The organism is Mesorhizobium sp. WSM4830 (assembly GCF_055811495.1).
On record NZ_JBVVQI010000003.1, the window covers coordinates 114142 to 168355 of the forward strand.

57 protein-coding genes (2 of these 57 running past the window's edge) are annotated in these 54214 nt (G+C 63.3%); 29 read left to right on the plus strand and 28 right to left on the minus strand.

The features are described from left to right. The 4 genes in view from betA to betI are tightly spaced (at most 3 nt apart) and all read right to left on the minus strand, a layout consistent with a single transcriptional unit that may run on beyond the window. Positions 1-613 carry the 5' end (the start) of a choline dehydrogenase gene (betA, locus tag AC0L2Y_RS05380; protein WP_473554393.1) on the minus strand. The gene continues 1040 nt to the left of window position 1, outside the view, so only the first 613 of its 1653 coding nucleotides appear in the window; its start codon is at positions 611-613; the stop codon falls past the left edge of the window. A 3-nt stretch (positions 614-616) separates the two neighbouring features. Continuing rightward, positions 617-1624, minus strand: a complete 1008-nt coding sequence (locus AC0L2Y_RS05385) for a threonine/serine dehydratase (RefSeq protein WP_473554395.1) — start codon at positions 1622-1624, stop codon at positions 617-619. Further along, entirely contained in the window at positions 1624-3153 is a 1530-nt protein-coding gene (gene betC / locus AC0L2Y_RS05390; protein ID WP_352490809.1) for a choline-sulfatase, read from the minus strand. The genes AC0L2Y_RS05385 and betC overlap by 1 nt, the downstream gene beginning before the upstream one ends. Continuing rightward, positions 3150-3740 carry a choline-binding transcriptional repressor BetI gene (gene betI / locus AC0L2Y_RS05395; protein WP_473554398.1) on the minus strand — a complete coding sequence of 197 codons (591 nt, stop codon included), beginning with the start codon at positions 3738-3740 and terminating at the stop codon, positions 3150-3152. The genes betC and betI overlap by 4 nt, the downstream gene beginning before the upstream one ends. A gap of 224 nt (positions 3741-3964) precedes the next feature. On the opposite strand from betI, the gene AC0L2Y_RS05400 reads away from it, so the two are divergent. Both AC0L2Y_RS05400 and AC0L2Y_RS05405 read left to right on the plus strand, forming a co-directional pair. After that, the gene (locus AC0L2Y_RS05400; protein WP_473554400.1) at positions 3965-5131 is read left to right on the plus strand and encodes an acetyl-CoA acetyltransferase; all 1167 of its coding nucleotides are present in this window, start codon (positions 3965-3967) and stop codon (positions 5129-5131) included. Between the two features lie 25 nt (positions 5132-5156). Beyond that, entirely contained in the window at positions 5157-6161 is a 1005-nt protein-coding gene (locus AC0L2Y_RS05405) for an asparaginase (RefSeq protein WP_473554403.1), read from the plus strand. Here the strand turns inward: AC0L2Y_RS05405 and AC0L2Y_RS05410 are convergent. Then, positions 6154-7530, minus strand: coding sequence for a TIGR03808 family TAT-translocated repetitive protein (locus tag AC0L2Y_RS05410; RefSeq protein ID WP_473554405.1), 1377 nt, complete (start codon positions 7528-7530; stop codon positions 6154-6156). The genes AC0L2Y_RS05405 and AC0L2Y_RS05410 overlap by 8 nt on opposite strands. A gap of 131 nt (positions 7531-7661) precedes the next feature. Between AC0L2Y_RS05410 and AC0L2Y_RS05415 the strand changes: the two genes are divergently transcribed. Further along, a complete protein-coding gene (locus tag AC0L2Y_RS05415) occupies positions 7662-8135 on the plus strand; it encodes a GreA/GreB family elongation factor (RefSeq protein WP_352665866.1) in 474 nt (157 codons plus the stop codon). On the opposite strand, the gene AC0L2Y_RS05420 is transcribed toward AC0L2Y_RS05415, so the two are convergent. From AC0L2Y_RS05420 to AC0L2Y_RS05435, 4 genes are all read right to left on the minus strand, one after another. Further along, positions 8132-8518, minus strand: a complete 387-nt coding sequence (locus AC0L2Y_RS05420; protein ID WP_473554408.1) for a type II toxin-antitoxin system death-on-curing family toxin — start codon at positions 8516-8518, stop codon at positions 8132-8134. The two genes, AC0L2Y_RS05415 and AC0L2Y_RS05420, sit on opposite strands and share 4 nt — an antisense overlap. Beyond that, entirely contained in the window at positions 8515-8745 is a 231-nt protein-coding gene (locus AC0L2Y_RS05425) for an AbrB/MazE/SpoVT family DNA-binding domain-containing protein (protein WP_352501761.1), read from the minus strand. Before AC0L2Y_RS05425 ends, AC0L2Y_RS05420 begins: the two co-directional genes overlap by 4 nt. A 72-nt stretch (positions 8746-8817) precedes the next feature. Then, on the minus strand, positions 8818-10941 hold the full coding sequence (gene scpA / locus AC0L2Y_RS05430) for a methylmalonyl-CoA mutase (RefSeq protein WP_473554410.1): 2124 nt from the start codon (positions 10939-10941) through the stop codon (positions 8818-8820). Next, positions 10938-12380, minus strand: a complete 1443-nt coding sequence (locus AC0L2Y_RS05435; protein WP_473554413.1) for a methylmalonyl-CoA mutase subunit beta — start codon at positions 12378-12380, stop codon at positions 10938-10940. The genes scpA and AC0L2Y_RS05435 overlap by 4 nt, the downstream gene beginning before the upstream one ends. 275 nt (positions 12381-12655) lie before the next feature. Between AC0L2Y_RS05435 and AC0L2Y_RS05440 the strand changes: the two genes are divergently transcribed. Continuing rightward, on the plus strand, positions 12656-14188 hold the full coding sequence (locus AC0L2Y_RS05440; protein ID WP_473554415.1) for a helicase HerA-like C-terminal domain-containing protein: 1533 nt from the start codon (positions 12656-12658) through the stop codon (positions 14186-14188). A gap of 195 nt (positions 14189-14383) precedes the next feature. On the opposite strand, the gene AC0L2Y_RS05445 is transcribed toward AC0L2Y_RS05440, so the two are convergent. The 3 genes from AC0L2Y_RS05445 to AC0L2Y_RS05455 form a co-directional block, all read right to left on the minus strand. Continuing rightward, entirely contained in the window at positions 14384-15616 is a 1233-nt protein-coding gene (locus tag AC0L2Y_RS05445) for a serine hydrolase domain-containing protein (RefSeq protein WP_473554417.1), read from the minus strand. Positions 15617-15908: 292 nt separating this feature from the next. After that, positions 15909-16733 (minus strand): L,D-transpeptidase, encoded by an 825-nt coding sequence (locus AC0L2Y_RS05450; RefSeq protein WP_473554419.1) that lies wholly within the window; start codon positions 16731-16733, stop codon positions 15909-15911. Between the two features lie 185 nt (positions 16734-16918). Next, the gene (locus tag AC0L2Y_RS05455) at positions 16919-17581 is read right to left on the minus strand and encodes a haloacid dehalogenase type II (RefSeq protein WP_352827015.1); all 663 of its coding nucleotides are present in this window, start codon (positions 17579-17581) and stop codon (positions 16919-16921) included. 151 nt (positions 17582-17732) lie between these two features. Between AC0L2Y_RS05455 and AC0L2Y_RS05460 the strand changes: the two genes are divergently transcribed. The 4 genes from AC0L2Y_RS05460 to AC0L2Y_RS05475 all read left to right on the plus strand — a co-directional run bounded on the left by AC0L2Y_RS05460 (position 17733) and on the right by AC0L2Y_RS05475 (position 20894). Beyond that, positions 17733-18611 (plus strand): branched-chain amino acid aminotransferase, encoded by an 879-nt coding sequence (locus tag AC0L2Y_RS05460; RefSeq protein WP_292658468.1) that lies wholly within the window; start codon positions 17733-17735, stop codon positions 18609-18611. A 107-nt stretch (positions 18612-18718) separates the two neighbouring features. Next, positions 18719-19315 (plus strand): superoxide dismutase, encoded by a 597-nt coding sequence (locus tag AC0L2Y_RS05465; protein WP_023677850.1) that lies wholly within the window; start codon positions 18719-18721, stop codon positions 19313-19315. 175 nt (positions 19316-19490) lie between these two features. Further along, complete coding sequence (locus AC0L2Y_RS05470) at positions 19491-19934, plus strand: c-type cytochrome (RefSeq protein ID WP_352490827.1); 444 nt, start codon at positions 19491-19493, stop codon at positions 19932-19934. Positions 19935-19943: 9 nt separating this feature from the next. Beyond that, complete coding sequence (locus AC0L2Y_RS05475) at positions 19944-20894, plus strand: cytochrome c (protein ID WP_473554421.1); 951 nt, start codon at positions 19944-19946, stop codon at positions 20892-20894. Between the two features lie 12 nt (positions 20895-20906). On the opposite strand, the gene AC0L2Y_RS05480 is transcribed toward AC0L2Y_RS05475, so the two are convergent. The 3 genes from AC0L2Y_RS05480 to AC0L2Y_RS05490 all read right to left on the minus strand — a co-directional run bounded on the left by AC0L2Y_RS05480 (position 20907) and on the right by AC0L2Y_RS05490 (position 24268). Further along, positions 20907-21290 carry an SET domain-containing protein gene (locus tag AC0L2Y_RS05480; RefSeq protein WP_352862724.1) on the minus strand — a complete coding sequence of 128 codons (384 nt, stop codon included), beginning with the start codon at positions 21288-21290 and terminating at the stop codon, positions 20907-20909. Between the two features lie 144 nt (positions 21291-21434). Further along, a complete protein-coding gene (locus AC0L2Y_RS05485; RefSeq protein WP_473554423.1) occupies positions 21435-22061 on the minus strand; it encodes a LysE family translocator in 627 nt (208 codons plus the stop codon). Between the two features lie 80 nt (positions 22062-22141). Continuing rightward, complete coding sequence (locus tag AC0L2Y_RS05490) at positions 22142-24268, minus strand: S9 family peptidase (protein WP_473554425.1); 2127 nt, start codon at positions 24266-24268, stop codon at positions 22142-22144. 675 nt (positions 24269-24943) lie between these two features. Between AC0L2Y_RS05490 and AC0L2Y_RS05495 the strand changes: the two genes are divergently transcribed. Beyond that, the gene (locus AC0L2Y_RS05495; protein ID WP_023677844.1) at positions 24944-25369 is read left to right on the plus strand and encodes a Ros/MucR family transcriptional regulator; all 426 of its coding nucleotides are present in this window, start codon (positions 24944-24946) and stop codon (positions 25367-25369) included. A gap of 102 nt (positions 25370-25471) precedes the next feature. Here AC0L2Y_RS05495 and AC0L2Y_RS05500 read toward each other — a convergent pair whose 3' ends face one another. After that, positions 25472-25900 carry a SufE family protein gene (locus AC0L2Y_RS05500; RefSeq protein ID WP_352490832.1) on the minus strand — a complete coding sequence of 143 codons (429 nt, stop codon included), beginning with the start codon at positions 25898-25900 and terminating at the stop codon, positions 25472-25474. Positions 25901-26012: 112 nt separating this feature from the next. Next, positions 26013-26381, minus strand: a complete 369-nt coding sequence (locus AC0L2Y_RS05505; protein ID WP_473554427.1) for a DUF5330 domain-containing protein — start codon at positions 26379-26381, stop codon at positions 26013-26015. 520 nt (positions 26382-26901) lie between these two features. On the opposite strand from AC0L2Y_RS05505, the gene AC0L2Y_RS05510 reads away from it, so the two are divergent. From AC0L2Y_RS05510 to AC0L2Y_RS05520, 3 genes are all read left to right on the plus strand, one after another. Beyond that, positions 26902-28647 (plus strand): sensor histidine kinase, encoded by a 1746-nt coding sequence (locus AC0L2Y_RS05510; RefSeq protein WP_473554805.1) that lies wholly within the window; start codon positions 26902-26904, stop codon positions 28645-28647. Then, entirely contained in the window at positions 28622-29395 is a 774-nt protein-coding gene (locus AC0L2Y_RS05515) for a peptidoglycan-binding domain-containing protein (RefSeq protein ID WP_473554429.1), read from the plus strand. Before AC0L2Y_RS05510 ends, AC0L2Y_RS05515 begins: the two co-directional genes overlap by 26 nt. A gap of 95 nt (positions 29396-29490) precedes the next feature. After that, positions 29491-29838, plus strand: coding sequence for a DUF1491 family protein (locus tag AC0L2Y_RS05520; protein WP_473554430.1), 348 nt, complete (start codon positions 29491-29493; stop codon positions 29836-29838). 10 nt (positions 29839-29848) lie between these two features. Here the strand turns inward: AC0L2Y_RS05520 and AC0L2Y_RS05525 are convergent, their stop codons facing one another. After that, positions 29849-30859 carry a hypothetical protein gene (locus AC0L2Y_RS05525; RefSeq protein WP_473554431.1) on the minus strand — a complete coding sequence of 337 codons (1011 nt, stop codon included), beginning with the start codon at positions 30857-30859 and terminating at the stop codon, positions 29849-29851. Positions 30860-31046: 187 nt separating this feature from the next. On the opposite strand from AC0L2Y_RS05525, the gene AC0L2Y_RS05530 reads away from it, so the two are divergent. Beyond that, entirely contained in the window at positions 31047-31232 is a 186-nt protein-coding gene (locus AC0L2Y_RS05530; RefSeq protein WP_292658434.1) for a hypothetical protein, read from the plus strand. A gap of 15 nt (positions 31233-31247) precedes the next feature. Here the strand turns inward: AC0L2Y_RS05530 and AC0L2Y_RS05535 are convergent, their stop codons facing one another. From AC0L2Y_RS05535 to AC0L2Y_RS05550, 4 genes are all read right to left on the minus strand, one after another. Continuing rightward, positions 31248-31796 carry a DUF1254 domain-containing protein gene (locus AC0L2Y_RS05535; RefSeq protein WP_254819944.1) on the minus strand — a complete coding sequence of 183 codons (549 nt, stop codon included), beginning with the start codon at positions 31794-31796 and terminating at the stop codon, positions 31248-31250. Continuing rightward, a complete protein-coding gene (locus tag AC0L2Y_RS05540; protein ID WP_473554435.1) occupies positions 31789-32373 on the minus strand; it encodes a DUF1214 domain-containing protein in 585 nt (194 codons plus the stop codon). Before AC0L2Y_RS05540 ends, AC0L2Y_RS05535 begins: the two co-directional genes overlap by 8 nt. A gap of 96 nt (positions 32374-32469) precedes the next feature. Next, positions 32470-34629: a transglycosylase domain-containing protein gene (locus tag AC0L2Y_RS05545; RefSeq protein ID WP_473554438.1), complete on the minus strand. Its 2160-nt coding sequence runs from the start codon at positions 34627-34629 to the stop codon at positions 32470-32472. A 99-nt stretch (positions 34630-34728) separates the two neighbouring features. Beyond that, a complete protein-coding gene (locus AC0L2Y_RS05550) occupies positions 34729-35337 on the minus strand; it encodes a cupin domain-containing protein (RefSeq protein ID WP_473554440.1) in 609 nt (202 codons plus the stop codon). Positions 35338-35356: 19 nt separating this feature from the next. Here AC0L2Y_RS05550 and AC0L2Y_RS05555 point away from each other — a divergent pair, with 19 nt between their 5' ends. Continuing rightward, positions 35357-36061, plus strand: coding sequence for a TetR/AcrR family transcriptional regulator (locus AC0L2Y_RS05555; RefSeq protein WP_352490841.1), 705 nt, complete (start codon positions 35357-35359; stop codon positions 36059-36061). Between the two features lie 80 nt (positions 36062-36141). On the opposite strand, the gene AC0L2Y_RS05560 is transcribed toward AC0L2Y_RS05555, so the two are convergent. From AC0L2Y_RS05560 to AC0L2Y_RS05570, 3 genes are all read right to left on the minus strand, one after another. After that, positions 36142-36303 carry a hypothetical protein gene (locus AC0L2Y_RS05560; protein WP_352490842.1) on the minus strand — a complete coding sequence of 54 codons (162 nt, stop codon included), beginning with the start codon at positions 36301-36303 and terminating at the stop codon, positions 36142-36144. An 82-nt stretch (positions 36304-36385) separates the two neighbouring features. Beyond that, positions 36386-38005, minus strand: coding sequence for a chaperonin GroEL (gene groL, locus AC0L2Y_RS05565; protein ID WP_473554443.1), 1620 nt, complete (start codon positions 38003-38005; stop codon positions 36386-36388). A 102-nt stretch (positions 38006-38107) separates the two neighbouring features. Continuing rightward, entirely contained in the window at positions 38108-38470 is a 363-nt protein-coding gene (locus AC0L2Y_RS05570) for a co-chaperone GroES (protein WP_473554445.1), read from the minus strand. A 243-nt stretch (positions 38471-38713) separates the two neighbouring features. Between AC0L2Y_RS05570 and AC0L2Y_RS05575 the strand changes: the two genes are divergently transcribed. Beyond that, positions 38714-38986: a hypothetical protein gene (locus AC0L2Y_RS05575; RefSeq protein ID WP_292658482.1), complete on the plus strand. Its 273-nt coding sequence runs from the start codon at positions 38714-38716 to the stop codon at positions 38984-38986. Then, positions 38983-39249 (plus strand): DUF1488 family protein, encoded by a 267-nt coding sequence (locus tag AC0L2Y_RS05580; protein WP_023718394.1) that lies wholly within the window; start codon positions 38983-38985, stop codon positions 39247-39249. The genes AC0L2Y_RS05575 and AC0L2Y_RS05580 overlap by 4 nt, the downstream gene beginning before the upstream one ends. On the opposite strand, the gene AC0L2Y_RS05585 is transcribed toward AC0L2Y_RS05580, so the two are convergent. Together AC0L2Y_RS05585 and AC0L2Y_RS05590 are read right to left on the minus strand one after the other, a co-directional pair. Next, the gene (locus tag AC0L2Y_RS05585) at positions 39246-39470 is read right to left on the minus strand and encodes a hypothetical protein (RefSeq protein WP_473554449.1); all 225 of its coding nucleotides are present in this window, start codon (positions 39468-39470) and stop codon (positions 39246-39248) included. The genes AC0L2Y_RS05580 and AC0L2Y_RS05585 overlap by 4 nt on opposite strands. Before the next feature lie 44 nt (positions 39471-39514). Next, the gene (locus AC0L2Y_RS05590; protein WP_473554452.1) at positions 39515-39937 is read right to left on the minus strand and encodes a hypothetical protein; all 423 of its coding nucleotides are present in this window, start codon (positions 39935-39937) and stop codon (positions 39515-39517) included. 48 nt (positions 39938-39985) lie between these two features. On the opposite strand from AC0L2Y_RS05590, the gene AC0L2Y_RS05595 reads away from it, so the two are divergent. The 9 genes from AC0L2Y_RS05595 (at position 39986) to AC0L2Y_RS05635 (ending at position 48143) form a co-directional block, all read left to right on the plus strand. After that, a complete protein-coding gene (locus AC0L2Y_RS05595; protein WP_352665893.1) occupies positions 39986-40396 on the plus strand; it encodes a DUF3168 domain-containing protein in 411 nt (136 codons plus the stop codon). A 372-nt stretch (positions 40397-40768) separates the two neighbouring features. Next, positions 40769-41068, plus strand: coding sequence for a hypothetical protein (locus AC0L2Y_RS05600; RefSeq protein WP_473554454.1), 300 nt, complete (start codon positions 40769-40771; stop codon positions 41066-41068). Between the two features lie 64 nt (positions 41069-41132). Further along, positions 41133-41798: a response regulator transcription factor gene (locus AC0L2Y_RS05605; RefSeq protein ID WP_023718390.1), complete on the plus strand. Its 666-nt coding sequence runs from the start codon at positions 41133-41135 to the stop codon at positions 41796-41798. 10 nt (positions 41799-41808) lie between these two features. Further along, positions 41809-43236 carry an ATP-binding protein gene (locus AC0L2Y_RS05610; protein WP_352490940.1) on the plus strand — a complete coding sequence of 476 codons (1428 nt, stop codon included), beginning with the start codon at positions 41809-41811 and terminating at the stop codon, positions 43234-43236. Positions 43237-43358: 122 nt separating this feature from the next. Further along, positions 43359-43796, plus strand: coding sequence for a hypothetical protein (locus tag AC0L2Y_RS05615; protein ID WP_473554457.1), 438 nt, complete (start codon positions 43359-43361; stop codon positions 43794-43796). Positions 43797-44017: 221 nt separating this feature from the next. Further along, a complete protein-coding gene (ccmI, locus tag AC0L2Y_RS05620) occupies positions 44018-45154 on the plus strand; it encodes a c-type cytochrome biogenesis protein CcmI (protein WP_473554458.1) in 1137 nt (378 codons plus the stop codon). Between the two features lie 3 nt (positions 45155-45157). Next, positions 45158-45601, plus strand: coding sequence for a cytochrome c maturation protein CcmE (ccmE, locus tag AC0L2Y_RS05625; RefSeq protein ID WP_473554460.1), 444 nt, complete (start codon positions 45158-45160; stop codon positions 45599-45601). Positions 45602-45696: 95 nt separating this feature from the next. Continuing rightward, positions 45697-47685 (plus strand): heme lyase CcmF/NrfE family subunit, encoded by a 1989-nt coding sequence (locus tag AC0L2Y_RS05630; RefSeq protein ID WP_473554462.1) that lies wholly within the window; start codon positions 45697-45699, stop codon positions 47683-47685. Next, complete coding sequence (locus AC0L2Y_RS05635; RefSeq protein WP_473554465.1) at positions 47682-48143, plus strand: cytochrome c-type biogenesis protein; 462 nt, start codon at positions 47682-47684, stop codon at positions 48141-48143. Before AC0L2Y_RS05630 ends, AC0L2Y_RS05635 begins: the two co-directional genes overlap by 4 nt. Before the next feature lie 129 nt (positions 48144-48272). Here the strand turns inward: AC0L2Y_RS05635 and AC0L2Y_RS05640 are convergent, their stop codons facing one another. After that, positions 48273-48524, minus strand: coding sequence for a CopG family ribbon-helix-helix protein (locus AC0L2Y_RS05640; protein ID WP_473554807.1), 252 nt, complete (start codon positions 48522-48524; stop codon positions 48273-48275). 203 nt (positions 48525-48727) lie between these two features. Between AC0L2Y_RS05640 and AC0L2Y_RS05645 the strand changes: the two genes are divergently transcribed. The 4 genes from AC0L2Y_RS05645 to AC0L2Y_RS05660 form a co-directional block, all read left to right on the plus strand. Continuing rightward, positions 48728-50284: a Do family serine endopeptidase gene (locus AC0L2Y_RS05645; RefSeq protein ID WP_352469002.1), complete on the plus strand. Its 1557-nt coding sequence runs from the start codon at positions 48728-48730 to the stop codon at positions 50282-50284. Positions 50285-50585: 301 nt separating this feature from the next. Further along, positions 50586-51260, plus strand: a complete 675-nt coding sequence (locus AC0L2Y_RS05650) for a response regulator transcription factor (RefSeq protein ID WP_352469008.1) — start codon at positions 50586-50588, stop codon at positions 51258-51260. Positions 51261-51266: 6 nt separating this feature from the next. After that, positions 51267-52736 carry an ATP-binding protein gene (locus AC0L2Y_RS05655; protein WP_473554466.1) on the plus strand — a complete coding sequence of 490 codons (1470 nt, stop codon included), beginning with the start codon at positions 51267-51269 and terminating at the stop codon, positions 52734-52736. Next, on the plus strand, positions 52736-54214 hold the 5' portion of the coding sequence (locus AC0L2Y_RS05660; RefSeq protein ID WP_473554467.1) for a bifunctional [glutamine synthetase] adenylyltransferase/[glutamine synthetase]-adenylyl-L-tyrosine phosphorylase. Its footprint extends 1488 nt past the window's final position; 1479 of the gene's 2967 nt are visible here — the first part of the coding sequence; the start codon lies at positions 52736-52738; its stop codon lies off the right edge, out of view. The genes AC0L2Y_RS05655 and AC0L2Y_RS05660 overlap by 1 nt, the downstream gene beginning before the upstream one ends.

Sequence of the window (54214 nt, forward strand, 5' to 3'; positions counted from 1 at the left end):
GCGCCGGCCTCAGATAAGCGCTCGCCGCTGACCAGCGACGGCCGCGGCGAATGGTCTGCTCCATCGGCCCAAAGCCTTCCTGCTTCGCGCCGTTATAGTCGTCGGTCAGCTCGAAGCCGGCCTGACGGCCTGCCTCGACGAAGGCGCCATAGAGTGGGTTCGTTCTCGAGCCGCGCTGCACAGTCAGCGGCCCGCCATGGCCGCGCCAGCCATCCTCGCCGCCTGCGCTGTCCTCCATGCGCTTGAAATAGGGGAGCACGTCGGCAAAGCCCCAGCCGGCCGCGCCCTGTTCGGCCCAGTGGTCGAAGTCGCGGGCATGGCCGCGCACATAGACCATGCCGTTGATCGACGACGAGCCGCCGATCACCTTGCCGCGCGGCGTCGCCAGCACGCGGCCGCCGAGATGCGGCTCCGGCTCGCTGGCAAAGCCCCAGTCGTAGAGGCTCATATTGAGCGGGATCGACAGCGCCGACGGCATCTGGATCAGCGGCCCGATATCGCTGCCGCCATATTCGATGACGATCACCGAATGCTTGCCGTCCTCCGACAGCCGGTAGGCCATGGCCGAACCGGCCGAGCCGGAGCCGATAATGACGAAATCCGCTTCAAGCATGGTTCATGCGCGCCCATGGTTCATATGCGCAATGAAATCGGCCAGCGAGACGTTGCCGCCGGTTGCCATTACGAGAACGGTCTTGGCGGTCACGTCGACCTTGCCGCCCAGCAGTGCCGCGAGCGAAGCAGCGCCCGAAGGTTCGAGCACCAACTTCAGCCGCTCGAAGGCGATTTGCATGGCGCGCCGCACCGAAGCATCGTCGACGGTGACGCCGCGAACGCCGGCGGCCTTCACCGCTGCGAACGGCGCGTCGCCGGGCCGCCGCGACATCAGCCCATCGCAGATCGATTTCGGCCCGATCGGCATGGTTTCGATGGCGCCATGCGCCAACGACGAGCCCATGCCGTCAAAACCTTCCGGCTCCACGCCGATGATCTTCGTGGTTGGCGACAGGTAGTGGAAGGCCAGCGAAACACCGCCGATCAGGCCGCCGCCGCCGACCGAGCAGAACAAGAGATCGGCCTCGACCTGCCTGGCGGCGAGCTGGTCGAGTGCCTCCAGCCCGGCACCGGCCTGGCCGGCGACGATCTCCGGATCGTCGAACGGGTGCAGCCGCGCCAGGCCTTCGCTCGCGGCGATCTCGCGCGCCTTGGCGGCAGCGACTTCCTCACGCGCGCGCTCGCCATGGTCGGTCAGCACGACGCGGGCGCCATAGCCCGACGTGGCATCGCGTTTGGCGGCAGGCGCGTCGATCGGCATGACGATGGTGACGGGAATGCCAAGCGCCTGGCCCGCCGCCGCCAGCCCTTGCGCGAAATTGCCGGAGGAGTAGGCGACGACGCCATTTTTGGCTTCATCGGGCGACAGCCGCTTCAGCCGCCAATAGGCGCCGCGCACCTTGAACGATCCAGCCCATTGCAGCGACTCGGCCTTGACGAAGACGCGGGCGGCGCCGGTCTCGCGGGCGAGTGCCGCCGATTCCAGCAGCGGCGTGATCTGCGTCGCCTTCGAGGTGACGGCATAGGCCTGCCTGAGATGGTCGAGCGAGGGGAGGAGACTATCTGTCATCATTCGCCTCGCGGAAAGCGCTTCTGCTCTTCGAGCAGGTCGAGGTTCATATGGTTGCGCATGTAGCGCTCCGATGCCTTCTGGAGCGGCTGGAATTCCCAGGGGTAATGGGTGCCGTTGCGCAGCGCCGGGTAGACCACCCAGCGGCGTGCCTGGCTGGCACGCACCGCCGCGTCGAACGCAGCCATGTCCCAGCGCGCCCGCACCTTGTCGGTGAAAGCGGCCACCAAAGCCGCATTGGCCGGATCGGCGGCGAGGTTGGTCAATTCCCGCGGATCCGATTCAAGATCAAACAGTTGCGGCGGGTCGATCTCGCAATGGATGAATTTGTAGCGGCCCTCGCGCATCGCCACGATCGGGGCGTTGGAGCCTTCGGCAGCATATTCCATCAGCACCGGCGCGGAGCGTTTCTTTCCGTTCAGCAGCGGCAGCAGCGATTGGCCGTCGGTCCACGGCGCAATCGCGCTGATGTCGATGCCGGCGAGGTCGCAAAGCGTCGGCGTCACGTCGAGGTTGGAGACCGGCGTCTCGATAAGGCCGGCGGCGATGCCGTTGCCGGCGATCATCAGAGGCACCCGCGCCGAACCTTCGAAGAAGCACATCTTGAACCACAGGCCGCGCTCGCCGAGCATGTCGCCATGGTCCGAGCAGAACAGGATGATTGTGTCGTCGAGCATGCGCGTAAGCTCGAGCACGGACAGCAATTCGCCGAGCTTGTCGTCGAGATATGAGATGTTGGCGAAATAGCCGCGCCGCGCGCGGCGGATCTGCTCCGTGGTGATGTCGAACCTGTCATAGTCGCTGGCGCGGTAGAGCCGCTGCGAATGCGGGTCCTGCCTGTCATAAGGAATGAAGCCGACCTCCGGCTCGAGCGCCGGGCAATCCTCGTAGTGGTCCCAGTAGCGCCGCCGTGCGACGTAGGGATCGTGCGGATGGGTGAAGGAAACAGTCAAGCACCAGGGGCGATGTGCGGCGTCGTCGGAGACGCGGGCAAAATCATAAAGCTTCTGCACCGCATGGAAGGCGACCTCGTCGTCATATTCCAGCTGGTTGGTGATCTCGGCAGTACCGGCGCCGCTCACCGAGCCGAGATTGTGATACCACCAGTCGATCCGCTCGCCGGGCTTGCGATAGTCCGGCGTCCAACCGAAGTCGGCCGGATAGATGTCGGTGGTCAGCCGCTCTTCGAAACCGTGCAATTGGTCCGGGCCGACGAAATGCATCTTGCCGGAGAGGCAGGTGTGATAGCCGGCAGCGCGCAGATGATGAGCAAAGGTCGGGATCGAAGACACGAATTCGGCGGCGTTGTCATAGACCCCTGTGCGTGACGGCAACTGGCCGCTCATGAATGCGGCGCGGCCCGGCGCGCAGAGCGGCGAGGCGGTGTAATTGTTACAAAAACGAGCCGAACGTGCGGCCAGCGCCTTCAGATGCGGCGCGTGCAGGAAGTCCGCCGGCCCATCCGGAAACAGCGTTCCGTTGAGCTGATCGACCATCACGATCAGGATGTTGGGTCGCTTGGATGTCACTGCTTCTGCCGTCCGCTGAGCTTCGTTTCGAGATAGTCCTCGACCAGTGCAATCGCGGTCGCGGCATCGGGGACGCCGTCCTTCAGCGCGCGCCTGATATAGAGCCCGTCGATCAGCGCCGCCGTCGCTTCGGCGATCCGGTCGGCCTCGCTTCTCGGCAGGATGCCGGTCAGCCCGCTGAGCAGATTGGAATGCAGCCGCCGCGCATAGACCCTGAGCAGCCGGCGAAGTGCTGCCGATTTCTGCGCCTCGACATAGAAGGCGAGCCATGCGGCGATCGTTTCGGGCTGGAACTGGATGTCGGAGAAATTGACCGCGACCACTGCCGAGACGCGCTGGCGCGCCGAGCCGGCTGCGCGAAGCGCGCGGCGCGTGTCGGCGGTGAGCTCGCTCAGGATGTGCCGCATCGTCGCCAACAGCAACTCGTCCTTGGCACCGAAATAATGGTGGGCAAGCGCCGAGGACACGCCGGCACGCCCGGCGATTTCCGACATCGTCACATCAAGCGAGCCGCGCTCGCCGATCGCCGAGATCGTTGCGTCGATGAGCGCCCTGCGGCGCAACGGCTCCATTCCGAGTTTCGGCATTCCTGCTCCGGCCTTTTGGGGCAAGATTATTTTTTATTGACGCATCAATCAACAAAAATCCAGCCTGATTTGCTGGCAAAAGCCAGGCACTATGACCAGATGATCAAGATCAAGCGATTGTGCGGTTCTGGCCCCTTCACGAAGCCGGCGGAACGGTTCATGCTTGAACAATGCTGAGCGCGCCGCAGTATCGCGTGGCCCAGGTCCACAGGATGGAGATCGCCATGACAGCATGCATCGTCGGTTGGGCGCATTCGCGCTTCGGCAAGCTCGAAGGCGAGACGTTGGAGGGCCTGATCACCAAGGTGGCAGTCGAGGCGCTCGATCATGCCGGCATCGGTCCGGATGACGTCGACGAGATCGTGCTCGGCCACTTCAACGCCGGGTTTTCCGCCCAGGATTTCACCGCGAGCCTGGTCCTCCAGGCCGACGACCGGCTGCGCTTCAAGCCGGCGACCCGCGTCGAGAACGCCTGCGCCACCGGCTCGGCGGCGGTCAGGCAAGGCATCCGCGCCATCGACGCCAATGCCGCCCGTATCGTGTTGGTGGTCGGCGCCGAGCAGATGACGACGACGCCCGGTCCCGAGATCGGAAAGAACCTGCTCAAGGCCTCGTATCTGCCGGAGGACGGTGACACGCCGGCAGGCTTCGCCGGCGTCTTCGGCAAGATCGCCCAAGCCTATTTCCAGCGCTACGGCGACCAGTCGGATGCGCTGGCGATGATCGCCGCCAAGAACCACAAGAACGGCGTCGACAATCCCTACGCGCAGATACGCAAGGATTTCGGCTACGAGTTCTGCCGGCAGGAAAGCGAGAAGAACCCGTTCGTCGCCGGTCCGCTGAAGCGCACAGACTGCTCGCTGGTGTCGGACGGAGCCGCCGCACTTGTCCTTGCCGACACGGCCACAGCGCTGAAGATGCGCCGCGCCGTCGCCTTCCGCGCCAATCAGCATGTGCAGGATTTCCTGCCGATGTCGAAGCGCGACATTCTCGCCTTCGAAGGCTGTGAGCAGGCCTGGAACCAGGCGCTGAAGCAGGCGGGCGTGACGCTCGGCGACCTGTCCTTCGTCGAGACGCATGACTGTTTCACCATCGCCGAACTGATCGAGTATGAGGCGATGGGCCTGGCAAAGCCGGGCGAGGGCGCCAAGCTGGTCCTGGATGGCGAGACGGCGAAAGATGGAAGGCTGCCGGTCAATCCGTCGGGCGGGCTGAAGGCCAAGGGCCATCCGATCGGTGCCACCGGCGTATCGATGCATGTGCTGAGCGCCATGCAGCTCGTCGGCGAGGCGGGCGGCATCCAGGTGCAGGGAGCGAAGCTCGGCGGCATCTTCAACATGGGTGGTGCTGCGGTCGCCAACTACGTTTCCATTCTCGACCGGATCAGATAAACCCGCCCGCATTGCGGGAGGTGACATGACAAATCCGGTTCTGGTCGAAGTCTTGCGCGGCGCAATCGTCGAGAGCGCGCATCGCGGCGCTGTTTCCGTATTCGACGCCGACGGCAAGCCTGTCTGGGAGATCGGCGACACGGCACAGCCGGTGTTCCCGCGTTCGGCGGTCAAGGCGATCCAGGCGTTGCCGCTGGTCGAGAGCGGCGCTGCCGATGCCTACGGCTTCGGTGATCGGGAGCTGGCGCTGGCCTGCGCCTCGCATTCCGGCGAGCCGCCACATGTCGAGCTCGCGAGGGCCATGCTGGCGAAGGCCGGCCTCGACGAGACGGCACTCGAATGCGGCGCGCATTGGCCGTCGAACCATGGGGCGACGCTGGCGCTTGCCCGCGCCGGCAGCGTACCGAACGCGCTGCACAACAATTGTTCCGGCAAGCACTCAGGCTTCCTATGCACCTGCGTTCACAGCGGCATCGCCCATCGTGGTTACGTCAAGGCTGGCCATGCCTCGCAGGAAATGGTGCGCGAAGCGATGCAGGCGGTGACCGGTGCTGCCCATGGCGCCGATCACCGCGGCACCGACGGCTGCTCGATTCCGACCTATGCCGTGCCGCTGCGCAGCTTTGCCCTTGGCTTTGCCCGCATGGCGACAGGTGCCGGCTTCGAGCCGGTGCGCGCCCGGGCGGCGGAGCGGCTGCTTTCCGCCTGCATGGCCGAGCCGTTTTTCGTCGCCGGCACGGGCAGGTCCGATGTCGCGATGATGGAGGCAGCGCCGGGCCGGATTTTCGTCAAGGGAGGCGCCGAAGGCGTTTTTTGCGCCGCCGTTCCGGAGCTTGGCCTTGGCATCGCGCTGAAATGTGACGATGGCGCCGGCCGCGCCGCTGAAGTGATGGTCGCGGCTGTGCTGGCAAAGCTTTTGCACGCCGACCACGCGCTGGCGGCGAAACTGATCGAACAGGCAAATCCGCCCATCGAAAGCCGGATCGGCGCCAAAGTCGGCGCCCTCCGGCACACCGCCGCCCTCAACTGACGTGATTGCGCTCGACGGTCAAATGCGCATAGCCGGCATTGCCTGAGGCGGCGAGGTCGCCGGTTACCGGCTCGGCCCAGCGCTGGCCGACGATCGCGCCGTTCTGGACCCCGTCGATGACATTGTCGGAAATGATTGCCGTTCCGGCACCTTCGACCACGGTGACGACGATGCCGGTCCCCGCCTTGCGGATGACATTTCCCGTGGCGACTACATTGCGCATGAACGGTCCCCAGCCGATCTGCATGCCGTAGAGCGGCGCATTCTCGACGACATTGCCGGCAACGGTGGTGTCTGCCTCGACGCTGATGCCGACGCCGAAGCCGGGCGCGTCGGCAGGGTAGGGGCCGCTGGTCGACAGATTGCGGACAATGTTGCCGGAGCAGACGCCCATGCGGCCGCCCTCGTTGAAATTGACGATCGAAATGCCGTTCGCGGCGCCATCGACGATGTTGTTGCCGATGACCGCTCCTTCGAATGAGAATTCGGAATACACGGCCGTTTCGCCCGCGCGCGAGCAGGTATTGCCGGCTATCTGCAAATTGCTGGCACTGTTGGCGCGGATCGCCGAAAACGCGCAGTCCGAAACAATATTGCCGGAGATGATGACGTTGCCGGCGCGGAAGGCATTGATGCCGTTGCCGTTCTGGCCGGTTCCGCCGCTGCGCGCCTGGATGCGTTCGATGCGGTTGCCGCTGACGATCGTGCCGTCTTCCGCCGCCTGCCAGCGGTGCACGAGAATGCCGCCATTGGCGCAGTCGCAGACGCTATTGCCTGATATTTCCAGGCCATCGGCCTCAACCGAATAGATGCCGGCATCGGCTGCACCGGATATCTCCGAGCGCTCGATGCGGCCCGAGGCATGCTCGAGCGCCAGACCGTTCTTGCCGCTGCCGGTCATCTGGCAGTTGTCGACGACCAGATGGGCGATGCGGCGCAGATCGAGCAGGCCTTGCGTGTAGTCCCCCATCCAGCGGTTGCTGCCGTCGAACACCAGCCCGCTGAGTTCGATATGCTCGGCCTGTTCGGCCATGATGAGATGGCCGTTGCCGCCGTAGACGATCCGCGACGCGCCCGGCACGCCAGACAGGCGTACCCGGCCGGGCAGCGACAGGTTGGAAACGATATAGATCCCCGGCGGCAGGAACACCGGCATGTCGTGGTCGTGCGCGTCGCGCAGCAGCTTGGTGAAAGCCTTGCTCTGGTCGTCAAGCGCGCCGGGCCGAACGCCGAGCTCGGTCGCGTTGATGGCGCCACGTATCGCGGCTTTCTCGATGCCGGGCAGGTTTTTCGCCGCGGCCTTGCCGAGCGAAAGCCCCATGACGGCAAAGCCGGCGGTCTGCGCAAGCAGCGTTCGTCTGTTCAACATCGGCACAGATTCCTTGCGTTCAACGGTCGCGCCGCAGGATTCGTGCCAGACAGGATCGGCCCGGATCGGCCCCGACGTCGGTTCGCCGGCTACGGCTTGTGGAGTCGTCGCGTCAGGCATAAGTTCGATAGATGAGCAGGGCCTTCACCCGCGAAGAAGACAGCGAAAACGCCATCGCCGGCATCGGCGAGCGGCCGATCAGTCATCACCGCAATCTGGTGACGGAACGCGGCCTGGCGCTGATCGATGCGGAGGTGGCCGCTCTGCGCGACGAACTGGGCAGAGCCGAAAAGAGGGCCGACCGCGAGCGCATCGCGCTGGTGTCGCGTGACCTCCGCTATTGGACGGCGCGGCGGGAAAGCGCCGAGCTTTCGGTGCCGGAACCGGGCAGCGACATGGTTCGCTTCGGTATGGGCGTCACCCTGGAAAGCGACGACGGCAAGAAGGTGCACTGGAAGATCGTCGGCGAGGATGAGGCAAATCCCGCCAAGGGGACAATTTCCCATATGTCGCCGATGGCGATGGCGCTGTTCGGCAAGAAGGTCGGCGAAGTTGCCGTGGTCAATGGCAAGGAATGGGAGATCGTCAAGCTCTCCGACAATTAGTCTTCGAGCTTGACGACATGATCGCGGAAGAACGCCGCGGCGCCGGCCTCGTCGATTTCGCCGGCGGCGACCATCATGACCAGTTGAATAATGTCCGCCTGCTCGGCTTCGATGCTCAAGCCATTGAAATAAAGGAACAGGTCGGCCGCCGCGAAAGCAGTACGCTTGTTTCCGTCGACGAATGGATGGTTTTTGGCGATACCGAAAAGATAAGCGGACGCCAGCTCACAGAGATCGGGCTCGCCATAGATTTCCCTCTGCTGCGGCCTGTAGAGCGCCGACTCCAGCATTCCTTCCTCGCGGATGCCCGCTGCGCCGCCGTGGAGGCGCAGCTGCTCGGCGTGAAGCGCCTCCACGAATTCCCGCAAATGATGCTCGGTCATTTTGCGAGCGCGCGGTAGGCAACCTCATACTTCTTCATCCGCTCGCGCGCGATCTTCATCTTGCGCTCGAATTCTTCAGCAGTGTCCTCGGTGCGGCGCAGACGAAGCTCATCGCCTTCCTGGACGATGACGATGCTGTCGCCCGCCTTCAGGTTCATGCGGTCGAGAATTTCCTTCGGCAGGATCACGCCTTCGGAATTGCCGATCTTGCGAATGGTCGTGTTCATGGTGAGACATCCTGTTGCAACGCTGATTATAACTCAGCCTGTTTTCGTTGCAACAGACATTATAACAACGCGTCAGCCGGCCTGCAGCAGCCGGTCCATCAGCCGGTCCGCCGCTTCCGGGATGACCGTGCCGGGCGGGAAGATTTCAGTGGCGCCTGCCTGCCGGACCGCGTCGTAATCCTGCGGCGGGATGACGCCGCCGGCGACGATCAGCATGTCGTCGCGGCCGAGCTTCTTCAGCGCCTGTTTGAGTTCGGGAATAAGCGTCAAATGGCCTGCCGCCAGCGACGAGGCGCCGACGATGTGCACGTCATGCTCGACCGCCAGCCTGGCGATCTCGTCCGGCGTCTGGAACATCGGCCCGACGGTGACGTCGAAGCCGAGGTCGGTAAAGGCGGTGGCGATTACTTTCTGGCCGCGATCATGGCCGTCTTGCCCCATTTTGGCGACCAGAATGCGCGGCTTGCCGCCGGACTTCTCCTCGAACGCTACGATCTTGTCCTGCAGCCGGTCGACCACTGGATTGTCGCCGAGCGCGTTGCGATAGACGCCGGAGATCGTCTGCACCGAGGCGACATGGCGGCCGAAGACTTTTTCCAGCGCCAGCGAAATCTCGCCGACCGTGGCGTTGGCGCGTGCGGCCCGGATGGCGAATTCCAGCAGGTTTCCGTTACTCCCGGCAGCACGGGTCAGCGCATCGAGCGCGCTCTCGACGGCGGCGACGTCACGCGTGCCTTTCAGCCGTTGCAGCTTCGACAATTGCCGTGCCCTGACCTCGGCGTTATCGATCTTCAGCACGTCGACATCGATGTCCGTCCCGGGCTGGTGGGCATTGACGCCGACCACGATCTGTTCGCCGGAATCGATGCGCGCCTGGGTGCGCGCGGCAGCCTCTTCGATGCGCAGCTTCGGTAGGCCCTTTTCGATCGCCGCGGCCATGCCGCCGAGGGTCTCGACCTCCTCGACATGCGCAAGCGCACGCGCCGCCAGATCATGCGTCAGCCGTTCGAGATGGGCGGAGCCGCCCCACGGGTCGATGATGCGCGTCGTGCCGGATTCCTTCTGCAGGATGAGCTGTGTGTTGCGGGCGATGCGGGCCGAATGGTCGGTCGGCAGCGCCATTGCCTCGTCGAAGGAATTGGTGTGCAGCGACTGCGTATGCCCTTGAGTCGCCGCCATCGCCTCGATCATGGTGCGGATGATGTTGTTGTAGGGATCCTGCGCCGTCAGCGACCAACCGGAAGTCTGGCAATGGGTGCGCAGCGACAGCGAGCGCTCGTCCTTAGGCGAAAAGTTCTTCAGCATCAGGCTGGCCCACAAAAGGCGGGCTGCTCTCAGCTTGGCGACTTCCATGAAGAAGTTCATGCCGATCGCCCAGAAGAAGGAAAGGCGCGGCGCGAAACGGTCGATGTCGAGGCCGGCCGCGACGCCGGCGCGCGCATATTCGATACCGTCGGCAATCGTGTAGGCGAGCTCGAGATCCGCCGTCGCACCTGCCTCCTGCATGTGGTAGCCGGAGATCGAGATCGAATTGAACTTCGGCATGTGCTTGGAGGTGTAGGAAAAAATGTCCGACACGATCCGCATCGAAGGTTTCGGCGGATAGATGTAGGTGTTGCGCACCATGAACTCTTTCAGGATGTCGTTCTGAATGGTCCCGGCGAGATCCTTCTGCGCGACGCCCTGTTCCTCCGCCGCCACGATATAGAGCGCCATGATCGGCAGCACCGCGCCGTTCATCGTCATCGATACCGTCATCTCGTTAAGCGGGATGCCGTCGAACAGCTGGCGCATGTCGAGAATGGAATCGATGGCGACGCCGGCCATGCCGACATCACCGGCGACGCGCGGATGGTCGCTGTCGTAGCCGCGATGCGTGGCGAGATCGAAGGCGACCGACAGGCCTTTCTGGCCGGCGGCAAGGTTGCGCCGGTAGAAGGCGTTGGACTCTTCGGCCGTCGAGAAGCCGGCATATTGCCGGATCGTCCAGGGTTGCTGGACATACATCGTCGGATAGGGGCCGCGCACGAAAGGCGGCAGGCCCGGATAGGTATCGAGGTGCGGCAAGCCCTTGAGATCGCTCTGGTTGTAGAGATGCTTGACGGCGATGCCTTCCGGCGTCATCCGCTGACCTTTGACCTCGACCGGAACCCGCCGTGGCGGCGACCAGCCGATCTGGCTGAAATCCGGGATCATGGTGCGGCTCCGATCGACTGATCGATGCGGATCGGAAACAGCGGCTCGCACACCGCAACGCCTTCGGTGAAGGCAGGCCGCCTCTCCGCCGCCAGCGTCTCGACAGGACGCTCGGTTTTCGGTGGGTGCAGCGTCGTGCCGACGATCGCCCGTTCGCCCGCCTGGTAGGCAGCGTTGCGGCGGGCGGAAGCTGCCTGGACGCGTTTCTGGATATCGCCTTGCTCAAGGCTGGACAGCACGCCACCTTCCGCCTCGATCTGCTGGAACTCTTGCCAGGCCGCCGTGCAGAGCTCCGCAGTCAGGGCTTCGACGGCGCCCGAACCGCAAGCCGGATCGGCGACGTGGTCGATGTGGCTTTCATTGGCCATGATCAATTGCGCGTTGCGGGCAACGCGGCGGGCAAAACCCGCGGGCAGGCCGTGCGCGATGGTGTGCGGCAGGATGGCGATCGAATCCGCGCCGCCGGCGGCAGCCGCAAAAGCGGCGATGGTGGTGCGCAGGATGTTGGTTTCAGGGTCGGCCGCCGTCATCATCCTGAAGGAGGTTTCAGCATGGATGCTGGCGGTGGAGGGCGGTATCGAGCAGGCCTCCTGGACACGCGCCCACAGCCTGCGCAATGCCCTGACCTTGGCCGTCGAAACGAACTGGTCCTGGTCGACGCTCAGCGCAAAACCGATATGCGGCGCCGCATAGACAAGCGGCTGGCGCGCCTTCTCGAACAGCCTCAGATAGGAGACGGCCGACGCGAGCATGGTGCCAAGCTCCTGCGCCTCGGTGGCGCCGGCATTGTGGAACACCCGCCCGTCGGCTTCCAGCAGCACGCCGGGCACGCCCATCGAAAAGAAATGCGCCAGCGACTGCGGCATCGAAGCCTGCAAAGCCTCGATCGACATGCGTAGCTTGCCGGTCCCGGCAAAGATCGCCGCCGGATCGATGCCGAAGGAGAGGTTGAGCTTTGCCGGGTCGGAGCGGCGCTTGGTCAAAAACGCCACCAGCCAGTCGGCCACGGCTCGGCTCCAGGGATGGGCGTCGATGCGGATCTGGATGCGGTTGAGCGGCACGCCGTCGAGCACGCCCTCCAGCGCCTCCGCCGTCCTCGGCAAGCCGTAGCCGAAGGCGTTCGGCGCGCCTTCGAAGACAAGCGACAGTCCGGTAGCACCCTGCGCGATGTCTTCCAGCGCCTGCGCACTGGCTCGGGCTATGTCGGGATCGTCGATGCGCTGGCTGACGATCCACGGTGATCCCGGGTTGGCGCGCACGACAGGCTCGGCGGTTACCGAACGCTCGTAGAGCGGCTCGACGCGGATGGCGTCGTCCGTATGCGAGACGAGCTTTTCCTCGAAGGACCCGCCGGCCAGCGCCTTCTCCGCCAGCGCCAGCCATCGTTGCCGGTCGACGTTCGGAAGTTCGGCATCCTGGGTCAAGGCACCGGCGACCATCCGTTCTCCTCGTTCTAGCGGCCGCAGCGGCCGACCATGTCAGTCTACGGTCCCCGGCCCGATATCACAATGCAGCACACATGCCGTGCAACACGCCTTTCGTGACGGCGACCGTCAATCGATTGCCAAACATGGGCAGGTTCCGCAAGCTCCAAAAGCCATTTTCAACGACGCCCATTGTCGCTGCGCAATGGCCTCACTATACCTGCGGCGGGGCTCCCTTTTCTTCAAGGGATCAGGGCATTCAACCCTATAGGTTTGCGGAGACCGGACAAATGGCCGACGATACCAGTATCTTCATGGGAGCCAGCCGCAAGCCGGACGACAGCTATCAGCGGCCCGAACAGCTTTTGCTGCAGTATGGCAATCGTCACGGCCTGGTCACCGGCGCGACCGGCACCGGCAAGACGGTGACCCTGCAGATATTGGCCGAGGGTTTCTCCAATGCCGGCGTGCCGGTATTCTGCGCCGACATCAAGGGCGACCTGTCGGGTATCGCCATGATGGGCACAGCGCAGGATTTCCTGGTCAAGCGGGCCGAGCAGGTCAAGCTCGATCCCTATGAATTCCAGGAATTCCCGGTCATCTTCTGGGATCTGTTCGGCGAGCAGGGCCACCCGATCCGCGCCACCATCTCGGAGATGGGGCCGCTGCTTCTGTCGCGGTTGATGAACCTTTCCGAAGCACAGGAAGGCATCATGAATATCGCCTTCCGCATCGCCGACGAGGAAGGCCTTCTGCTGCTCGACCTGAAGGACCTGCAGTCACTGCTGGCCAACATCGCCGATCGCGCCGAAGAGATCGGCGCCCGCTACGGCAACGTGACGAAACCTTCGGTCGGTGCCATCCAACGCACGCTGCTGGTCCTGGAGCAGCAGGGCGCTGCCAATTTCTTCGGCGAGCCGGCATTGCGGATCGCCGATATCATGCGCACCACGCGCGATGGACGCGGCGCCATCAGCGTGCTCGCCGCCGACAAGCTGATGATGAATCCGCGGCTCTATGCGACGTTCCTGCTGTGGCTGATGTCGGAACTGTTCGAGGAACTGCCGGAGGTCGGCGACCCGGACAAGCCGAAGCTGGTCTTTTTCTTCGACGAGGCACACCTTCTGTTCGACGACGCGCCGAAAGTGCTGATCGACCGCGTCGAACAGGTGGTCCGGCTGATCCGCTCGAAAGGCGTCGGCGTTTATTTCGTCACGCAAAATCCGCTGGATATTCCTGAAACGGTGCTGGCCCAGCTCGGCAACCGCGTGCAGCACGCACTTCGTGCCTACACCCCGCGCGAACAGAAGGCCGTCAAGACGGCGGCCGAGACGTTCAGGCCCAATCCCGATTTCGACTGCGCAACCGTGATCACGCAGCTCGGCACCGGCGAGGCGCTGGTCTCGACGCTGGAAGCCAAGGGCGTGCCGTCCATGGTGCAGCGGACGCTGATCCGCCCGCCGTCGTCGCGCCTTGGCCCGATCACGCCCGAAGAGCGCCGCAAGCTGATCGCCGAGAGCCCGGTTGCGGGACAGTACGACCAGACCATCGACCGCGAATCTGCTTTCGAGATGCTGCAGAAAAAGGCCAAGGACGCCCAGGAGGCGCAAGCCCAGCAGCAGGAGAGCGGCCGTTCGCGCTGGACCATTCCCGGCTTCGGCAATGACGATCCCCAGCCGACCGGCGGCCGCCGCGCGCCGCGGCCCTCCAACCGCCAGACGGTGGCGGAGGCGGCGATCAAATCAGTCGTGCGCTCGGTCGGCTCGTCGATCGGACGGGCGATCGTGCGGGGTATTCTGGGGAGTTTGGCCAGGGGGCGGTGAGGCAGGGCGAAGGTCGGATTCGCGCCATGAACCCGTCGCGATGCATATTAGTGAACGATCGAAATGGGCCGTGAGCGGACAGGCAGTTCAGGCTGCGGTTCCTGAAGAGCGGACATTCAGGTTGCGCGGCACCGTCTCGACCACGGCCCAGCCTGCCGGCGCGAAGTTGCTCCGCGCACTTTCTGTTGACCTGTCTCAGGCCCCCGTCAATGCGCCATGGACGAGTGCGCGCAGCTCTTTGCGCACCGGAATGGCGCTCGAAGGCAGCAGTTGCGTGAAGAGAATGACAACCAGGTCGTCGACCGGACTCACCCAGAAGAAGGTGCCTGCCGCCCCGCCCCAGCCATAGTCGCCCACTTGCGCCGAAATTTGTGCCTTAGCCGGATCGAGGACGACTGAGCCCAACAGACCGAACCCGACGCCTTCAAACTGGGTTTCGGCCCAAACTTCGGTTGCCATGGAGGCAAGATCTCCCGGTAGGTGATTGCGCGCCGCCAATTTCAAAGTGCGGGGACTGAGAATGCGTTCGCCGTTGAGTTCCCCTCCAGCCCGCAGCATTTCGGTGAACCGCCAATAATCGTCGATGGTTCCGACGAGCCCGCCTCCGCCGCAGAACGTATCAACCTTGCCTTGCCGCCATTCGGAAACCTGCGGCGCTTCGTGCAATGCCATGCCGCCAGCCGTAGCCTCATAAAGCGGGGGAAAACGGCTGATCTCAGACTCCGGCACAGAGAAGCCGGTGTCGGTCATGCCGAGAGGCTCGAAGATGCGAGTCGCGAAGTACTTGTCGAGCGTCATTCCGGAAACGACTTCCACGATGCGGCCGATGACATCGGAGCCGGTGCTGTATTGCCACTTCGTGCCCGGCTCCCATTCCAATGGCAGCTCGGCGATCCTGCGCACCATCTTGTCGAGCCCACCGTAAGCAAGGGCGAGGCCAAGTTTTTCTTTTGCATAAGCTTCACCGAGCAGTCGGGGGTTCGTAAAAAGGCTTAGGCCAGATGTGTGGGTCAGCAGATGGTGGATCGTTATCTTCGTTTTGGTGGGCACTGTTTGGTCCAGCGAGGTTGCGCCCGGTATCAGAAGTTGCCCGTTTTTGAATTCCGGCAGGTAAGCTTCGACCGGATCGTCGAGATGCAGGCGCGCCTCCTCGTACAGCATCATCAGCGCGACTGCGGTGACAGGCTTGGTCATCGAGTAGATCCGGGCGATGAGGTCGCGGTGCCAAGGCCGCTTGGCTTCGACGTCGGCGTGCCCGGCGCAATCGAAAAAGGCGAGTTCTCCATGACGCGCAATGAGCACCGCACCGCCCGGCCAGCGGCCGGTGTCGGCATATCGCTGCATCCATCGCTTCAGTCGCGCCAGCCGCGCCTTGTCGAAGCCGAGGTCCGCAGGAACACGAGTCGGTTCACTACTAAGTTGACTCATCGCCCAAATGCTCTGTCGCAAACGAAGGCTCTTTGGACGATCCTGCGCTCTTCCGGGATTATTGCCAATAGCTGCCTGCTTGACCTCCACTGAAGCTGCAGACGACGTCTGTTCTCAGGAATCCCAAATGCGGTCCCCTGGGGCAGACTTGGGCGCAGATCTGCCGTTGGCACGCTGACCGCGGAGCCGCGTTCGGGTGGTAGATTGCCATAGCGCAAATCCGATGGCTCAGGCAGCTATCTAACCGGAACCACCAGGAGCGAGGAAGATCCCGCCCGCGCTTTCGATCAACTCAGAAGATCGAATTTGTGATCGATTTTATCGGGCCGAGCAGGATCGATCCTTCCGGCACGCCGGCGTCGATCGGGATGGCTTTGCGGTTTGCTGTCGCCACCATCGGCTGGCCGATATCGGCCGTCACCACGACCGGGGTCTTGTTCGGCACACGATCGTAGAGATCGATTATGTCCTGGTTCATCAGGCGCACACAGCCCGACGACACCGACTTGCCGATCGACCGCCATTCCGGCGAACCGTGCAGGCGGTAGAGCGTGTCCTGGTTGCCCTGGAAGAGATAGAGCGCCCGCGCGCCAAGCGGGTTCTTGAGCCCGCCGGGCATGCCGCCATTATCGGCGCTGTAGGGTTTCAACTCCGGCTGCCGCGCTATCATTTCGTCCGGCGGCGTCCATTTCGGCCATTTCTGCTTCCATTGGACCACGGCATCGCCCGACCATTCGAAGCCGGCGCGGCCGAGCCCAACGCCATAGCGGATCGCCTGGCCGCCCGGGCGCACCAGGTAGAGGAAGTGATTAGTCGTGTCGACGACGATGGTGCCCGGCTGCTGCCCGGTCGGATCGTCAACGATCTGGCGCAGGAACTGCGGGTCGATCTTGTCGACCGGTATGGCCGGCAGCTCGAAGCCGCCATCCGACATCGGCCCATACATCGTCACATAGTCGCCGAGCGCCGGCTCGACATAGGTCGGGGGCGGTGGCTCGACCGGCTGTTGCGACAGCGTTGTGCAACTGGAGGCCGCGACCGAGGCGGCGCCAAGGGCGGCTGCGTTGAGGAAACCGCGACGGCTAAGGCGCAGAGAGGACGACGGGAGTGTGAACATGATTGCCTTTTTTAAGTCTCAAATCGCAACAAAGCATAAATGCATCCGGTTGCGCGCCCGGTCACGCAGGGTGCTCGAGCAATGCCCGGCGCGATAGGCGGTTCCAATTCTGGCCGCAGGGTGGACAAACAAAGGCAAAGCTGTGACTGGACCGTCACTGTTGCGTCGAGGCAACATTTCCGGTGTCACCCCCCGGCGACCAGACCTTCAAGGGACGGCAAGATCAGGGCCGGTGGAAAATCCCGGTATTCCTCTGGCTGATTGGCGCGGTTGATCCACACCGTCCTGAAGCCGAATTTGGTGGCGCCGGCGACGTCCCAGCGGTTGGATGACTGGAAAGAGACAGCGCCTGGATAGAGGCGCCAGCCCGTGGTGACCATGTCGTAGACCGACGGATCGGTCTTGAAGCGCCTGACGCTGTCGACGGAAAAGACGTCGTCCAGGACCTGGTCGAGCGCGGCGGACTTGACGGCCGCCTCCAGCATTTCAGGCGAACCGTTGGACAGGATCGCCAGCCTTGCCCCCGAAGCCTTGAGCGCCTTGAGCACGGCCGGCACCTCCGGATAGCAGTCCAGCCGCCAATACGCCTCGAGCAGCTTCGCCCTCAGCCCGGCATCCGCGGATGGAACCTTGCGCAGGGCGAAGTCGAGGGCCTGCTCGGTGAGCTGCCAGAAGTCGGCATAGGCCCCCATCAGCGTCCTGACCCAGGAATATTCCAGCTGCTTGGCGCGCCAGATATCGGACAGCAACTGGCCGTCCGGCCCGATCTGGTCGGCGTGACGGCGCACGGCCGCATGCACGTCGAACAGCGTGCCATAGGCGTCGAAAACGTAAGCCGCGAACTGCATCCGACAGTTTTGAGGCCGCGTAAGGCAAGGCGCAAGCGCTGATTGCAGTCCGCCAGCCCGCTGGCCTCAACAAATCTCAGCCAAGCCGGTTGACGGCGGCCGCCAAAGCATCTTCCAATGCGCCGCAACAAGCATTGGACGGAACCTGGCAATGACACTGGCGACTGCGGCGCAATCCGCGACATGGACCTTCGTCGACGGCGACTGGTACGAGGGCAACGTTGCCATTCTAGGGCCGCGCAGCCACGCCATGTGGCTCGGCACCAGCGTGTTCGACGGCGCCCGCTGGTTCGAGGGCGTCGCTCCCGATCTCGATCGCCATGCAGCGCGGGTAAATGCCTCGGCGATCGCGCTCGGCCTGAAACCGACGATGAGCACCGACAAGATCGTCGGCCTGACCTGGGACGGGCTGAAGAAGTTCGACGGCAAGACGGCGGTCTACATCAGGCCGATGTATTGGGCCGAGCATGGCGGCTATATGGGCGTGCCGGCCGACCCGGCCTCGACTCGTTTCTGCCTTTGCCTCTACGAATCGCCGATGATCTCGCCGGCTGGGTTTTCGGTGACGGTGTCGCCGTTCCGGCGCCCGACCATCGAAACCATGCCGACCAACGCCAAGGCCGGCTGCCTTTATCCCAACAACGGCCGGGCCATTCTCGAAGCCAAGATGCGCGGCTTCGACAATGCGCTCGTGCTCGACATGCTGGGCAATGTCGCCGAGACCGGCACCTCGAATATTTTCCTGGTGAAGGACGGCCATGTCCTGACGCCGGCGCCGAACGGCACCTTCCTGTCCGGCATCACCCGCGCGCGCACCATGGCCCTGCTGGGCGAATACGGGTTCACGACGACGGAAAAGACGCTGTCGATCCGCGATTTCCTGGAGGCAGACGAAATCTTTTCGACCGGAAACCACTCGAAAGTCGTGCCGGTCACCCGTATCGAGGATCGCAATCTGCAGCCCGGACCGGTGGCCAAGAAGGCGCGCGAACTCTATTGGGAATGGGCGCATTCGACTTCGCCCGGCTGACCCGCTAAAAAGCGGCCGGCGCTTCGTTTCCGGAGTTGTTCCAGACCAATCCAGTCCTATGTTAGTCCGGTATCGACACCGGATTTTTCCACGAGGGAGTACGACCGATGGCTTTTGAATTGCCCGCCTTGCCCTATGATTACGAGGCTTTGCAGCCTTACATGTCCAAGGAAACGCTGGAATATCACCACGACAAGCACCACAAGGCCTATGTCGACAACGGCAACAAGCTGGCCGCCGAGGCGGGCATGGGCGATTTGTCGGTCGAAGAGGCCGTCAAACAGTCCTTCGGCAAGAATGCGGGGCTCTTCAACAATGCCGCCCAGCACTACAATCATATCCATTTCTGGAAATGGATGAAGAAGGGCGGCGGCGGCAACAAGCTGCCGGGTGCATTGCAAAAGGCGGTCGACAGCGATCTTGGCGGCTACGACAAGTTCAAGGCCGACTTCATCGCCGCCGGCACCACCCAGTTCGGCTCGGGCTGGGCTTGGGTCTCGGTCAAGGACGGCAAGCTGGCGATCTCGAAGACGCCGAACGGCGAGAACCCGCTCGTCCATGGCGCGACGCCGATCCTCGGCGTCGATGTCTGGGAACATTCCTACTACATCGATTATCGCAACGCCCGGCCGAAATATCTCGAAGCCTTCGTCGACAGTCTCATCAACTGGGACTATGTGCTCGAACTCTACGAAAAGGCCTGATCCGTTCCAGAAAAGCCCCGGCAGAACCGGGGCTTTTCTTTTTCAGCATCAGAACGACAGCTGCAAAAATTTCACGCAAGCGTGAGGCGAAGCGTCGGAATTTTTAAGCCATCCTTGCCGTTTGTTATCGGGGTGGGACCGCATCCTGAATTGCCTTCAACATGGAGCCAAGTGAATGAGAAAGCTTATCCTCGCCATCTCGATGCTCGCCTTCGCCGGTTCGGCGGCATTTGCCGACCCGGTCGCCGACCGGCAGGCCCTGATGAAGGAACGTGGCAAGATCGCCGCCGGCTTGTCGAAAGTGGTCAAGGGCGAGACGCCCTACGACGCAGCTTCGGTACTGACGGCGTTGCAGGCACTGCAGGCCAATGCCGAGAAATTCCATGCCGGCGTCGACACGCTTTTCCCGGCGGGCAGCGACACCGGCGACACCACGGCGTCCCCAAAAATCTGGCAGGACATGGCCGGCTTCAAGACGGCTGAAGGCAAGTACCTCGCCGACGTCAAGGCGGCGGTCGCCGCAGCACCTGCGGATGCCGACGCGTTGAAGGCGCAGTTCAACACCATCGGCGGCGGCTGCGGCAACTGTCATCAAAACTACAGGGTGAAAAAAGGCTGATAGCGGGCAATGCGCTTGCTGAAGAAACTTGTCGGCACCGCCCTCGTTCTGGGCGGCGCGGCCGCGATTGCCGGCTGGTTCCTGTCGGCTCCGGTCAGGCTCGATGCCGCAACGCTGGCTGAGCTTGGTCCTGGCGACGCCGCCAGGGGCAAGCGCATCTTCTACGCCGGCGGCTGCACATCCTGTCATGCCAAGCCCGGCTCGCAAGGCGACGCCCGCCTTCAGCTGGTCGGCGGCCTTGAACTCAAGACGCCATTCGGCACCTTCGTGCCGCCGAACATCTCGCAAGATACCAGGGACGGCATCGGCGCCTGGTCGGTCGAGGACTTTGCCAACGCCATGCTGAAGGGCGTGTCACCGTCGGGCGAGCATCTCTATCCGGCATTTCCCTATACTTCCTACGCGGCCATGAAGCCGGCCGACATTGCCGATCTCTATGCATTCCTCAAGACGTTGCCCGCGGTCGCCGGCAAGGCGCCCGCCAATTCGCTGGCATTTCCTTTCAACGTCCGACGCGGCCTTGGTCTGTGGAAGCTGCTCTATTTGAGTGATCAGCCGGTCGTTTCCTTTCCCGACGGCACATCGGATCCGGTGTTGACAGGCCGCTATCTGGTCGAAGGCCCCGGCCATTGCGGCGAATGCCACACGCCGCGGGACGTTACCGGCGGCACCAGGAAGAGCCAGTGGCTGGCAGGTGCCGCCGCCGCCGAAGGCAGCGGCATCGTGCCCAACATCACGTCGGGCGAGGGCGGCATCGCCGACTGGTCCGAAGCCGACATCGCCAACTATCTCGAAACCGGCTTCACGCCGGATTTCGATACGGTCGGCGGCGCGATGGTCGACGTGCAACGAAACATGGCCGTGCTGACCCCGGAGGACCGCACGGCGATCGCCGCCTATCTGAAAGCCGTGCCGCCGCATCCCAACGGCTATCCGGCGCGCAAGAAGCCGGCGAGCTAGCGGCTGTCCGGTCTAGCGGTCGCCGAGAAAGTCGAAGCCGGTTTCGAAGAAGTGATTGTAGTCGCAGGTCATTTCCTCGCCGGGCGCAATATCGCGCAAGGCATAGGTCTCCTCCGGCTGCGAGACGTCGCAATTCGGGTCGTCGGCATGGTTCATGTAGCGCGCATCGTCGGCCTCGAAGACGATGTAGTTCGGGTCGCGCCGGTCCGGGTAGGCGTAGCGGTCGAGATAGGTTTTCACCGGCCCGGTTTCCCGCTCGTAGGCTGCTACCTCGATGCGGCGGTCGTATTTCGGGTCGAGCTTCCAGACCAGCGTGCCGCGGGGAATGTGGTTTTTGGCAAAGACGCCGATGCCCTGGATGGGCGATTTGTCGAGATAGACATCGACGAGCAACATAGCAGATCCCTGGGTGATTGAGTGTTGGCGGCGACCGTGAAAAGGCCGCGCACTGGGTAGCGCGCGACCTTTGCAATTGCGAGCGGAAAATCAGCTGTGCCTGCTCAGTTTCCGAAGCTTCATACAGCGTCGCCTGTCGAGACCCTAGCGCTGTTGCAGCGCCAACCGAATGCCCAAGGCGCAATAGATGCCGCCGACAGCCTTGCCTTGCCATCTCAGCACCGTCGGGTTTCGGCGCAGGAAAGTGCCGAGGCCGCCCGCACCCACGGCGAAAACCACCGTGCTGACGAGGCCCAACAGAACAAAAATCACGCCCAATGTCGCCAGTTGAAGCATCACCGATCCGTTTTCAGGCCGCACGAACTGCGGAAGAAATGCAAGGAAGAAAAGCGCGGTCTTGGGGTTGAGAACCTCGGTCAAAACAGCCTGCCGAAATGCTTTGGCGGCGGGAATCGCAAGTGCGCCGGCGGCCGGATAGGCAGGCGTTTTCTCGATGATCGCACGAATGCCGAGATAAATGAGGTAGGCTGCGCCGATGTACTTCACGATGCTGAAAAGCGCCGCCGACGTGGCAATGATCGCCGAAATGCCGACGATCGCCATGAAGGTGTGAACCACGTCGCCGGCCGCGATCCCCGCGCCGGTCGCGATGCCAACCCTGGTTCCAGAACTGGTAGCCCGCGCCACGGTCAAAAGGGTGGCAGGACCCGGGATGAAGACAAAGCCAAGCACGACCGCGACATACGCAATCAGTGTGGTGAGATCGATCATTGGTGGCGTCTCCGCAACTCTGACCGCGAATGAAAGCCACGTCTCGGAACGGAAGGCAATGACCGCTCACCCCCGGGTGTTCACGCGGCAAGCTCGGCCTTGCCTGTCACCTTGAGCGCGAAGGCGTAGGTGAAGGCGATTTCCTCCAGCCGGGAGAACCGGCCGGAGGCGCCGGCATGGCCTGAATCCATGTTGATCTTGAACAGCACCGGATTCTCACCTGTCTTGCGGTCGCGCACCCGTGCCACCCATTTGGCCGGCTCCCAATAGGTGACGCGCGGGTCGGTCAGGCCGGCCAGCGCCAGGATCGGCGGATAGTCGAGTGCGGCGACATTGTCGTAGGGTGAATAGGCGGCGATGGTCCGGTAATCCTCCGCCGAGGCGATCGGATTGCCCCATTCCGGCCATTCCGGCGGTGTCAGCGGCAGGCTGGCGTCGAGCATGGTGGTGAGCACGTCGACGAAGGGAACCTCGGCGACGATGCCGCCGAAGCATTGCGGCGCCATGTTGGCGACAGCGCCCATCAGCATGCCGCCGGCTGAACCGCCCTGCGCGACGATGCGATCATGCGCGGTGTAGCGTTCAACGACGAGGTGCTGGGCGACCGCGATGAAATCGGTGAACGTGTTCATCTTGTTCGCTCGCTTGCCGTCGTCGTACCAGCCATAGCCCTTGTCCTTGCCGCCGCGAACATGGGCTATCGCGTAGACAAAGCCGCGGTCGACCAGCGAAAACAGATTGGTGTTGAACGCGGCCGGCACGGTGATGCCATACGAGCCGTAGCCGTAAAGCAGGCAAGGCGCCGACCCGTCGAGCGGCGTGTCGCGGTGATGGAGGAGCGAGATCGGCACCAGTTCGCCGTCGGCGGCGGGTGCCATCAGCCGGCGTGTGACGTAGTGTTCCGGGTCATGGCCGGACGGCACTTCCTGGGTCTTGAGCAGCACCCGCTCGCGGGTGTGCATGTTGTAATCGAAGACCTGCGCCGGGGTCGTCATCGACGAATAGGAAAAGCGTATGATCTCGGTGTCGTATTCGTAGGAGCCGGACAGGCCGAGCGAGAAGGCTTCCTCGTCGAAGGAGATCAGGTGCTCCTCGCCGCTCTTGCGGTCGCGCACCACGATGCGCGGCAGGCCTTCCCTGCGCTCGAGCCGGACCATGTGGTCCTTGAAGCCGATCACCGAAAGGATCAGCCGTCCCGCTTCGTGCGGCACCAGTTCCTGCCAGTTGGCGCGCACCGGATCTTGGGCCGGCGCCGTCATGATCTTGAAGTCCTTGGCGCCGTCGGCATTGGTGAGGATGAAGAAAATGTCGCCGCCTTCATCGAGCTCGTACTGCAGGCCGGTCTGGCGCGCCGCAACCAGCTTCGGCTCGGCGAACGGATCGTTGGCGCTCATGATGCGGTATTCCGAGGTCTCATGGTCGTTGATGCCGATCATGATCCACTCGTTGGAGCGCGTGCCGCCGACATCCATGAAGAAGCCGGGGTCGGTCTCCTCGTAGATCAGCCGGTCGTTTTCAGGACTGTCGCCAAGCGCATGGAACAGCACTTTGGAAGGACGGTGGTTGGGGTCGAGGCGGGTGTAGAAAAAACCGTCATTGCCGGCATCCCACACACCGCCGCCGCCGGTGTCCGGGACCCTGTCCGCCAGATCGTTGCCGCCGGCCAGATCGCGGACGCGCAGCGTGTAGAATTCGGAACCCTTGTCGTCGAAGGCCCAGAGCAGCTTGCTGTGGTCGTCCGAATGATCGACGCCGCCCAGGCGGAAATATGGCTTGCCCTCGGCCTCGGCATCGCCGTCGAGCAAGATCTGCTTGTCGCCGCCGTCGCGCGTCGTGCGGAAATAACGCGGCTGCTGGCCGCCAAGCTTGAAGGAGGAGCCGTAGGCGTAAGGCCCGTCCTTCATCGGCACGGAAGAATCGTCTTCCTTGATGCGTCCCTTCATTTCCGCGAAAAGCTGCTTCTGCAGTTGGACCGTATCGGCCATCAGCGCCGCCTGGTAAGCATTCTCGGCTTCGAGGTGGGCGCGGATTTGGCCGTCGAGCAGGGACGGATCCCTGAACATCTCTTGCCAATTGGTGGCCCTCAGCCACGCATAGTCGTCCGTCCGCCTCATGCCGTGATGTGTGTCGAAGATCGGCCGCTTCTCCGGCTGCGGCGGGGTGGCGGTCGGAAACGTGGCGGTCGGAAACACTGGGGTTTTGGTCATTGCGTCTCGCTGTGGAAGCTACTTGAATGGCGAATGAACACGCCGAGCAGCGCGGGTTCAAGGGCTATGATCTATTGTTGTGGTGGCTCGAGAGGACGGGCTGGAGGAGCGGATAACGAATATTTCTTCTCGGACTGCCGCGGTTCTCGCCGTCGCTGCGATGACCCCTGCCAGTGCCGGTCAATCTCATGCAACTGCCTTCGCGGCTTGGCAAGTGGCCGATATGGCTGGGTCTACGGAAATACATTACCCCATTTCAATGACACAGCGCACCGCACCGGCGACGGCTCGCGAGCAACAGTAACGCTTCGCAACCTATGATTTTACTGAATCCGCCGATCATTCAGGCTGTAATGCCGCCGGCAGGGTCAAGCATCGAACTCTATTTACCTGCTGCCGTTTGTGTAATGGCTGTTTGCCGCGGCGTCAGTCGATGCTGGTCTGACCAGAAAAAACGGCAAAGTTACACTTTGCACGAAAGAGTGAAGCTGAATATGGAAGATTTGACTTGTGTCGCTGAATAGACCGAAAGAAGCGAATTGACTTACTTGGCGGTCCGGCCCATTAAGATGCCGCGACGCGAATCGCGGAGGCTTTTTCCTGCACAAGTTCGCGCGATGCCCAACTATCGAAACGGGCGCAAACAGAAACAATTCTCGTTGGGGCCTGAACGCCATGGATATTACCGAAACACCTTCCAGAAACAGTGACGCGCTGATCGAGCTCACCGCCGACGTGGTGGCCGCCTATGTCAGCAACAATCCCGTACCGGTCGGCGAACTGCCGAACCTTATCGCCGATGTCCATGCCGCTCTCGGGCGCGTCGGCGGGGCCGCCGAGCAGCCGCCTGCCGACAAGCAGAAGCCGGCGGTAAATCCGAAGCGGTCGGTGCATGACGACTACATCATCTGTCTCGAAGACGGCAAGAAGTTCAAGTCGCTCAAGCGTCACTTGATGACCCACTATGATCTGACGCCCGACCAGTATCGTGAAAAGTGGAACCTGGACCCGAGCTATCCGATGGTAGCGCCCAATTATGCGGCCGCCCGTTCGCAGCTCGCCAAGAAGATGGGTCTCGGCCGCAAGCGCAAGGGACGCTGACAAGCGGCTCTTCCGGTTTGACACTCAAACGGCGCCTGCGGGCGCCGTTTCGTATTATGGGTCAAGGTCGAACCCGCTATGGTGCCGGCAACTGCCGTCCGGTCAGGCGGTCTGCTTCAACGCTGCTTCGGCATCACGCTTGATGCGCTTGACCATAGAGCGAAGACCATTGGCGCGCTGCGGCGACAGGTGCTCGTCAAGTCCGAGTGCCTTTAGCGTTGCCTCTGCGTCGGTCCTCTGGATTTCGCTGGCCGGCCGTCCCGAAAACAGCGCCAGCATGATGGCGACCAGGCCGCGCACGATATGGGCGTCGGAATCGCCCTTGAAGGTGACAACGGGGTCGGCACCTTCGCCCTGTTCGGTGGTCAACCAGACCTGGCTGACGCAGCCGGGCACCTTGTTGGCCGGTATACGTTGCTCGTCGGGAAACGGCGGCAGCGCTTCACCCAGTTCAATCACATAGCGATAGCGGTCTTCCCACTCGTCGAGCAGGGAAAAGTCCTCGCGGATGGTCTGGATCGTCGTCGTCATTCCCCGGATATAGTCATCCGGCGCTGCCACGTCACGGAAAAAGAGGAGAAACGCCGCAGGCGCCGAAAGCGGGTAGCCTTGCGGTCTGGCGATGGATTCGGCCGAAACCGTCTCAGTTCTTCGCCGGCAAGTGCAGTTTCGCCGGCAAATCGACTTTCGCTGGCAAGATGATTTCCTCGGGCACGCTGCCGGTAGTCGTCACCGTATCGGGTTCAGCGGCCTTGTCGTCCAGCATGGCGGCCGCGATCTTGGCGGTCTCCTTCGCCCGGGCGGTGATGGTGTGCATTGCCGATTTGCCGGTCTCGCACACGTCCGGCTTGCGCTCGCAGATGCCGGCGATGTCGCCGACGGCCTCGCGCGCCGCAAACAGCGCCTGGAGCGGCCCGACGCTTTCGCGGCCGGCATCATCGGCGCCGACACCCAGCGGGAGCGCCAGAAGCACCAGCGAAAACCAGAAAGCAGCTCTTATCAGAAAGCCCATCTGTCTGTCCTCTATGACGGTCATGCCTCCGAACCGCACAACCCCTTGTACCGCGACATTGGCACAGACGCGCAAAGGACGGCTTGTCCCGAAAGCAACAGTTTTCCTCAAATTTTAGGCAGATTCGAAACGAAGCGTTTTGAAGTTCATTAGCCTCGAAAGGCTCAAATTTTATTCAGCAAATGATAACCGTTCAACCACTTGTTTTTCCTCGTTAATTTTTGCATTGGTGACAGTTTGATGCCATCGGCCGCAACGCCAGGCGCAGGCGGTGTGGATAACGCTCCGTTTACTATGGCGGCAATTGCCCCGGTTTTTCCCCGCCGGTATCCCGATATTTGCAGCCTGCCGGGGGACGATCGGCCCAGCCTTATCCATTCCTTAAACGCTGGATGCGAGTTTCGGATCGACAAAAGCCGCCTGCAAAGCAGGGCCGTTCACGACCGGGTGCGTTGAGTTGAGTGCGATCAAGGCCAGATACGCCGAGTTGCCGGGCGCGATAGCCGCCGGTTGCGAACGGATGGTTCATCCGTCCGTGCTCGGCCAGAGCGATCGTCGCCGCCACAGCCGGTTCATTGGCGTCATGCTGGCGACCCCTTTCTTCAGCGCGGGTGCAGCGGTGACGCTGGTCACATCGGGCATGGGTGCGGCTGTGACTGTGGCTGCGATCTTTGCGGCGTTCGGCCTTTGCTGGTTCGCCGCCCTGCTGGTGGCTGCATCGGGCAAGATGACCCTGGCCGGCCAACTCGCCTTGATCGTCGGCAATGTTGCGCTCGGTGCCCTTATCGCTGCTGCCGGCGGTGTGGCATCGCCGGTTGCCCTGCTCGCGGTGGCGCTGCCGTTTGAAGCCTGGTGGATCGGCCAGTCGCGCCGTGCCGTGATCTGGGGCGCCATATCGGCCCTTGTCGCAGTCTTGCTGCAGCCTTTAGCCGGTTCCGTCTTGCCGCTCGACCAGACCGAAATCGCCGCATGGCACTGGCTGGTACCACTGGCCTGGGCACTCACGCTCATTCCGCGTATCGCTCCGCTTCGCGGCGCCGCCAGCGCACAGCTCGATCCGGCCGGCAGCGACCGGCTCGAAGACCTCATCGACGCCGTCGTGCTGCGAATCGCTGCGCATGGCGAGGTTCTGGACGTCTCGGCTAAGGCACGCACCATGCTGAGGCTGCCACCGGAGCTGCTTTTCGGCACCGGACTTTTCGATCGCATCCATCTGTCCGACCGCGTCCCGTATCTCAGTGCGCTGGCCGATATGCGCGATGGCGCCCTGTCGCGCCGGCTCGACCTTCGCGTCCGGCTGCCGCAGAGCGGCGGCGTGACAGCCGACAATTACCGGCCGTTCTCGCTCGAGATGATGCGCGCGCCGGGGCAGGGGACTGTCTTCACGCTTCTTCTGCGCGAGAACGATGAACTGGCCGGACTGCGCCTGGAGCTTGCCGCCGCCAATGAGGCGGCTGCCTCCGCCGAGGTGGCGAAAGGACGCTTCCTTGCCGTCGTCAGCCATGAGTTGCGCACCCCGCTCAATGCCATCATCGGCTTTTCCGACATGCTGCTGCACGAGATGTTCGGCAGCTTCAAGGATCCGCGCCAGAAGGAATATGTCGGGCTGGTCAGGGATTCGGGCCAGCACCTGCTTGCCGTCGTCACCTCGATACTCGACGTATCGCGGATCGAATCGGGCGCCTACGCGACGGAACCGGAACCGTTCCGCTTCCGCGAAGCGGTCGAGATGTGCCAGTCGATGATGCGCCTGCAAGCCGAGGCAAAGGCCATCGATCTGCAGGCCCAGATCGCGCCGGACGCAGGCGAAATAAATGCCGACCGGCGCGCCGTGCAGCAGATCCTGATCAATCTCGTCTCCAACGCGATCAAATTCACGCCCGAAGGCGGCAATGTCGTCATCGGCGCCAAGCGGATCGGCTCGCGGCTGCATTTCTGGGTCCGGGACACCGGCATCGGCATCGCCGAGGAAGATTTCGCCAATCTCGGCAAGCCGTTCATGCAGATCCAGAACGACTATACCCGCCGTTTCGAAGGCACCGGGCTCGGGCTTTCGCTGGTGAAGGGGCTGGTGGCGCTGCACCAAGGCACCATGTCGATCGAAAGCATGCCGGGCGAGGGCACCACGGTGACGATCAGCCTTCCCGTGAGCGGCCCGACGGGCCGCTCGGGGGAAAAGACCGGCGTGGTGCCGATGTCCGCGGCCAAACTCAGAGCGGACGGTGGCAAAGGGGAGAGCAATGGGTCGCTCCGCAAAACAGCCTAAGGCGGTCAAACGCCGCGGCAATGCCTTCGAGCACGGAGCGATGGCCCTGGGCAGCCTGATCTCGCGCAATCCTGTTGTGGTCGGCGGCTCTACCGCGTTCCTGGTGACGCTGTTCTACGTCTCGGCGAACGCTCTTTGGTATCAGCCCTTTCCGCATGCCGGCGCGTTTTTCGCCACCAGAAGCATCGAGCGCTTTCCGCGGGCGGACAGCGACGAGCCCGAAACCACTATCAACATCGTGCGTCCGGCTTCAGCGCCGATCAAGAGCGACCCGGTCGTCGAACAGGTCCAGGGCATATTGAAGGATCTCGATTTCTATTCCGGCACCGTCGACGGTATCCCCGGACCGAATACGCGCAAGGCCATCCAGGCCTATCAGCAGAAGGTCGGATTGAATGCCTCCGGCGAGATCGACGGCGTCCTGCTGGATCAACTGGGCGCCACGCCAAAGACCGCGGCCGTGGTTCCGCATCCGGTGCCGCGGCCGGTCGAAACGGCCGCTGCTCCGGCCGCCATTCCGGTATCCGCACCGGCGAATGCGGCAGCGCAAACGCCTGATGCGCGCATCGTCAAGATCCAGGCCGGACTGAAGGCCTTCGGCAATGACGACATGCAATTGGATGGCGTCGTCGGCGCGCGCACCAAGGCCGCGATCAAGGAATTCCAGGCACTGTTCGGCCTGCCCGAGACCGGTGAACCCGACGAGATCGTCTACGTCAAGATGCGCGAGATCGGCTTGACCAACTGAGGGTCGTGACGGCCGCTTGGCGGTCGGCTCGGCAAAGACCGTTTACGGTCTTCCGGCCGATGCTGTAAGGACCGCCGCATGTCCAGGAATTTTCTATGCGCGTAACCACCGATCTGTGGGTGTCGGCGCTGTTGCGCCGGGTTTTCAGCGCCGGCGGCTTTGCCGCCGTGGTCAAGCGCGGCGCGACGGAAGCCGGTGCGGTTTTCGTGCTGACGCGGGGCAGGCTGGGGGAGATGGCGCTGTTCGGGCCGGCGCCGCAGACGAGCTACGATTCGGCCAGGCCGGACGACCGCTTTTTCAGCCTGCTCGGCGAAGGCGACGATGCCGCCATCTTCGACGCGCGGCTGGAGCGCGAGAAGAAATTCGATCCGGATATCTGGGTGATTGAGATCGAGGCGGGCGCCGTTCCCGTCGAGGAGCTTATCTCGGTCAAGGCGTCGTAACGGCAAGCCTTCAAACGCGATGAGCCTTTGGGGTGGCGGTCATATCGGCGCCGTTCTGCTTGCGCAGGTCGGCATTTGCGGCGACGCGCCCGGGCTTGCGAACGATTTTCGACACGGTGTCGGCCTTCCAGGCGCGGAGCCCGTCCAACGCCGCTTCGCGGTGCAGCAGGCGGTAGCGGTCGAGGAAGATGCGGATCGCCTGCGGGTGCGGAAACGCGGTCGGATAGATGGCGGCCGTGATCAGGAACGCCTTGTCTTCGCTAAGGTCGAGCGCGCGCAAGGCGGTCAGCAGCGGTGCGTAATTGTGGCTCGCGGTAAGCGTCCGCGCCGTTGAAAAATCGATTTCGAGCGCATCGGCGAGCGCTGTCTGGAAGAATGCCGCATTACCGGTCAGCGCGGTCTCGCGCAGCTTGACGTAGGTTTGTGGCTCGACGAACGGACCGATGGCAGTGCCGCTCTCGGCGCGCATCATGGATCGCAACCGGCGGCGTACAGTTTCGGCGGCATCGGAAGCCTCTTGCCTGTTGGCCTCGCCCGCAACCACTTCGGCGTTTTCGGACGCGGCTTTGGCCGTTGTTTCCGGCTGCTGCTGCGACCGCACCAGCGTCGGCCTTTCGAGCACTTTGATGAGATCCGCGATCGTTTGATTGAGATCCTTGCGGCGGGCAATGGCACGGGCATGCGGCAGGCCGTGACGCCCGATCAGCGCGATGAGGTCGACGTCGCTGAGGGCACGCGAGCGGATGAGCAGCGGAGCGGCGATGTCGACCCGCTCCTGGCAAAGTCGCCGCACCAGCGCGGCGGGTGCATATTCGCATTCGGAAAGGGCTGCCGCGACGTAGCGGCGCGATTCGACCGAGACATTGTCGAAAAGCGGCAGCGTCAGGTCTTCGAGTTGCGCGATCTCCCGGCGCGAAGGGCGGGTGAGCGAGCAGAACGCCGATACCGCGGCGCGAAACAGCCTTTCGGCCTTTCCCGATTCAGCTCCTGCTGCGATTTGCCTGAAATCCGAAGCTGACACGAAGGATACGCCTGACACTCGACACGATCTGGAGGGCGCTCTGCCGGGCTGTACCGGTTTCGCGTTTCCCAAGAACAAAGATCAATTTAGCGGCGATCCGTTAGCGCTCCGTTAACCTACTGCCTTCTTAATCGACTATGGAGGCGTTGCGTTGTGCTCCGGGGCAACCGAGAGGAATACGCGAACCATGGGCATGGTACTGTCTTTCGTGCCGCGAACGGCGGCAACCAATCGAGCACAACAAACCGCGCCGGCGGCAGTGATCATCTTTCCCGGGGTGCGCTACGAGCAGCGGCCGCTGACGGGCGAAACGCGGCCGGCCGGCCCCGACAAGCCGGGGCCTTCGGGAACATTGCCGGTACCGCATCACTGAGCGTCGGACCCGGGCTTAAAAATCCTGGAGTTCGCAGGAACTCTGTTCGAGAAACCGCGAGACGATCGGCTTCCAGCTGTCGTCGGGCACGAACGAACGGATGACGAAGACGCCTTCCTCTATCGGCGCCTCGACGAAGATGGCCCCTTGCAGTTCCTCGGGAAGATCCTTGCGGACCTCGATCATCTGGGCCGGCGTCAGCACAACGGTGTCGAGCACGCCTGCGGTCGCGCTGTGGTCGTTGAACGAGTAGATGTTGTGGCCGCCGCGGTCATAGACCGATATCGACCAGAACGGCACCTTTCCCGGCGCCTTGACCCGCACCATCCCCTCGGCAAGGTCGAAGCGGCATGCCGCCGCATAAAACAGCGGATCGACCGATTTCACCACCGGCGCGCCGCCGGCTTCCGCGTCGAGCCTGGTCATCTTGTAGAGATCCGAAGCCATGGCCAATCGCGACCAGGCGTCGCGTTCGGAAAACTCGGGGACGAGCAGCAGCACGACGATGTGCACGATGCCGGCGCCGAGCAGACCGAGCAGCACGGCATGCAGCAGGCTACGCATTGCAGCCGACCTTCTGGATCTGCGGCAGCGTGACGTCCGAGAGACCGGTGCTGCTGGCGATCGGCGTGTCGTAGAACGTAAGCACCAAGTACATCTTGCCGGCGCCGCTGGTCAGCAGCCAATTGCCGGGCGCAGGGCGGCTGCCGACGGAAATGACCACCGAATTGTCGGCCTGGCGCAGCACTTGATAGGACTGTAGCGCAGCCGGCCTCAGCTTGCCGGTCTCGACCACGCCAAGCGACTGGTCGGCGGCATAAAGCGTCCAGAACCGGGCGGTGGGAAAGCCGCCCGCAATCTTGTAGGCACATTGCCGCTTGAGCTGTTCGCCGCCGGAATCGCGCTCGGCTATGAAGGACAGTCCTTCCGCCTGTCCGAGCGCCAGCACGCCTTCGCGAGCCACGCGGGCCTTCGAATAGGGATCAGCCGTCGGCGTGCCGATATCGGGGAAGGCGGTCCATTGGCCGATCCTGATGGCGCCGACGCCGTCCTGCAGCTTCAGTGCATACCAGACGCTGCCGCCACCGCCGACGACGGCGATGGCAAGCGAAAGCAGTGTCAGGAAGGCGTTCTTGAGCATGAGGAGGCAGGGAACCGAAGGCCGGGACTGAAAGATTGCCGCTCGGGGATATCGCGGCGCAGGGCCTTGTGGCAAGCGGCCGCGTGGAATTGGCCGTCACAGCGCCGAGAGGGTCTCCGGTGCAGCGGGCGCGTCGAGCACGGGTGCCGCCTGGAACAGCTTGGTCAGTTCCTTCAGTGTCTGGGTGGTCCGGCTGGACAGCACCGGCGGACGCTCGGCGGCGGCGTCGGCAGCTGCCTGTTCGGCGTTCTTCTTTTCCGCTTCCTCGGCCTTGGCGGCGATTTCGGCATCGACGAAGGGGTGATCGAGGCCGGGGATCGGTCTGAGGTCGATATTCTGGTGCGCATAGAGCATCAGGCGCTGCCACACCATGGCCGGCAGCGTGCCGCCGGTCATCTTGTTGGTCGCGGTGAAGTCGTCATTGCCGAGCCAGACGGCGGCCGTGTAGTTGCCGGTAAAGCCGACAAACCAGGCATCGCGGTAGGACTGGGTCGTGCCGGTCTTGCCGGCGACGACGATGTTTGGAAGGGCCGCGCGCCGGGCAGTGCCGATCACCGGCACCGCCGCCAGCATGGTGTTCATGTATTTGAGCGCTTGTTCCGACAGCACCCGATGCGGCGGCGGCGCATCCTTGGCGAAGTCGTAGACGACCTCGCCGGTACGGGTGAAGAGTTGGCTGACGCCGTGCCGGGTTCCGGCAAAGCCGTTCTGGGCGAATACGCTGTAGCCCGTCGCCTGGTCCATCACGGTCATGCCCGACGTGCCGAGCACCATGGTCTTGTGCGATTCCAGCGGCGACTCGACGCCCATCGCCTCGGCCATCGCCTTGATCGGCTTGATGCCGAGATAGTCCTTGGCCAGCCGCACTGGCACGGTGTTGATCGATTTGGCCATCGCTGTGATCAGCGTGACGTTGCCGGCCGACCCGCCATTGTAATTGTGCGGCGACCAGCTGCCCCACGAGATCGGCCCGCCGGAAACCACCGAATCCGGCGTGAAGCCATGCTCCATCGCCGTCGCATAGACATAGGGCTTGAACGAGGAGCCGGTCTGGCGAAGTGCCTTGGTGGCGCGGTTGAACTGGCTGGCGCCGTAGTCGCGGCCGCCGACGATCGCCCTGACCGCGCCATTTGTCTCGATGACGACGATGGCGCCCTCGGTGACGTTGTATTCCTTGCCGAACTGGCGGAGGTGGAACTCCATCGATTCTTCGGCCGCCTTCTGGATGTTGGCGTCGAAGGTGGTGTGCGCGACAAGCGAGTGCGGGCCGCCTTTGGCGGCGATCTTCTTGACCTCGTCGAAGGCCCAGTCGAGGTAATAGTCGGGGCTCTTCTGCTCGCCGCGGTCGACGATTTCGGCCGGGTGCAGCCTTGCCTGCAGCACCTGGCCTTCGGTCATGAAGCCGGAATCGACCAGATTGGACAGCACCACATTGGCCCGCGCCCGGGCGGCGGGCAGGTTTATGTGCGGCGCATATTTGGTCGGCGCCTTGAACAGGCCGGCCAGCATCGCTGCCTCGGCAAGGTTCAGGTCCTTGACGCTCTTGCCGAAATAGAAATCGGCTGCGGCCTCGATGCCGAAAGTGCCGCCGCCCATATAGGCGCGGTCGAGGTAAAGCTGCAGGATTTCCTTCTTCGACAGATTGGCTTCGAGCCACAGCGACAGGAAGGCTTCCTTGATCTTGCGCTCGAACGTCCGTTCATTGGTCAAGAACAGGTTCTTGGCCAGCTGCTGGGTGATGCTCGAGCCGCCCTGGACCACGGAATTGGCCCGCACATTCTCGAATATCGCCCGCGACAGGCCGAGCACATCGATGCCGTAATGGTCGAAGAAACGGCGGTCCTCGGTGGCCAGCACCGCCTTGATGACATGGTCGGGCATCTCGTCGACCGGCACCGAATCGCGCTGGATGATGCCGCGCTGGCCGATCTCGTTGCCGTAGCGGTCGAGGAAGGTGACGGCGAAGTCGCCCTGCGTGCGCCAGTCGCCGGCGGTTATCTGGAAGGCCGGCAAGGCCAGCGCCAAAAGCACGACGATGCCGCCGGCACCCAGCGTAAAACCTTCACTCAACAGTTCGATCAGGCCGCGGCGCCAGCCGCCGACGCGGAAACGCCGCGAGAAGATGGTCGCCGCTTCCCAGAACTGGCGCGCCCTGAAGCCGATTTCGTAGACCGAGGAATCGATCCACGCATCCACCGCCAACAGCCTTGCAGCGATCGGACCTCTTCTCTTGCGTGGTTCCAAAGGACTGGCCATTCCAGGATCCGGCTGCGGCGATGCCGCCAACTGAGAAACCGCATGCCGGCAATTTCACGGCGGCGCACCACTATGACTATTCGTCCATTTTGGCGCTGCCTACAAGGGCGATGAAGATGAGGGCGATGAAGATATCGCGAGCGGTTCAGCCGTTGCAGCGGCGGTGCGTGCGGATGTCAGTCCAAATCGGGTGCAGAGGCCTGGAACACTATCGAAGTCCATATCCAGTTCGTACTTCCGCAAAAGCTCGCCGGACTTTGTTCTGTCTGGCCAGATGACGGCCAGTTCGCGGAAATAATTCTCGAAGCCGGCAGGCGAAATCACTTCGATGATTTCGCACTGCGTGTCGCCCGCGTTCCAGAACGTATGCCATTCGCCTCGCGGCTTGAACAGCCATGTGCCCGGCCCAGCGGTAACAACGTTCTCTCCAAGCAACGCGCCCAAACTGCCGCTCAGCACATATGAATATTCGTCTTCACGGTGATGCCGGTGCAAGGGCGCGGCCAGCGCACGAGGGGCGAGCGGATGGTGCACGATGGAGAAGCGCTCCCCGGTGTGGAATCCGTCTATCTTCCAGTGGATGCCGAAACCGCCCAGATCAAAGCGGTCACCGGCTCCAGGCAGAATTGTGATGGGATCAGATGAATGGCTGTGAGGCGAGTAAGCCGTCGTACGTTGGAGGCTTGGATCAGGCACTGCGTGTTCCATATCATCCTCCTGAAAATGGGTGTACGCTGCCGATCACCCATTTCTACGCGCCATTCGAACCCAAGTCAATATCGGTGATCATATGAGTTCACTGAAAGAAGGCCAGCGGCGCTCATACCGGTTGCAGCGACGCGCGATCAAGCAGGCCGAGACCCATCTTGCGCTCGCCCGCGCAGCATTCGATCTGCACTGTTCGGTGGGCCCATCGCGAACGACGGTGAGCGCCATCGCTGAGAAAGCGGGGGTGCAACGGCTAACCGTCTACCGTCATTTTCCCGACGAGGAAGCGGTCTTCAATGCTTGCTCGGCATATTCGTTCGGCCAGGACCCGCCACCCAACCCTGAAGCCTGGCGATCGATCGTCGAACCGGAAGTCCGGCTCCGGACAGCGCTTTTCCAGCTCTACGGCTATTACAGGCGCAAGCGGCAACTCCTCGCAAATCTGTATCGCGATGCCGAAATGCCGGTGGTTGCCGCGGCACTGGCCCGCAGGCGAGAGGTTCTCGCAAAAGGCGTCGCGATCCTTTCACAAGGCTACCTCGACCCGGATGGCGGAACTGCAAGGTTGCTCGTTGCCACGATAGGACATGCGCTGGACTTCACGACCTGGCTGTCGCTTGTCGAGAACCAGGGCCTCTCTGACGAAGAGGCGGTGGAAACCATGCTCGTCCTCGTCCGCAGCGTCAGGTCGAGTTTGCGGGACGCCGAGGTAACAAGCCGTTGACTTGACAACCGTCGGCGCTGGAAACGGATGCTTGTAGACTTTTGGCCGCCGGTCTCATGATCTGACGCTGATCTCGCGGGTCACATGGGACGCTTGTCCGCGATCTTTTTCGGGTCGCGGCCTATCGTGCCGGCGTCGGCTTTCCTGTACTTGTCGGCAAGCCTGCGAATGCGATCGAAGCGGCTTTCCTCGGCCACTTTGGTCTTCGCCGCCGCATTTGGCTTCGGGACGAATGCGATCATGGATCGATCTCCTTGCCGATGGTGCACGCCGGGGAAGATACCCCGGCGGCTGTCTTTCAGGCTTGTTTCCGGCAGCGGCTGGTCAATAGCCCATGCCGCCGGTCGAAGCAGCGGCTTCCTTGGCTGAAACGTCGGTGATCATGGCTTCAGCAGTGATCAGGAGCGCGGCAATGGAGCCCGCGTCCTGCAGCGCCGTCCGCACCACCTTAGCGGGGTCGACGATGCCGGCCTTGATCATGTCGACATAGACCTCGTTCTGGGCATCGAAGCCCTGATTGTGGTCCTTGCTGCCGGCGAGCTTGCCGACGACGATCGAACCTTCGACGCCGGAATTCTCGGCGATCTGCCGGATTGGCGCTTCGAGCGCTCTCGACACGATCGAAATGCCCGCCGTCACATCGGCATTGGCTCCGGTCAGCCCGTTCAGCACAGCCTTGGCGCGCAGCAACGCGACGCCGCCGCCGGGAACGATGCCTTCTTCCACGGCCGCGCGCGTGGCGTTCAGTGCATCGTCGATGCGGTCCTTCTTTTCCTTGACCTCGGATTCGGTGGCGCCGCCGACGCGGATGACGGCAACGCCGCCCGCCAGCTTGGCGAGACGTTCCTGCAGCTTCTCCTTGTCATAGTCGGAAGTGGTTTCCTCGATCTGCCCCTTGATCTGCTGGACGCGCGCCTGGATGGTGGTCTTCTCGCCGGCGCCGTCGATGATCGTGGTGGTGTCCTTCTCGATCAGCACGCGCTTGGCGCGGCCGAGCATGTCTATGGTGATGTTCTCCAGCTTGATGCCGAGATCCTCGGAAATCATCTGTCCGGCGGTGAGCACGGCGATGTCTTCCAGCATCGCCTTGCGGCGGTCACCGAAGCCAGGCGCCTTGACGGCCGCGACCTTGAGGCCGCCGCGCAGCTTGTTGACGACCAGCGTCGCCAGCGCTTCGCCCTCGACGTCCTCGGAGATGATCAACAGCGGCCTGCCGCTTTGCACCACGGCTTCGAGGATGGGCAGCAGCGCCTGCAGATTGCCGAGCTTCTTTTCGTGGATGAGCACGTAGGGCTCTTCCAGCTCGGCCCGCATTTTTTCGGCATTGGTGACGAAATAGGGCGAGAGATAGCCGCGATCGAACTGCATGCCTTCGACGACGTCGAGTTCGGTTTCGGCGGTCTTGGCCTCCTCAACCGTGATGACGCCGTCATTGCCGACCTTGTCCATCGCCTTGGCGATCATGGCACCGACGCTGGTGTCGCCATTGGCGGCAATGGTGCCGACCTGCGCGATCTCGCCTGAGGACTTGACCTTCTTGGCGCGCGCCTGGATTTCCTTGACGACAGCGCTGACGGCAAGGTCGATGCCGCGCTTGAGGTCCATCGGGTTCATGCCGGCGGCGACGAATTTGGCGCCCTCGCGCAGGATGGAAGCGGCAAGCACTGTGGCGGTGGTGGTGCCGTCGCCGGCGAGGTCGTTGGTCTTCGAGGCCACTTCGCGCACCATCTGTGCGCCCATGTTCTCGAACTTGTCGGAAAGTTCGATTTCCTTGGCCACCGTCACCCCGTCCTTGGTGATGCGCGGCGCGCCATAGGCCTTGTCGATGATGACGTTGCGGCCTTTGGGGCCGAGCGTCACCTTGACGGCGTTGTTGAGGATTTCGACACCGCGCAGCATGCGGTCACGCGCGTCGGTGGAGAATTTGATTTCCTTGGCAGACATGATTTTTTCCAGTTCGGTTGGTCGTGGCAAGACGCTTGCAGCGCGCCTGAATCAAAGCTTGGAGCATCCTTTGCGCGCCCGGTTGGGCGCGCGGCATTCCAATCAGGCGGCCTTCTTGGCAGCCACGCTCTTGGCAATGATGCCCGTCTCGCTCTTGTCGATGATGCCCATCTCGCTCTTGTCGATGATGCCCATGATGTCGGCCTCCTTCATGATCAGAAGGTCCTCGCCGTCTATCTTGAGCTCGGTGCCGGACCATTTGCCGAACAGGATGAGGTCGCCGGCCTTGACGTCGAGCGCCATCAGCACGCCGCTTTCGTCCCGCGCGCCCGGCCCGACGGCGATCACTTCGCCTTCCTGCGGTTTCTCCTTGGCATTGTCGGGGATGATGATGCCGCCCTTGGATTTGGTGTCGCTTTCGGCGCGCCGAATGACGACGCGATCGTGGAGTGGCCGGAATTTCATGGGGACTCTTTCTGGGGCCGGCTTAGGCGGCCGCCCCTCTCTATAGGCGCTCTGGCACTCGATTGATAGGAGTGCCAAAAAATATTCATAGGGCATGTCAAATATTGAATGTATTATTTTGCTTGGCCATCCCCCGGTGTTCGGGGCCTTGCCGAATATTAATGAAATTGAATTTCTGTCCTTGAACACCTATTTTACGGTGAAGCTCACATTCACGACTTTCGCTGCAAGGGAGATTTACCGATGGCCGAAGGCAATCAGAACATCATGGAAAAAGCTCAGGCTCGCTTCATGGAAAATCAAAAGAAAACAGCGGAGCGGAACAAAGCAACTGCCGAATATCTCTCGGAGGCGAAGGCCAGGATGATCAAGACGGCGAAGCTGAGGGAATTGCGACTGGCCAAGGAAGAGGCGGATCGCGCGGCGGCAGCTCTGAATCCGGTCGCCCCAAAGAAGAAGCGGGCGGCGCGGACAGTCAAGCATGCCGTATCTGCATCGACGGAGGCCAAATCATGAGCCTGACATTTCCCAATCCCAGCCGCAGCTACGACGAGGCAAGCAAACGCATCCGCTTCGTCGGCCATGACGGCATGTTCCAGATCTCCTTCTCTGTCGCAACCGATGCCATCTCCAAAGTGCAGCCGGGAACGGCGGCCTCGGAAGCTACCTATCTGGCGGCCTTCGACACGGCTTCCAGCTCGATCCACGATGTCGCCAGGAATGCCTATGCCCGCACCCGCAGGAGCATATATGTGCTGACTGCGGCCGATTTTCGCTAGATCCGTCGCGATCCGTCCACAAGACGCTTTCTCGGGGCTTCCGGTCCGCCTTCGCCCGCCGCGATGTCACGACTGTTCAGCCGATCGACCATCGCGCCCGCATCGCGCGTGTTAATGCCGACCATGGGTTGCTGCTTGAGCTCGACCCGCTGGCCGGTGAAGACGTCGAAGACGGTCCAACTGTGAGGACGTTCCATACGCAGCGCGTAGCGGTTTGCCATCTTGGCGTCCTTTAGTTTCCGCCCGATCGATGAGTGTCGCTCGGTCAGGCCTGGGCGATGAAGAATACTGCCGCCAGGACAAGCAGCGTCCACAAAACGACGGACAGCTTCAGGGCCAGGCTACCGTGCGCCGAGAGCACCTCCCGCGTGCGGTTGACCAGACTCTTGACGGTCGTCGACATGGTCGACGCCGCAATCGCGACCGGCGGCGCCTTGGCCCCAAGCTTTCCGAAAACAGGCAGCAGCGATGGCTCGCGCACGAAAAACGACCTCGAATGTTTGGAAAAACCAGACATCGTCATAGCATCATTTTTTCGATCTCCTGCATGCCAAATGAATTCGCGCAGGTTGGCGCGGAGGGCCCGGCGTCGCGCATTCCAGGAGCAGGGCTTATTGCCGAGAGCAGGAAGGTTCATAATCCGCACGAGACGCGCTGATTCGCGCTTTGCCGGGATGCCTTCATGCAACGCAGCTACGCAGCCGGGAGGTCGACGCGACGGGCGAAGGGAAAGACGATGACCGCGCCGGCCGTCGAATTGCAGAGGGCCATATTCGAGGCAGTGAACGGCGATCCCGACCTGTCGGCGGCACTGGGCGATGCAAGACTGTTCGACCATGCGCCGGAAAATGTTGCGTTCCCCCACATGACCTTCGGCCGCACCAGCGTCTACGATTGGGCAACGGGGATGGAGAACGACACAGAACAGTTGCTGACGTTGCATGTCTGGTCGAAATCAGAGGCCAGCAAGGAAACCAATGACATCATGGACCTAGTCAGCACCCGCCTGCGCGATACGGCACTCTCGCTTGGCGGACATCGCCGCGCCCACCTCAAGCTCGAATTCGCTGAAGCCCGCTACGACGAGGACCTTTCGGCCCATCACGGGCTGCTGCGCTTCCGCGCCGTGATCAAGGACGAGGGCTGACCACCGGGCACCTTTTCGCAAATCGGGCAATTTTGTTCTTGCTTTGTGCTGGCAGCTATGCTACTAATTCAACTATGGTGCTGATGGCGCCATGACCCGCCGCAGAGGCGGGTTTTTTGTTTCAGGTTCGGTTCGCCTGAACTGCCATCGGTGTCTTGGGCCGGATGCTTCGTCCTCCCAAATGGTCCTGCCCGCCTGATGATGCCGGTTGTCGGCGAAGGATTGCAGGGCTAGGTTACACATTGGCGATTTCGCGGGGCCGGGCGGCGAAATGGCAATCCGATAATCTCGCGCTTCAGGGGTGTGGCGGGCATGCATTCGAGCGTTCACCGTTCATATCACGTTCAGCACCGGCGCGTTAGAACGCTGGTCATGAAAACCCTTCGCTTCCACTTCTTGACCGCGGTACTGGCGCTCTTAGCCGCCGGCCTGCTTGCGTCGCAAGCGATGGCGATCCCCGCTGTCGCGCCCGAGTGGACTCAGCCAGTCGTCCTCGCCGCGTCCGACTGCTACGCGATCGGCCAGCAGGTGGCGGAGCAGAATGGCGGCACCTTGGCCAAGGCCTCGCAGTCGACACGCGGCGGCCAGCCGGTCTGCGTCATCGTCGTGCTCGTTCCGGGCAAGGACGGGCAGCGTCCCCGTCGCTCGGAGATCGTCGTTCCGCTGAACTGAACCGTGCCGTTTCCCAGTCCGCCGGAATCGGCCTATATCTGAACAGCTTCAACAGGCCTTCCGCATGCGCGTACTCGTCGTCGAAGATGACAAGGATCTCAACCGGCAGATCGGCGACGCGCTGGTCGATGCCGGCTATGTCGTCGACCGCGCTTTCGACGGCGAGGAAGGGCACTTTCTCGGCGACACCGAGCCCTACGATGCCGTGGTGCTCGACATCGGCCTACCGCAGATGGACGGCATCAGCGTGGTCGAGCGCTGGCGGCGCGGCGGCCGCAAGATGCCGGTGCTGATCCTGACGGCACGCGACCGCTGGAGCGACAAGGTGGCCGGCATCGACGCCGGCGCCGACGACTACGTCACCAAACCTTTCCACATCGAGGAAATCCTGGCCAGGGTGCGCGCCCTGATCCGGCGTGCTGCCGGGCACGCTTCATCCGAGCTGACCTGCGGGCCGCTGCGTCTCGACACCAAGGCCTCCAAGGCCGACGTCGACGGCGTGCCGCTGAAGCTGACCTCGCACGAATTCCGCCTGCTTGCCTATTTGATGCACCACATGGGCGAGGTGGTGTCCCGGACCGAGCTGGTCGAGCATCTCTACGACCAGGATTTCGACCGCGATTCCAACACGATCGAGGTCTTTGTCGGACGGCTTCGCAAGAAGATGGGCATCGACATGATCGAAACTGTTCGCGGCATGGGCTACCGCATGCGTAAGCCGGAGGCGTAACGCGGAACCGCTGCCTACAAAACCCGCCGTCTCGAACACGCCGTCGCTGCGGTCATGGCCGCGTTCGGTGGCGTTTCGCGTCATCGCCTTTTCCACGGTCTGGGCGATCCTCACTCTGGTCGTCATCTTCACCTTGATCACCACGCTTTATCGCCAGGCCAGCGAGCGCGGTTTCGACAGCCTGCTTTCGGCGCATCTGTTCAACCTGATCGGCTCGGTCGGCGTTTCCGAAAGCGGCCAGTTGACGGGCGCCCCCGACCTTGGCGATTTGAGGTTCTCGGAGCCGAATTCCGGTTGGTACTGGTCGGTCGAGCCCGCCTCGGAAGGTGTGCACGGCGATCTCCATTCGTCGTCGATGACCAAGGCGATCCCGTCGCCAAGCGTCGCCGAGGTGCCCTTCAATGCCAGCTTCCAGCGCAGCTATTCAGCGGACGGCATCGAAGGCGAACAACTGGAGGTGTTCGAGAGCGAGTTCGTCCTCGATGCGAAAAACCGCGCCGCGCGCTTCCGCGTCATGGGCAACCAGACCGAGCTCGAGCAGGAAATCGCCACCTTCCAGCGGCGCCTTTTGACCTATCTGTCGCTGTTCGGCGTCGGCATGATCGCCATCAACGCGATTGCCATCCTGCTCGGCCTGCAGCCGCTGCGCCGGGTCAGGAATGCGCTTGCCATGGTGCGCGAAGGAACCGCGCAACGCCTCGACGGCCGTTTCCCGGCCGAGATCGAGCCGCTCGCCAACGAGACCAATGCACTGATCGAGAACAACAGGCGTATCGTCGAGCGGTCGCGCACGCAGGTCGGCAACCTGGCGCACTCGCTGAAGACGCCGCTTGCCGTGCTGCTCAACGAGGGGCGGGCGCTGGGTGGCGCCAAGGGGCAGCTGATCGCTGAGCAGGCTGCCTCCATGCAAAAGCAAGTGGACCACTATCTGCAACGTGCCCGCGTCGCCGCGCAGCGCGACAGCGTCGTCTACCGGACGCCAGTGACGCCGCTGGTCCAGCGCATGGTGCGGGTGCTGCAGAAGCTCAACCCGCAGACGGCGCTGTCGCTCTCACTGCCGGCCACCGAAATCGTCTTCGCCGGCGAGCGCGAGGACCTGGAGGAACTGCTCGGCAATCTGCTCGACAATGCGATGAAATGGGCAAGGAGCGCCGTCGCCGTTTCGGTCAAGCCGATCTCCAGCAAGGGTGGCGCCGGCAAGGAAGGTGCCGCCAATCTGTTCGAGATTAGCATCGAGGATGACGGCCCCGGCATTCCCGACGACAAGGCGCGCGAGGTGTTGCAGCGCGGACGGCGTCTCGACGAGACAAAACCGGGAAGCGGGCTCGGACTTGCCATTGTCGCCGACCTTGTCAACGAGTATGGAGGCGTTCTGGCGCTGGAACGATCCGTCATGGGTGGATTGAAGGCGATGGTTCGATTGCGGAGCCTTCAGTAATGCTTTTCCAGATTGCTTTTCCAGGTGGCCGGCTGCGGCCAAATTTCCGACAAACATCGACATTATGGCCGCGTCAGCCTGCTGACAGCGCGGCGGTCCAGCTCAAGAAAGCCGGTATTGGCATGAAGATTCGCGTCGCGCTCGTTTCCGCCCTGCTCGCCGTCTCCGGCTGCACGACGCTCGGCAAGGGCGGCCCGGCCGTTACGGTGACGCCGGCCGCGACGCCCCCCAGCGGCGCCAAGGTGGCGACGACGATCATCTCCGCCATGGGCGGCGGCCTCGTCGGCGGCTCGATCGGCGCCGGCCTGAGCGAGACCGAGAAACGCAGCGCGCTCGAGGCGGAATACAAGGCGCTTGAATACACGGCGAGCGGCCAGAAAGTGGCTTGGAAGAGCGACAGTTCGGCCCATCGCGGCGAAGTGGTTGCCGCCCAGCCCTATCGCGTCGGCTCGCAGGACTGCCGGCAATACACCCATACGGTGTTTGCCGGTACCGCCGGCGCCACAGCGCGCGGAACCGCCTGCCGCAATGCCGACGGCAGCTGGACGCCGCTGACGTAGCTGGTCCGGCCGTCGATCCGCCGATTCCGGTCCGGCACTAAAGCGCGGCGCGTTCGACCGGCCTCGTGCGATGCGCTTTAGGTTCTTGTTTGATGCATGGTCGTTATCGCAATACCGCTGCACACTTTTCGCGACATGCATTATCGATCGGAGCGGTCCCGCCAAAGCGTCGCAGCACGCTTGTGTTGGCAGGGCAAGGGTCTCGTTCTATTGGAAGAGCCATGCTGTTCTGGGTCATAGCCGCAATCCTGACGCTGGGCGCAAGCCTGGCGGTGCTGCTGCCGTTGGCCGGCGGTTCGAATAACGCGTCCGCTGCCGGCGATCACGACCTTGAAGTCTATCGCGACCAGCTGGCCGAGCTCGACCGCGATATGGCGCGTGGCCTGATCCAGCCAATGGAGGCCGAAGAGGCCCGCGCCGAAATCGCCCGTCGTATCCTTCGCCTGAGCAATGCCGGCCAGGCCGACGCGACGGCGACGCCGCCGTCGCGGTCGACAAGGCTGGTGGCGACGGCTGCCGTGCTGGTTGTTCCACTGGTCAGCTGGGGCCTCTATGGCCAGCTCGGCTCACCTGACCTGCCGTCGCAGCCGCTCAGCGAACGCCTGGCCAAGAACCCCGCCGACAGCTCGGTCGACGAGCTGATAGCCCGCGCCGAGGCGCACCTGGCGGCCAACCCATCCGACGGCCGCGGCTGGGACGTGCTGGCGCCGGTCTATCTGCGCATGCAACGATACGCCGATGCGGTGACTGCCTATCGCAACGCCATCCGCCTCGACGGCGACAGCGCCGCCCGCCAAGCGGGTCTTGGCGAGGCGATCGCCAATGCGGCCGGCGGCATTGTCTCAGCCGATGCGCAGGCGGCGTTCGAGGCGGCGTTGAAGCTCGATCCGGCCAACCCCAAGGCCTCGTTCTATCTCGCCATGGGCATGGCACAGGAAGGCCGCATAGCTGAAGCCACGGCGGCCTGGCAAAGGATGCTTGCCGCCTTGCCGCAGGGCTCGCCGTGGCGCGGTGCCGTCGAGCAGGCGCTGGCCGAATCCGCCGCCCGCAGCGTAGCTTCGGAAACGCCTGCGAAAGGGCCGAGCGCCGAGGATATCGATGCTGCTTCCTCGATGTCGCCGCAGGACCGGCAAGCCATGATCAGCACCATGGTTGCCGGCCTCGACGAAAAGCTTCGGCAAAATCCGCGCGACGAGGAAGGGTGGATGCAGCTCGTTCGTTCCTATGTCGTACTGGGCAAGACAGATCAGGCGCGTGACGCGCTCAATCGCGGTATCGCCGTCTTTGGCGCCGACAGTGACCAGGCCAGGAAATTCACCGCCTTTGCTGCCTCGCTCGGCGTGACGGCGACGGAGTAGACGATGACGCGCAAGCAGAAACGACTGTCGGTGATCGCCGCGGGGCTGGCGTTTCTCGGTGTTGCAACCGGGCTGACCTTCTATGCGCTTGGCCAGAAGGCCTCCTATTTCTACATGCCGGCCGATCTGGCCACCGCCAGTCTTCAGCCGGGCCAGCGTATCAGGCTCGGCGGTCTCGTCGAAAAAGGCACCGTCGAGCGTAGCCAAGGCGCCACCGTCGCCTTTTCGGTGACCGACAACCAGAAGGACGTCAAGGTTACCTATACCGGCATTCTTCCCGACCTCTTCCGGGAAGGGCAAGGCGTGATCACCGAAGGCTCGTTTGGCCCTGACGGGATCTTTGTCGCCGACAGCGTGCTGGCCAAGCATGATGAGACCTATATGCCCAAGGAAGTGGCCGACGGCCTCAAGGCCAAGGGCGTATGGCAGGAGAGCAAGAGTGAGTAGAAAGGTTCCGCAAAAGCCTGCCCTCGAGCTTGGCCCGAGGGTGTCCACGGTTTTGCGGCAAGAACCTGCGGCAAGATCTAGCGAGCGCGGCGACAATGGTTGAAACCGGACATTTCGCCCTGGTCCTGGCGTTTGCGCTGGCCCTGGTGCAGACGATGGTGCCGCTGTTCGGTGCGCGCACCGGCAACCACAAGATGATGGCCGTCGGGGCACCGGCCGCGCTGACCGGCTTTGCCTTGACGGCGCTGTCTTTCGTGGCGCTGGCAACCGCCTATGCAGGCTCCGATTTTTCCGTCGAGAGCGTCTGGGAGAACTCGCATTCGCTGCAGCCGCTGATCTACAAGATCACCGGAACCTGGGGCAATCACGAAGGTTCGATGCTGCTTTGGGTGCTGATCCTGACCTTCTTCGGCGCGCTTGTCGCCGTCTTCGGCGGCAATCTTCCGGCGACGCTCCGGGCCAATGTGCTTGCCGTGCAGGGAGCGATCGGCGCCACTTTCTTCCTGTTCATCCTAACGACGTCGAACCCGTTCGTCAGGCTCAATCCGGCGCCTATCGAAGGCCGCGATCTCAACCCGATCCTGCAGGACCTCGGCCTCGCCATCCATCCGCCGCTGCTCTATCTCGGCTATGTCGGTTTCTCGATCTGCTTTTCCTTCTCGGTCGCCGCCCTCATCGAGGGCCGCATCGACGCTTCGTGGGCGCGCTGGGTAAGGCCGTGGACATTGGTTGCCTGGATGTTCCTCACCGGCGGCATCGCCATGGGCTCCTACTGGGCCTATTACGAGCTCGGCTGGGGCGGCTTCTGGTTCTGGGATCCGGTCGAGAACGCATCCTTCATGCCGTGGCTGGCGGGCACGGCGCTGCTGCATTCGGCGATCGTCATGGAAAAGCGCTCGGCGCTGAAGATCTGGACGCTGCTTCTGGCGATCCTGACGTTCTCGCTGTCGCTGCTCGGCACCTTCCTGGTGCGATCCGGCGTGCTGACCTCGGTGCACGCATTCGCCACCGATCCGACGCGTGGCGTGTTCATCCTCTGCATCCTGACGCTGTTCATCGGCGGCTCGCTGGCGCTGTTTGCCTTGCGCGCCTCCCGGCTGACGGCCGGCGGCCTGTTTCACCCGATCTCGCGCGAAGGCGCGCTGGTGCTGAACAATCTGTTCCTGACCACCGCCACCGCCACCGTGCTGGTCGGCACGCTCTACCCGCTCGCCGTCGAAGCCCTGTCTGCCGACAAGATCTCGGTAGGCGCGCCGTTCTTCAACCTGACATTCGGCCCGCTGATGGTGCCGCTGCTAGTCGTCGTGCCGTTCGGGCCATTGCTCGCCTGGAAGCGCGGCGACGTTTTCGCGGTCGCCCAGCGTCTGATGGCGGCTTTCGCGGCGGCGCTGCTCGCCGTGCTGGTGACGGCCCTGTTCATCGATGGCGCTTCGGTGTTGGCGGCACTCGGTGTCGGCCTTGCCTTCTGGCTGATCTGCGGCGCGCTCACCGACCTTGCCGTCAAATCCGGCTTCGGCACCGTCGCGCCCGCCGCCATGCTCAGGCGCTTCGCCGGCCTGCCGCGCTCGGTCTTCGGCACAGCGCTTGCGCATCTCGGCCTCGGCCTGACGACGCTCGGCATTGTCGGCACGCTTTGCTTCGGCACCGAAAAAATCTTGGCGATGCATGCCGGCGAGACCGTCGAACTGTCCGGCCACAAGCTGCGCTTCGAGGGGCTCTACCCGGCCCAGGGGCCTAACTACAGTGAGGATCGCGGCCGCTTCGCCCTGCTTGGCGCCGACGGCAGCGTCACCGGCGAGATCATTTCGGCCAAGCGCTCATATCCGGTGCGCCAGATGACCACGACCGAATCCGGCATCAAGACGATCGGCTTCAGCCAGCTTTATCTCTCGCTTGGCGACGAGGCCAGCGATGGCTCCGTCGTCGTTCGTCTGTGGTGGAAGCCGCTGGTGACGCTGATCTGGGGCGGCGGACTGGTGATGATGGCGGGGGCGGCGATGTCGCTGCTCGACCGCCGCCTGCGCGTCGGCGCACCGTCGCGCCGCAAGGCCGCGGCCGCCGTGCCATCGGCGAGCCCACAATGAGAAGGGTCACACTGGCCTCGCTGATCCTGCTGCTGGCGCTGTTGTTCGCCGGCGCCGCGCAGGCGGTCAAGCCCGACGAAGTGCTCGCCGACCCGGCGCTCGAGGCGCGGGCGCGCGCTTTGTCGGAAGGCCTGCGCTGCATGGTCTGCCAGAACCAGTCGATCGACGAGTCCGATGCCGACCTCGCCCGCGACCTGCGCATCCTTGTGCGGCAGCGCCTGGTCGCTGGCGATACCGACCAGCAGGTGATGGACTATGTCGTTTCGCGCTACGGCGAGTTCGTGCTGCTGAAGCCACGCTTCAATCTGCGCAATGTCTTGCTCTGGGGGACGCCAGTTCTTCTGCTGCTCGTTGGCGGGACGTTCATCCTGCTGGCCGCCCGCTCGCGCCGCTCGACGGCGACGGCTGCGTTAACTGCCGAGGAACAGGCGGCGCTGGACAAGATGCTGGATAGCTAGTCCGCTAATCCGGCCATTCCTCCGGCGGCCAGTCGCGCGACGTGTCTGGCGGCCGGGCTCTCTCGTGCGACGAAGGCGACTTGCTGTTTAACGTCGTCCAGTGCTTCGCGCGACCGGGCGACGACCGCTTCACGCCTTGTCCGCGCGCCTGGCTTCCACCGCTTCGATGATGGCGTCGATTTCCACCATGGCTTCGTCGTGGGACATGACGCGGCCGGCTGCCGCGTCGGCCATGCCGCCTTTGATACCTTCGATGATCTCAAGCTCGCGATCGACATAGGCCGAAACCGCCTCGGCCGCGAGGACGGATTTACTGCGCCGAGTGACAGCGGCGATCTGCTCAAGCTTCAGCTTGGTTTCGGACGAAACCCGAATCGTCATGGTGGCGTTTGCTGTCACAGTGAAAGCCTTGTGCTGAATTGATAGGGCACCGGACGGGCACGACCAGAGATTTATGCGCCTTTGTCGGTGATACATTACGAAAGTTTCATGTACCGGAAATGGCGCCGTAATGTGCGGCTCGCTATTTCCTTTGTCGAGGATGCCAATCAAGGGGCGTCCCTTGAAAAGAGGATACGAGAACCATGAATGTTGCCCCCAATTCATATCTTCGCACCCGCAAACGCCTGCTGGCCGCAGCCGCATCCCTGGCCATTGCCGGCGCGATCGGCTTTGGTGCTGTTGCCACCGGGACAGCCCCGGTGCTGGCCGACGCCGTGCGTGTCGAGGCACCGCAGGTCCCAAGCTTCGCCGATGTGGTCGAGCGCGTTTCTCCGGCGGTCGTCAGCGTGCGCGTCAAGGCCAAGATCCAGTCGACGGCCGATGACGGTTCCGGCCAGATGGACGACGAGGACGGCCTAGGCAATCTTCCCGACAACCCGCAGCTGCGCCGGTTCTTCCGCGAATTCCGCGGCTTTGGCGATCAGGGCGGCGATCAGGGCCCGAACGGAATGCGCCGTTTTGGACACCGTGACCGCAACAACGACCAGCCGCGGCCGGTGGCGCAAGGGTCCGGCTTCTTCATCTCCGATGACGGCTATCTCGTCACCAACAACCATGTTGTCGAGGAGGGCACCGCCTTCACCGTGGTGACCAATGACGGCAAGGAACTCGACGCCAAGTTGATCGGCACCGATCCGCGCACCGATCTTGCCGTGCTCAAGGTCGATGACGGCAGCAAGTTTACCTATGTCGACTTCGCCGATGATTCCAAGGTTCGCGTCGGCGACTGGGTGGTGGCTGTCGGCAATCCGTTCGGCCTCGGCGGCACGGTTACCGCAGGCATCGTTTCGGCCCGCGGCCGCGATATCGGCGCCGGCCCCTATGACGACTTCATCCAGATCGACGCCTCGGTAAACCGCGGCAATTCGGGCGGCCCGACCTTCAACCTCAACGGCCAGGTCGTCGGCATCAACACCGCGATCTTCTCGCCGTCGGGCGGCAGCGTCGGCATTGCCTTCGACATTCCCGCTTCGACCGCCAAGCAGGTCGTGCAGGATCTGATGAAGAACGGCACCGTGCAGCGCGGCTGGCTCGGCGTCGAGATCCAGCCGGTCACCCCCGAAATCGCCGAGTCGCTTGGCCTTGGGTCCGGCAAGGGCGCGCTCGTTGCCAGCGCGCAGGACAATGGTCCCGGCAAGAAGGCCGGCATCACCGCCGGTGACGTGATCACCCAGGTGGACGGCAAGGACGTTGCTTCGCCGAAGGAACTCGCCCGTCTGATCGGCGCTTACCCGCCCGGCAAATCGGTCGATGTCACAGTGTGGCGCAACGGCAAGAGCGAGGCGGTCAAGGTCGATCTCGGCAAGCTGCCGTCGAGCGACAAGCAGGCCTCGGCCGACCAGCAGCCTGCCCCCGCGCCGAAGACCGACACGCTCGCCGATCTCGGCCTGACCGTCACCAAGTCCGACAATGGCAAGGGCCTTGTGGTGACCGACGTCGACCCCGACAGCGATGCCGCCGATCGCGGCATCCAGCCCGGCGACGTCATCACCTCCGTCAATTCGACGGAAGTGACCGGCACCGGCGACGTCGACAAGGCGATGGCCGACGCGGTGAAGTCCGGCCGCAAGGCGGTGCTGATGCAGATCACCCGCGACGACAGCAACCGCTTCGTCGCGCTGCCTGTCGCCAAGGGCTGACGACCGGTTCGACTTTTCCGGAGCGGCGGTTTTCAACACCCCCGAGCCGCCGCACGGGAAAGCACGGGGCCTGAATGCGTTAGTCAGTCATCGTGTTCCGCCCCAGCGGCAGCGGGCTTCCCATCGCCCGCTGCCGCTCGAACATGCCGCTCAAGGCGTGAAGCGGTTTTAGGCTACGACATGCTAAAACAAAGACTTACCGCGTATCCCTGAATCACTTTGTTCGCGATACGCCATGGAGAAGGCCACGATGCATATGCCGGCCACTCAATCTTCCAGCGAAATCGCGTATAACGGTTCTATGAAGATTCTCGTCATAGAAGACGATCGCGAGGCAGCCGACTATCTGCAGAAGGCGTTCGCCGAGGCCGGCCATACCGCCCATGTCGCGGGCGACGGCGAAACCGGCTTCGCGCTCGCCGATTCCGGCGACTATGACGTCATGGTCGTCGACCGCATGATGCCGCGCCGCGACGGCCTGTCCGTCATCGCCGGGCTCAGGTCCAGAGGCAATACGACGCCCGTGCTGATCCTGTCGGCGCTCGGCGAAGTCGACGACCGGGTCACCGGTCTGCGCGCCGGCGGCGACGACTATCTGACCAAACCCTACGCCTTTTCCGAACTGCTCGCCCGCGTCGAGGTGCTGAACCGCCGCGCCAGCGCCAGGGAAGCCGAAACCGTCTACCGGGTCGGCGATCTCGAACTCGACCGGCTGTCGCACTCGGTGCGGCGCGCCGGGCGCGAGATAACGGTGCAGCCGCGCGAGTTCCGCCTGCTCGAATATTTGATGCGCCACGCCGGCCAGGTGGTGACGCGCACCATGCTGCTCGAGAATGTCTGGGACTACCATTTCGATCCGCAGACCAACGTCATCGACGTTCATATCTCGCGGCTGCGAGGCAAGATAGAGAAGGGCTTCGACAAGCCGATCCTGCACACGGTTCGCGGCGCCGGCTATATGCTGAAAAGCGGCTAGAATCCCATGGCTCTTTCCGTGCCGGCCATCATGAGGACGACGGCAGCGCGGCTTTCAGCGCTTTATCTTCTGCTTTTTGCGCTGTGCGCGGTGTTGCTGGTCTTGTACATGACCTCGCTGTCGGCGCGCATGCTGACCGCCCAGACGCAGGAGACGATCAACGACGAGGTGCTCGGCCTTGCCCGCGCCTATCAGCGCGGCGGCCTGCCGGTGCTGGTCCGCGTCGTCGAGCAGCGCTCCCGCCAGCCCGGCGCCAATCTCTATCTGATTGCCGATGCCAACGGCCAGATCCTGACCGGCAACGTGCAGAGCCTGGAGCCGGGCGTGATCGAGACCGAGGGCTGGACCACCGAGCCGTTCTCCTACCGCCGCTTCGGCGAGGGCGAGCTCGAGCGGCAGCGCAACCCGGTCTCCGACCCGAACGAACCCGCCCAGAGCGAAGTACAGGCCGAAGGCGAGAAGGGCCATAACGCCATTGCCCTGGTGCTGCGCCTGCCCAACCAGATGATCATGCTGGTCGGCCGCGACCTCGGCGAGCCGGAGCGCTTCCGCGCCGTCATTCGCCGCGCTCTGATGCTGGCGCTCGGCATGATGGGCGTCGGCGGGCTGCTGATCTGGTTCTTCGTCGGGCGCGCGGCGCTGAAGCGCATCGACAGCGTGTCGGAGGCGAGCCGCCGCATCATGGGTGGCGATCTTTCCGGCCGGCTGCCGGTCACCGGCGCCGGCGACGAGTTCGACCGGCTGTCGGAAAACCTCAATTCCATGCTGGCCAGGATCGGCACGCTGAACGAGGGGCTGAAGCAGGTCTCCGACAACATCGCCCACGACCTGAAAACGCCGCTGACCAGGCTGCGCAATCGCGCCGAGGCGACGCTTTCCGGCAAGCACAACGCCAGCGACTACCGGCAGGCGCTGGAAGGAACGATCGCCGAATCCGATCAGCTGATAAAGACCTTCAACGCCATCCTGATGATCTCGCGGCTGGAGGCCGGCTATTCCTCCGAAAGCACCACCAGGGTCGACCTGGCCGCTGCCGTGCACGACGTTGTCGAACTCTACGAGCCGGTGGCGGAGGAGGCGGGCGTGACGCTCGAATCTTCGGTGCAAGGTTCTTTCGTCGTCAACGGCAATCGCGAGCTGATCGGCCAGGCGCTGTCCAACATCGTCGACAACGCGATCAAATATTCGACCGACTCGACGTCCAGGCCTACGGTTCGCGTGACGCTGGAGCGTGTCGGTGGCGAGATCAGGCTCGCCGTTTCCGACAACGGCCAGGGTATTCCTGACGATGTCGACCGCGCCAGGGTGACCGAGCGTTTCGTGCGGCTGGAAAAGAGCCGCTCGCAGCCGGGTTCCGGCCTTGGCTTGAGCCTCGCCAAGGCGATCATGACGTTCCACAATGGACGGCTTGAGCTTCTGCCCGGCAATCCCGGATTGTCGGTTGTCATGAGTTTTCCCGGGCGGGAGGATCGCTGATGGTGGCGAGGATGGCAGTGCGACGCCTGGAAGCGGACTGGCTGTTGAAGCCCGCGCTAAAGCTCGTTCCGCTGGATGCAAGCCGCGCCAGGCAGGAATTGTCGGAGATCGCCGACGCCGCGCGGCAAAAAGAACTGCCGCGACTGGCGAAATTTCTGGCCGGCGAGGGGGTCGTCCAGGATTTCCTCGCCGCCGTGTTCGACCTATCACCGTTCCTGCGCGATACGGCGCGCCGCCGGCCGCGGATACTCGATGCGCTTTTCGACGGGACGGTCGAGGCGCGGCTGTCATCGATCGGCGCCGCGGTCGACAAGGCAGCACGCGCAGAGGCCGTCTCCGAAAGCAGCCTGATGATGGAGCTGCGCCAATGCAAGGCGGAGGCGCATTTCCTGATCGCCTTGGCCGATCTCGCCGGCGAGGCCGAGACCTCGCTGACGGTGCGGCGACTAAGCGAGCTTGCCGACGCCTGCACGCGTGCGGCCGTCGATTTCCTGCTCCGCGACGCGCATGAGCAGGGCAAGCTCCGATTGCCAGATCCCAAAAATCCGGCGCGACGCTCGGGCTGGATTCTGCTCGGCATGGGCAAGCTCGGCGCGCATGAGCTGAACTTCTCCTCCGACATCGACCTCGTCGTCTTCTTCGACCCCGATGCGCCTGCCGTCGTCGATCCGCTCGATGCCACAGAGCTGTTTTCGCGCCTGACCCGCCGGCTGGTCCGTATCCTCCAGGACCGCACCGAGCACGGTTACGTCTTCCGTACCGATCTCAGGCTTCGTCCCGACCCCGGCTCGACGCCGCTGGCGATCCCGGTCGAGGCGGCGCTGCGCTATTATGAGGCGCGCGGCCAGAACTGGGAGCGCGCCGCCATGATCAAGGCGCGCCCAGTGGCCGGCGATGTTGCCGCCGGCGCCGCGTTCCTGAAGGAACTGCAGCCCTATATCTGGCGCAAATACATGGACTATGCGGCGATTGCCGACGTCCATTCGATCAAGCGCCAGATCCACGCCCACAAGGGCCATGGCGAGGTCGCGGTCAAAGGCCACAACGTCAAGCTCGGTCGCGGCGGCATCCGTGAGATCGAGTTCTTCGTCCAGACCCAGCAGCTCATCGCCGGCGGCCGCTTTCCCGAACTGCGCGGCCGCGAGACCGTGCCGATGCTCGGCGAGCTCGCCACGCGCGGCTGGATCACCGCCGACGCGCGCGATGCGCTCACCAGGCAATACTGGTTCCTGCGCCGCGTCGAACACGCCATCCAGATGGTTGCCGACCAGCAGACGCATATCCTGCCGGAGGACGAAGAGGGGCTGGAGCGCGTCGCCCGCATGCTGGGCTTTGCCGATGCGGCTGGCTTTGCCGAAACGTTCCGCGCCGCACTCCACCAGGTCGAGCGCCACTATGCAGCGCTGTTCGAAACCGCGCCGGAGCTTTCGGCCGGCATCGGAAATCTGGTCTTTACCGGCGACGTCGACGATCCCGAT

What these genes read in the sequence shown, in the direction of transcription:
- AC0L2Y_RS05460 (WP_292658468.1), top strand. Translation starts at nt 17,733, where the DNA reads ATGACACTGGCGACTGCGGCGCAATCCGCGACATGGACCTTCGTCGAC.
- AC0L2Y_RS05655 (WP_473554466.1), top strand. Translation starts at nt 51,267, where the DNA reads ATGGCTCTTTCCGTGCCGGCCATCATGAGGACGACGGCAGCGCGGCTT.
- groL (WP_473554443.1), bottom strand. Translation starts at nt 38,005, where the DNA reads ATGTCTGCCAAGGAAATCAAATTCTCCACCGACGCGCGTGACCGCATG.
- AC0L2Y_RS05405 (WP_473554403.1), top strand. Translation starts at nt 5,157, where the DNA reads ATGACAAATCCGGTTCTGGTCGAAGTCTTGCGCGGCGCAATCGTCGAG.
- AC0L2Y_RS05535 (WP_254819944.1), bottom strand. Translation starts at nt 31,796, where the DNA reads ATGCGTAGCCTGCTGCATGCCGTGCTGCTCGGTCTGCTCGGCGCCGGC.
- betI (WP_473554398.1), bottom strand. Translation starts at nt 3,740, where the DNA reads ATGCCGAAACTCGGAATGGAGCCGTTGCGCCGCAGGGCGCTCATCGAC.
- AC0L2Y_RS05420 (WP_473554408.1), bottom strand. Translation starts at nt 8,518, where the DNA reads ATGACCGAGCATCATTTGCGGGAATTCGTGGAGGCGCTTCACGCCGAG.
- AC0L2Y_RS05600 (WP_473554454.1), top strand. Translation starts at nt 40,769, where the DNA reads ATGAAAACCCTTCGCTTCCACTTCTTGACCGCGGTACTGGCGCTCTTA.
- AC0L2Y_RS05540 (WP_473554435.1), bottom strand. Translation starts at nt 32,373, where the DNA reads ATGCTCAAGAACGCCTTCCTGACACTGCTTTCGCTTGCCATCGCCGTC.
- AC0L2Y_RS05485 (WP_473554423.1), bottom strand. Translation starts at nt 22,061, where the DNA reads ATGATCGATCTCACCACACTGATTGCGTATGTCGCGGTCGTGCTTGGC.
- AC0L2Y_RS05490 (WP_473554425.1), bottom strand. Translation starts at nt 24,268, where the DNA reads ATGACCAAAACCCCAGTGTTTCCGACCGCCACGTTTCCGACCGCCACC.
- AC0L2Y_RS05605 (WP_023718390.1), top strand. Translation starts at nt 41,133, where the DNA reads ATGCGCGTACTCGTCGTCGAAGATGACAAGGATCTCAACCGGCAGATC.
- ccmI (WP_473554458.1), top strand. Translation starts at nt 44,018, where the DNA reads ATGCTGTTCTGGGTCATAGCCGCAATCCTGACGCTGGGCGCAAGCCTG.
- AC0L2Y_RS05500 (WP_352490832.1), bottom strand. Translation starts at nt 25,900, where the DNA reads ATGACGACGACGATCCAGACCATCCGCGAGGACTTTTCCCTGCTCGAC.
- AC0L2Y_RS05480 (WP_352862724.1), bottom strand. Translation starts at nt 21,290, where the DNA reads ATGTTGCTCGTCGATGTCTATCTCGACAAATCGCCCATCCAGGGCATC.
- AC0L2Y_RS05440 (WP_473554415.1), top strand. Translation starts at nt 12,656, where the DNA reads ATGGCCGACGATACCAGTATCTTCATGGGAGCCAGCCGCAAGCCGGAC.
- AC0L2Y_RS05385 (WP_473554395.1), bottom strand. Translation starts at nt 1,624, where the DNA reads ATGACAGATAGTCTCCTCCCCTCGCTCGACCATCTCAGGCAGGCCTAT.
- AC0L2Y_RS05615 (WP_473554457.1), top strand. Translation starts at nt 43,359, where the DNA reads ATGAAGATTCGCGTCGCGCTCGTTTCCGCCCTGCTCGCCGTCTCCGGC.
- AC0L2Y_RS05415 (WP_352665866.1), top strand. Translation starts at nt 7,662, where the DNA reads ATGAGCAGGGCCTTCACCCGCGAAGAAGACAGCGAAAACGCCATCGCC.
- AC0L2Y_RS05530 (WP_292658434.1), top strand. Translation starts at nt 31,047, where the DNA reads ATGGGCATGGTACTGTCTTTCGTGCCGCGAACGGCGGCAACCAATCGA.
- AC0L2Y_RS05635 (WP_473554465.1), top strand. Translation starts at nt 47,682, where the DNA reads ATGAGAAGGGTCACACTGGCCTCGCTGATCCTGCTGCTGGCGCTGTTG.
- AC0L2Y_RS05575 (WP_292658482.1), top strand. Translation starts at nt 38,714, where the DNA reads ATGGCCGAAGGCAATCAGAACATCATGGAAAAAGCTCAGGCTCGCTTC.
- AC0L2Y_RS05545 (WP_473554438.1), bottom strand. Translation starts at nt 34,629, where the DNA reads ATGGCCAGTCCTTTGGAACCACGCAAGAGAAGAGGTCCGATCGCTGCA.
- AC0L2Y_RS05410 (WP_473554405.1), bottom strand. Translation starts at nt 7,530, where the DNA reads ATGTTGAACAGACGAACGCTGCTTGCGCAGACCGCCGGCTTTGCCGTC.
- AC0L2Y_RS05650 (WP_352469008.1), top strand. Translation starts at nt 50,586, where the DNA reads ATGAAGATTCTCGTCATAGAAGACGATCGCGAGGCAGCCGACTATCTG.
- AC0L2Y_RS05450 (WP_473554419.1), bottom strand. Translation starts at nt 16,733, where the DNA reads ATGTTCACACTCCCGTCGTCCTCTCTGCGCCTTAGCCGTCGCGGTTTC.
- AC0L2Y_RS05645 (WP_352469002.1), top strand. Translation starts at nt 48,728, where the DNA reads ATGAATGTTGCCCCCAATTCATATCTTCGCACCCGCAAACGCCTGCTG.
- AC0L2Y_RS05515 (WP_473554429.1), top strand. Translation starts at nt 28,622, where the DNA reads ATGGGTCGCTCCGCAAAACAGCCTAAGGCGGTCAAACGCCGCGGCAAT.
- AC0L2Y_RS05570 (WP_473554445.1), bottom strand. Translation starts at nt 38,470, where the DNA reads ATGAAATTCCGGCCACTCCACGATCGCGTCGTCATTCGGCGCGCCGAA.
- AC0L2Y_RS05475 (WP_473554421.1), top strand. Translation starts at nt 19,944, where the DNA reads ATGCGCTTGCTGAAGAAACTTGTCGGCACCGCCCTCGTTCTGGGCGGC.
- AC0L2Y_RS05435 (WP_473554413.1), bottom strand. Translation starts at nt 12,380, where the DNA reads ATGGTCGCCGGTGCCTTGACCCAGGATGCCGAACTTCCGAACGTCGAC.
- AC0L2Y_RS05640 (WP_473554807.1), bottom strand. Translation starts at nt 48,524, where the DNA reads ATGACGATTCGGGTTTCGTCCGAAACCAAGCTGAAGCTTGAGCAGATC.
- AC0L2Y_RS05585 (WP_473554449.1), bottom strand. Translation starts at nt 39,470, where the DNA reads ATGGCAAACCGCTACGCGCTGCGTATGGAACGTCCTCACAGTTGGACC.
- ccmE (WP_473554460.1), top strand. Translation starts at nt 45,158, where the DNA reads ATGACGCGCAAGCAGAAACGACTGTCGGTGATCGCCGCGGGGCTGGCG.
- AC0L2Y_RS05425 (WP_352501761.1), bottom strand. Translation starts at nt 8,745, where the DNA reads ATGAACACGACCATTCGCAAGATCGGCAATTCCGAAGGCGTGATCCTG.
- AC0L2Y_RS05510 (WP_473554805.1), top strand. Translation starts at nt 26,902, where the DNA reads ATGGTTCATCCGTCCGTGCTCGGCCAGAGCGATCGTCGCCGCCACAGC.
- AC0L2Y_RS05505 (WP_473554427.1), bottom strand. Translation starts at nt 26,381, where the DNA reads ATGGGCTTTCTGATAAGAGCTGCTTTCTGGTTTTCGCTGGTGCTTCTG.
- AC0L2Y_RS05580 (WP_023718394.1), top strand. Translation starts at nt 38,983, where the DNA reads ATGAGCCTGACATTTCCCAATCCCAGCCGCAGCTACGACGAGGCAAGC.
- AC0L2Y_RS05630 (WP_473554462.1), top strand. Translation starts at nt 45,697, where the DNA reads ATGGTTGAAACCGGACATTTCGCCCTGGTCCTGGCGTTTGCGCTGGCC.
- AC0L2Y_RS05470 (WP_352490827.1), top strand. Translation starts at nt 19,491, where the DNA reads ATGAGAAAGCTTATCCTCGCCATCTCGATGCTCGCCTTCGCCGGTTCG.
- AC0L2Y_RS05455 (WP_352827015.1), bottom strand. Translation starts at nt 17,581, where the DNA reads ATGCAGTTCGCGGCTTACGTTTTCGACGCCTATGGCACGCTGTTCGAC.
- AC0L2Y_RS05400 (WP_473554400.1), top strand. Translation starts at nt 3,965, where the DNA reads ATGACAGCATGCATCGTCGGTTGGGCGCATTCGCGCTTCGGCAAGCTC.
- AC0L2Y_RS05595 (WP_352665893.1), top strand. Translation starts at nt 39,986, where the DNA reads ATGACCGCGCCGGCCGTCGAATTGCAGAGGGCCATATTCGAGGCAGTG.
- AC0L2Y_RS05560 (WP_352490842.1), bottom strand. Translation starts at nt 36,303, where the DNA reads ATGATCGCATTCGTCCCGAAGCCAAATGCGGCGGCGAAGACCAAAGTG.
- AC0L2Y_RS05465 (WP_023677850.1), top strand. Translation starts at nt 18,719, where the DNA reads ATGGCTTTTGAATTGCCCGCCTTGCCCTATGATTACGAGGCTTTGCAG.
- AC0L2Y_RS05520 (WP_473554430.1), top strand. Translation starts at nt 29,491, where the DNA reads ATGCGCGTAACCACCGATCTGTGGGTGTCGGCGCTGTTGCGCCGGGTT.
- AC0L2Y_RS05550 (WP_473554440.1), bottom strand. Translation starts at nt 35,337, where the DNA reads ATGGAACACGCAGTGCCTGATCCAAGCCTCCAACGTACGACGGCTTAC.
- scpA (WP_473554410.1), bottom strand. Translation starts at nt 10,941, where the DNA reads ATGATCCCGGATTTCAGCCAGATCGGCTGGTCGCCGCCACGGCGGGTT.
- AC0L2Y_RS05495 (WP_023677844.1), top strand. Translation starts at nt 24,944, where the DNA reads ATGGATATTACCGAAACACCTTCCAGAAACAGTGACGCGCTGATCGAG.
- AC0L2Y_RS05445 (WP_473554417.1), bottom strand. Translation starts at nt 15,616, where the DNA reads ATGAGTCAACTTAGTAGTGAACCGACTCGTGTTCCTGCGGACCTCGGC.